59 protein-coding genes and 1 pseudogene (1 of these 60 cut by a window edge) are annotated in these 54,709 nt (G+C 70.5%); 34 read left to right on the top strand and 26 right to left on the bottom strand.

Annotated features, from left to right (window positions below):
• Positions 1–288, bottom strand: the 5' end (the start) of a protein-coding gene (locus tag ACWD2L_RS12355; protein ID WP_351336509.1) for a nucleopolyhedrovirus P10 family protein. 462 nt of this gene lie to the left of the window's left edge; only the first 288 of its 750 coding nucleotides appear in the window; its start codon is at positions 286–288; the stop codon falls past the left edge of the window.
• Positions 289–395: 107 nt separating this feature from the next.
• Here ACWD2L_RS12355 and ACWD2L_RS12350 point away from each other — a divergent pair, with 107 nt between their 5' ends.
• The 5 genes from ACWD2L_RS12350 to amaP are packed head-to-tail and all read left to right on the top strand — an operon-like array spanning position 396 to position 2,680.
• Positions 396–866 (top strand): Asp23/Gls24 family envelope stress response protein, encoded by a 471-nt coding sequence (locus tag ACWD2L_RS12350; RefSeq protein ID WP_351336506.1) that lies wholly within the window; start codon positions 396–398, stop codon positions 864–866.
• Positions 867–909: 43 nt separating this feature from the next.
• Positions 910–1,095 (top strand): hypothetical protein, encoded by a 186-nt coding sequence (locus ACWD2L_RS12345; RefSeq protein WP_351336504.1) that lies wholly within the window; start codon positions 910–912, stop codon positions 1,093–1,095.
• 3 nt (positions 1,096–1,098) lie between these two features.
• Positions 1,099–1,443, top strand: a complete 345-nt coding sequence (locus ACWD2L_RS12340) for an Asp23/Gls24 family envelope stress response protein (protein ID WP_351336502.1) — start codon at positions 1,099–1,101, stop codon at positions 1,441–1,443.
• Complete coding sequence (locus tag ACWD2L_RS12335; RefSeq protein ID WP_351336499.1) at positions 1,440–2,096, top strand: DUF6286 domain-containing protein; 657 nt, start codon at positions 1,440–1,442, stop codon at positions 2,094–2,096. Before ACWD2L_RS12340 ends, ACWD2L_RS12335 begins: the two co-directional genes overlap by 4 nt.
• Positions 2,093–2,680 (top strand): alkaline shock response membrane anchor protein AmaP, encoded by a 588-nt coding sequence (gene amaP, locus ACWD2L_RS12330; protein ID WP_351336497.1) that lies wholly within the window; start codon positions 2,093–2,095, stop codon positions 2,678–2,680. The genes ACWD2L_RS12335 and amaP overlap by 4 nt, the downstream gene beginning before the upstream one ends.
• 134 nt (positions 2,681–2,814) lie before the next feature.
• On the opposite strand, the gene ACWD2L_RS12325 is transcribed toward amaP, so the two are convergent.
• The 6 genes from ACWD2L_RS12325 to ACWD2L_RS12300 form a co-directional block, all read right to left on the bottom strand.
• The gene (locus ACWD2L_RS12325; RefSeq protein WP_351336494.1) at positions 2,815–3,570 is read right to left on the bottom strand and encodes an SDR family oxidoreductase; all 756 of its coding nucleotides are present in this window, start codon (positions 3,568–3,570) and stop codon (positions 2,815–2,817) included.
• 4 nt (positions 3,571–3,574) lie between these two features.
• The gene (locus tag ACWD2L_RS12320) at positions 3,575–5,386 is read right to left on the bottom strand and encodes a glycoside hydrolase family 15 protein (protein ID WP_351336491.1); all 1,812 of its coding nucleotides are present in this window, start codon (positions 5,384–5,386) and stop codon (positions 3,575–3,577) included.
• A gap of 100 nt (positions 5,387–5,486) precedes the next feature.
• Entirely contained in the window at positions 5,487–6,281 is a 795-nt protein-coding gene (locus ACWD2L_RS12315) for an SURF1 family cytochrome oxidase biogenesis protein (protein WP_351336489.1), read from the bottom strand.
• 77 nt (positions 6,282–6,358) lie between these two features.
• Positions 6,359–6,592, bottom strand: a complete 234-nt coding sequence (locus ACWD2L_RS12310; protein ID WP_351336486.1) for a hypothetical protein — start codon at positions 6,590–6,592, stop codon at positions 6,359–6,361.
• Between the two features lie 291 nt (positions 6,593–6,883).
• Positions 6,884–7,870, bottom strand: coding sequence for a DEDDh family exonuclease (locus ACWD2L_RS12305; protein ID WP_351336484.1), 987 nt, complete (start codon positions 7,868–7,870; stop codon positions 6,884–6,886).
• Between the two features lie 79 nt (positions 7,871–7,949).
• Positions 7,950–8,576, bottom strand: a complete 627-nt coding sequence (locus tag ACWD2L_RS12300) for a TetR/AcrR family transcriptional regulator (protein WP_351336481.1) — start codon at positions 8,574–8,576, stop codon at positions 7,950–7,952.
• Positions 8,577–8,706: 130 nt separating this feature from the next.
• Here ACWD2L_RS12300 and ACWD2L_RS12295 point away from each other — a divergent pair, with 130 nt between their 5' ends.
• The 7 genes and pseudogenes from ACWD2L_RS12295 to ACWD2L_RS12265 all read left to right on the top strand — a co-directional run bounded on the left by ACWD2L_RS12295 (position 8,707) and on the right by ACWD2L_RS12265 (position 14,802).
• Positions 8,707–9,504, top strand: coding sequence for an acetoacetate decarboxylase family protein (locus ACWD2L_RS12295; RefSeq protein WP_351336479.1), 798 nt, complete (start codon positions 8,707–8,709; stop codon positions 9,502–9,504).
• Position 9,505: 1 nt separating this feature from the next.
• Entirely contained in the window at positions 9,506–10,390 is an 885-nt protein-coding gene (locus tag ACWD2L_RS12290) for an SDR family NAD(P)-dependent oxidoreductase (protein ID WP_351336476.1), read from the top strand.
• 45 nt (positions 10,391–10,435) lie between these two features.
• Positions 10,436–11,728 carry an amidohydrolase family protein gene (locus tag ACWD2L_RS12285; RefSeq protein WP_351336474.1) on the top strand — a complete coding sequence of 431 codons (1,293 nt, stop codon included), beginning with the start codon at positions 10,436–10,438 and terminating at the stop codon, positions 11,726–11,728.
• Complete coding sequence (locus ACWD2L_RS12280) at positions 11,725–12,969, top strand: amidohydrolase family protein (RefSeq protein ID WP_351336471.1); 1,245 nt, start codon at positions 11,725–11,727, stop codon at positions 12,967–12,969. The genes ACWD2L_RS12285 and ACWD2L_RS12280 overlap by 4 nt, the downstream gene beginning before the upstream one ends.
• Before the next feature lie 24 nt (positions 12,970–12,993).
• Positions 12,994–13,152, top strand: a pseudogene (locus ACWD2L_RS12275) (VIT1/CCC1 transporter family protein); the annotation flags it as partial.
• Positions 13,153–13,231: 79 nt separating this feature from the next.
• On the top strand, positions 13,232–14,116 hold the full coding sequence (locus ACWD2L_RS12270) for a sterol desaturase family protein (RefSeq protein WP_351336468.1): 885 nt from the start codon (positions 13,232–13,234) through the stop codon (positions 14,114–14,116).
• Between the two features lie 14 nt (positions 14,117–14,130).
• Positions 14,131–14,802 carry a lysoplasmalogenase gene (locus ACWD2L_RS12265; protein ID WP_351336553.1) on the top strand — a complete coding sequence of 224 codons (672 nt, stop codon included), beginning with the start codon at positions 14,131–14,133 and terminating at the stop codon, positions 14,800–14,802.
• On the opposite strand, the gene ACWD2L_RS12260 is transcribed toward ACWD2L_RS12265, so the two are convergent.
• Positions 14,762–15,559, bottom strand: a complete 798-nt coding sequence (locus ACWD2L_RS12260) for a class I SAM-dependent methyltransferase (protein ID WP_351336466.1) — start codon at positions 15,557–15,559, stop codon at positions 14,762–14,764. The two genes, ACWD2L_RS12265 and ACWD2L_RS12260, sit on opposite strands and share 41 nt — an antisense overlap.
• 189 nt (positions 15,560–15,748) lie before the next feature.
• Here ACWD2L_RS12260 and ACWD2L_RS12255 point away from each other — a divergent pair, with 189 nt between their 5' ends.
• Positions 15,749–17,008, top strand: a complete 1,260-nt coding sequence (locus ACWD2L_RS12255; RefSeq protein WP_351336464.1) for a sensor histidine kinase — start codon at positions 15,749–15,751, stop codon at positions 17,006–17,008.
• Positions 17,005–17,640, top strand: a complete 636-nt coding sequence (locus ACWD2L_RS12250) for a response regulator transcription factor (RefSeq protein ID WP_351336461.1) — start codon at positions 17,005–17,007, stop codon at positions 17,638–17,640. The genes ACWD2L_RS12255 and ACWD2L_RS12250 overlap by 4 nt, the downstream gene beginning before the upstream one ends.
• Before the next feature lie 29 nt (positions 17,641–17,669).
• Here ACWD2L_RS12250 and ACWD2L_RS12245 read toward each other — a convergent pair whose 3' ends face one another.
• The 3 genes from ACWD2L_RS12245 to ACWD2L_RS12235 form a co-directional block, all read right to left on the bottom strand.
• The gene (locus tag ACWD2L_RS12245) at positions 17,670–18,686 is read right to left on the bottom strand and encodes a CopD family protein (RefSeq protein ID WP_451189429.1); all 1,017 of its coding nucleotides are present in this window, start codon (positions 18,684–18,686) and stop codon (positions 17,670–17,672) included.
• A gap of 145 nt (positions 18,687–18,831) precedes the next feature.
• Positions 18,832–20,244 (bottom strand): CoA transferase, encoded by a 1,413-nt coding sequence (locus ACWD2L_RS12240; RefSeq protein WP_351336458.1) that lies wholly within the window; start codon positions 20,242–20,244, stop codon positions 18,832–18,834.
• A 134-nt stretch (positions 20,245–20,378) separates the two neighbouring features.
• Positions 20,379–21,908, bottom strand: a complete 1,530-nt coding sequence (locus ACWD2L_RS12235; protein ID WP_351336456.1) for a S8 family serine peptidase — start codon at positions 21,906–21,908, stop codon at positions 20,379–20,381.
• Between the two features lie 270 nt (positions 21,909–22,178).
• On the opposite strand from ACWD2L_RS12235, the gene ACWD2L_RS12230 reads away from it, so the two are divergent.
• The 3 genes from ACWD2L_RS12230 (at position 22,179) to moaA (ending at position 25,315) form a co-directional block, all read left to right on the top strand.
• The gene (locus tag ACWD2L_RS12230; RefSeq protein WP_351336453.1) at positions 22,179–22,547 is read left to right on the top strand and encodes a DUF485 domain-containing protein; all 369 of its coding nucleotides are present in this window, start codon (positions 22,179–22,181) and stop codon (positions 22,545–22,547) included.
• An 8-nt stretch (positions 22,548–22,555) separates the two neighbouring features.
• The gene (locus ACWD2L_RS12225) at positions 22,556–24,175 is read left to right on the top strand and encodes a solute symporter family protein (RefSeq protein WP_351336548.1); all 1,620 of its coding nucleotides are present in this window, start codon (positions 22,556–22,558) and stop codon (positions 24,173–24,175) included.
• Positions 24,176–24,325: 150 nt separating this feature from the next.
• Positions 24,326–25,315 carry a GTP 3',8-cyclase MoaA gene (gene moaA / locus ACWD2L_RS12220; RefSeq protein WP_351336450.1) on the top strand — a complete coding sequence of 330 codons (990 nt, stop codon included), beginning with the start codon at positions 24,326–24,328 and terminating at the stop codon, positions 25,313–25,315.
• A gap of 4 nt (positions 25,316–25,319) precedes the next feature.
• On the opposite strand, the gene ACWD2L_RS12215 is transcribed toward moaA, so the two are convergent.
• On the bottom strand, positions 25,320–25,568 hold the full coding sequence (locus ACWD2L_RS12215; protein WP_351336448.1) for a hypothetical protein: 249 nt from the start codon (positions 25,566–25,568) through the stop codon (positions 25,320–25,322).
• Between the two features lie 205 nt (positions 25,569–25,773).
• Complete coding sequence (locus ACWD2L_RS12210) at positions 25,774–26,124, bottom strand: DUF3099 domain-containing protein (RefSeq protein WP_351336445.1); 351 nt, start codon at positions 26,122–26,124, stop codon at positions 25,774–25,776.
• 226 nt (positions 26,125–26,350) lie between these two features.
• On the opposite strand from ACWD2L_RS12210, the gene ACWD2L_RS12205 reads away from it, so the two are divergent.
• Complete coding sequence (locus ACWD2L_RS12205) at positions 26,351–26,626, top strand: GlsB/YeaQ/YmgE family stress response membrane protein (protein WP_351336442.1); 276 nt, start codon at positions 26,351–26,353, stop codon at positions 26,624–26,626.
• Between the two features lie 81 nt (positions 26,627–26,707).
• Here ACWD2L_RS12205 and tyrS read toward each other — a convergent pair whose 3' ends face one another.
• The 3 genes from tyrS to ACWD2L_RS12190 all read right to left on the bottom strand — a co-directional run bounded on the left by tyrS (position 26,708) and on the right by ACWD2L_RS12190 (position 30,999).
• Positions 26,708–27,982 (bottom strand): tyrosine--tRNA ligase, encoded by a 1,275-nt coding sequence (gene tyrS, locus ACWD2L_RS12200; RefSeq protein ID WP_351336439.1) that lies wholly within the window; start codon positions 27,980–27,982, stop codon positions 26,708–26,710.
• 102 nt (positions 27,983–28,084) lie between these two features.
• Positions 28,085–29,479, bottom strand: coding sequence for a metallopeptidase TldD-related protein (locus ACWD2L_RS12195; protein WP_351336437.1), 1,395 nt, complete (start codon positions 29,477–29,479; stop codon positions 28,085–28,087).
• Complete coding sequence (locus ACWD2L_RS12190; protein ID WP_351336435.1) at positions 29,476–30,999, bottom strand: TldD/PmbA family protein; 1,524 nt, start codon at positions 30,997–30,999, stop codon at positions 29,476–29,478. The genes ACWD2L_RS12195 and ACWD2L_RS12190 overlap by 4 nt, the downstream gene beginning before the upstream one ends.
• Before the next feature lie 208 nt (positions 31,000–31,207).
• On the opposite strand from ACWD2L_RS12190, the gene fabG reads away from it, so the two are divergent.
• The 3 genes from fabG (at position 31,208) to ACWD2L_RS12175 (ending at position 33,175) form a co-directional block, all read left to right on the top strand.
• Positions 31,208–31,927: a 3-oxoacyl-[acyl-carrier-protein] reductase gene (gene fabG, locus ACWD2L_RS12185; RefSeq protein WP_351336432.1), complete on the top strand. Its 720-nt coding sequence runs from the start codon at positions 31,208–31,210 to the stop codon at positions 31,925–31,927.
• 5 nt (positions 31,928–31,932) lie between these two features.
• The gene (gene fabI / locus ACWD2L_RS12180) at positions 31,933–32,718 is read left to right on the top strand and encodes an enoyl-ACP reductase FabI (RefSeq protein ID WP_351336430.1); all 786 of its coding nucleotides are present in this window, start codon (positions 31,933–31,935) and stop codon (positions 32,716–32,718) included.
• Between the two features lie 82 nt (positions 32,719–32,800).
• Positions 32,801–33,175 carry a hypothetical protein gene (locus tag ACWD2L_RS12175; protein ID WP_351336428.1) on the top strand — a complete coding sequence of 125 codons (375 nt, stop codon included), beginning with the start codon at positions 32,801–32,803 and terminating at the stop codon, positions 33,173–33,175.
• Here ACWD2L_RS12175 and ACWD2L_RS12170 read toward each other — a convergent pair.
• Positions 33,150–33,845: a FadR/GntR family transcriptional regulator gene (locus ACWD2L_RS12170; RefSeq protein WP_351336426.1), complete on the bottom strand. Its 696-nt coding sequence runs from the start codon at positions 33,843–33,845 to the stop codon at positions 33,150–33,152. The two genes, ACWD2L_RS12175 and ACWD2L_RS12170, sit on opposite strands and share 26 nt — an antisense overlap.
• Before the next feature lie 90 nt (positions 33,846–33,935).
• On the opposite strand from ACWD2L_RS12170, the gene ACWD2L_RS12165 reads away from it, so the two are divergent.
• The 4 genes from ACWD2L_RS12165 (at position 33,936) to ACWD2L_RS12150 (ending at position 36,393) form a co-directional block, all read left to right on the top strand.
• Positions 33,936–35,231, top strand: a complete 1,296-nt coding sequence (locus tag ACWD2L_RS12165) for a CynX/NimT family MFS transporter (protein ID WP_451189420.1) — start codon at positions 33,936–33,938, stop codon at positions 35,229–35,231.
• Between the two features lie 75 nt (positions 35,232–35,306).
• Complete coding sequence (locus tag ACWD2L_RS12160) at positions 35,307–35,417, top strand: SGM_5486 family transporter-associated protein (protein ID WP_351336545.1); 111 nt, start codon at positions 35,307–35,309, stop codon at positions 35,415–35,417.
• Positions 35,418–35,583: 166 nt separating this feature from the next.
• Entirely contained in the window at positions 35,584–35,790 is a 207-nt protein-coding gene (locus ACWD2L_RS12155) for a hypothetical protein (protein WP_351336423.1), read from the top strand.
• A gap of 84 nt (positions 35,791–35,874) precedes the next feature.
• Positions 35,875–36,393 (top strand): SixA phosphatase family protein, encoded by a 519-nt coding sequence (locus ACWD2L_RS12150; RefSeq protein ID WP_351336421.1) that lies wholly within the window; start codon positions 35,875–35,877, stop codon positions 36,391–36,393.
• A gap of 94 nt (positions 36,394–36,487) precedes the next feature.
• Here ACWD2L_RS12150 and serB read toward each other — a convergent pair whose 3' ends face one another.
• Together serB and ACWD2L_RS12140 are read right to left on the bottom strand one after the other, a co-directional pair.
• Positions 36,488–37,729, bottom strand: coding sequence for a phosphoserine phosphatase SerB (gene serB, locus ACWD2L_RS12145; RefSeq protein WP_351336418.1), 1,242 nt, complete (start codon positions 37,727–37,729; stop codon positions 36,488–36,490).
• Positions 37,730–37,853: 124 nt separating this feature from the next.
• Positions 37,854–39,338 carry a streptophobe family protein gene (locus tag ACWD2L_RS12140; protein ID WP_451189416.1) on the bottom strand — a complete coding sequence of 495 codons (1,485 nt, stop codon included), beginning with the start codon at positions 39,336–39,338 and terminating at the stop codon, positions 37,854–37,856.
• Between the two features lie 285 nt (positions 39,339–39,623).
• Between ACWD2L_RS12140 and ACWD2L_RS12135 the strand changes: the two genes are divergently transcribed.
• The gene (locus ACWD2L_RS12135) at positions 39,624–42,161 is read left to right on the top strand and encodes an ABC transporter ATP-binding protein/permease (RefSeq protein ID WP_351336415.1); all 2,538 of its coding nucleotides are present in this window, start codon (positions 39,624–39,626) and stop codon (positions 42,159–42,161) included.
• 125 nt (positions 42,162–42,286) lie between these two features.
• On the opposite strand, the gene ACWD2L_RS12130 is transcribed toward ACWD2L_RS12135, so the two are convergent.
• The 3 genes from ACWD2L_RS12130 to ACWD2L_RS12120 form a co-directional block, all read right to left on the bottom strand.
• Positions 42,287–43,030 (bottom strand): transglycosylase SLT domain-containing protein, encoded by a 744-nt coding sequence (locus ACWD2L_RS12130; RefSeq protein ID WP_351336413.1) that lies wholly within the window; start codon positions 43,028–43,030, stop codon positions 42,287–42,289.
• Positions 43,031–43,348: 318 nt separating this feature from the next.
• A complete protein-coding gene (locus tag ACWD2L_RS12125) occupies positions 43,349–44,431 on the bottom strand; it encodes an S-adenosylmethionine:tRNA ribosyltransferase-isomerase (protein WP_351336410.1) in 1,083 nt (360 codons plus the stop codon).
• Positions 44,431–45,126, bottom strand: a complete 696-nt coding sequence (locus tag ACWD2L_RS12120) for an SDR family NAD(P)-dependent oxidoreductase (protein WP_351336407.1) — start codon at positions 45,124–45,126, stop codon at positions 44,431–44,433. The genes ACWD2L_RS12125 and ACWD2L_RS12120 overlap by 1 nt, the downstream gene beginning before the upstream one ends.
• Positions 45,127–45,311: 185 nt before the next feature.
• On the opposite strand from ACWD2L_RS12120, the gene ACWD2L_RS12115 reads away from it, so the two are divergent.
• From ACWD2L_RS12115 to ACWD2L_RS12100, 4 genes are all read left to right on the top strand, one after another.
• Entirely contained in the window at positions 45,312–46,457 is a 1,146-nt protein-coding gene (locus ACWD2L_RS12115) for a GAF domain-containing sensor histidine kinase (protein WP_351336404.1), read from the top strand.
• Positions 46,450–47,091, top strand: a complete 642-nt coding sequence (locus tag ACWD2L_RS12110) for a response regulator transcription factor (RefSeq protein ID WP_351336402.1) — start codon at positions 46,450–46,452, stop codon at positions 47,089–47,091. The genes ACWD2L_RS12115 and ACWD2L_RS12110 overlap by 8 nt, the downstream gene beginning before the upstream one ends.
• Positions 47,092–47,263: 172 nt before the next feature.
• Positions 47,264–47,509: a chaplin gene (locus ACWD2L_RS12105; protein WP_351336399.1), complete on the top strand. Its 246-nt coding sequence runs from the start codon at positions 47,264–47,266 to the stop codon at positions 47,507–47,509.
• A gap of 222 nt (positions 47,510–47,731) precedes the next feature.
• Positions 47,732–47,971 carry a chaplin gene (locus tag ACWD2L_RS12100; RefSeq protein WP_351336397.1) on the top strand — a complete coding sequence of 80 codons (240 nt, stop codon included), beginning with the start codon at positions 47,732–47,734 and terminating at the stop codon, positions 47,969–47,971.
• 78 nt (positions 47,972–48,049) lie between these two features.
• Here ACWD2L_RS12100 and ACWD2L_RS12095 read toward each other — a convergent pair whose 3' ends face one another.
• Positions 48,050–48,832 carry a hypothetical protein gene (locus ACWD2L_RS12095; RefSeq protein ID WP_351336394.1) on the bottom strand — a complete coding sequence of 261 codons (783 nt, stop codon included), beginning with the start codon at positions 48,830–48,832 and terminating at the stop codon, positions 48,050–48,052.
• Between the two features lie 165 nt (positions 48,833–48,997).
• On the opposite strand from ACWD2L_RS12095, the gene ACWD2L_RS12090 reads away from it, so the two are divergent.
• The 3 genes from ACWD2L_RS12090 to ACWD2L_RS12080 all read left to right on the top strand — a co-directional run bounded on the left by ACWD2L_RS12090 (position 48,998) and on the right by ACWD2L_RS12080 (position 51,391).
• On the top strand, positions 48,998–49,795 hold the full coding sequence (locus ACWD2L_RS12090) for an ABC transporter ATP-binding protein (protein WP_351336391.1): 798 nt from the start codon (positions 48,998–49,000) through the stop codon (positions 49,793–49,795).
• 68 nt (positions 49,796–49,863) lie between these two features.
• Positions 49,864–50,298 (top strand): NfeD family protein, encoded by a 435-nt coding sequence (locus tag ACWD2L_RS12085; RefSeq protein ID WP_351336388.1) that lies wholly within the window; start codon positions 49,864–49,866, stop codon positions 50,296–50,298.
• 136 nt (positions 50,299–50,434) lie between these two features.
• The gene (locus tag ACWD2L_RS12080; RefSeq protein WP_326016807.1) at positions 50,435–51,391 is read left to right on the top strand and encodes an SPFH domain-containing protein; all 957 of its coding nucleotides are present in this window, start codon (positions 50,435–50,437) and stop codon (positions 51,389–51,391) included.
• 60 nt (positions 51,392–51,451) lie between these two features.
• On the opposite strand, the gene ACWD2L_RS12075 is transcribed toward ACWD2L_RS12080, so the two are convergent.
• The 3 genes from ACWD2L_RS12075 to ACWD2L_RS12065 all read right to left on the bottom strand — a co-directional run bounded on the left by ACWD2L_RS12075 (position 51,452) and on the right by ACWD2L_RS12065 (position 53,524).
• Positions 51,452–51,958: an HNH endonuclease gene (locus tag ACWD2L_RS12075; RefSeq protein WP_351336386.1), complete on the bottom strand. Its 507-nt coding sequence runs from the start codon at positions 51,956–51,958 to the stop codon at positions 51,452–51,454.
• Positions 51,959–52,130: 172 nt separating this feature from the next.
• Entirely contained in the window at positions 52,131–52,673 is a 543-nt protein-coding gene (locus tag ACWD2L_RS12070) for a YbhB/YbcL family Raf kinase inhibitor-like protein (protein WP_351336383.1), read from the bottom strand.
• A gap of 68 nt (positions 52,674–52,741) precedes the next feature.
• Positions 52,742–53,524, bottom strand: a complete 783-nt coding sequence (locus ACWD2L_RS12065; protein ID WP_351336381.1) for a sporulation protein — start codon at positions 53,522–53,524, stop codon at positions 52,742–52,744.
• Positions 53,525–53,638: 114 nt separating this feature from the next.
• On the opposite strand from ACWD2L_RS12065, the gene ACWD2L_RS12060 reads away from it, so the two are divergent.
• The gene (locus tag ACWD2L_RS12060; protein ID WP_351336378.1) at positions 53,639–54,280 is read left to right on the top strand and encodes a DNA-3-methyladenine glycosylase; all 642 of its coding nucleotides are present in this window, start codon (positions 53,639–53,641) and stop codon (positions 54,278–54,280) included.
• Positions 54,281–54,709: the final 429 nt, after the last annotated feature.

Raw genomic sequence — 54,709 nt, 5'->3', positions numbered from 1 at the left:
CAACGGTTCGTCCGCCGTCGCCGCACACTCCGCCGTGAGCCGCAACGGCCCCGCCGGCAGCGCGCTCGGCGGGGCCGGCACCGCGGGCTCCGCCGCCGTGTCGGGGTCGGCGAGACCGAGCCGCAGCGCACCGAGACGTACCCCGCTCAGCCCTTGAACCGCACGGCGCAGCGCCTGCGCCGCCGCCGGCTCCGCGAGCCACGCGCCGTCCTGCGGACCGCCGAGCGGCAGCAGTCTGCCGAGCCCCAGCTGCGTACGCACTGCCTCTGTCCATCGATCAGCCGTCATTGCCCCAGGCTGCCCCATACCGAGCGCGCCTTCCTGTTGCTGGACCTAATGTGGGCAAAAGAAGGCAGCACACCACCGAGATCCCACCTCACCGAGGGGACGGCCCGATGAGTGACACCGCGCAGAAGCCGGGCGAGACGCCCGGTTCGGCCGCAGCCAGGACCAATGTGACCAAGCGGGCCGGCGGCGACCCCGCCGGCCGTGGGCGGACGACCATCGCCGACGGCGTCGTCGAGAAGATCGCGGGCCTCGCGGCACGCGACGTCGAGGGCGTCCATGCCATGGGCAGCGGCCTCTCCCGCACGTTCGGCGCGGTGCGCGACCGGGTCCCCGGCGGCGCCAAGTCCGTGTCGCGCGGGGTGAAGGCCGAGGTCGGCGAGGTACAGACGGCGCTCGATCTGGAGATCGTCGTCGAGTACGGCGTGTCGATCGCGGACACCGCGCGCGCCGTCCGGGAGAACGTGATCGTCGCCGTCGAGCGCATGACCGGGCTCGAGGTCGTCGAGGTCAACATCGCCGTCAGCGACGTGAAGCTGCCGGACGAGGAGGACGAAGAGCCGGAGTCACGGCTCCAATGACATCCGTCGCCGTAGCTACGGGCTTCCCTAGGAGGAGCGCACGATGAACCTGGCCGTGGTCGGCATGATCGCCGGCATGGCCCTCGGATTCGCCGGATACTTCGGCGGTTTCGGGGCCTTCCTGCTGGTGGCGGCGCTCGGCGCCATCGGTTTCGTCGCAGGCCGGTTCCTGGAAGGGGACCTGGAATTCGGCGAGTTCTTCCGTTCGCGCGGCGATCGGCGGGGGTGACCGATGTCGGCTCAGGTCGCGCCGACCGAGCGCGGCGCGACCCGGATCGCCGACCGGGTCGTCGCGAAGATCGCCGCGCACGCGGCACGAGAGGCACTGATGCGGATCCCCGAGGACGGGGCGGCGCCGGGCGCCACGGTCACCGTGCGGCAGGGCAGCGCGCGGGTCCGGATCAGCATTGAGCTGGAGTATCCGACGGACATCGGTCGGCAGTGCGGTGCCGTGCGTCGTCAAGTCTCGCAGCGGGTAAGGGAGTTGGCGGGAATGGAAGTGCCCGAGGTGGCCGTCCAGGTCGAGCGGCTGCACTCGGCGCACACGCGTGGAACGGACCGGGGGAGGATCCGATGAGCGAACCCACCCGGCCGATTCCGGTGGTCGAGCGGGACGGAAGCAGCGAGCTCGACCAGTCGGCGTCCGCCGCCTCGTACGAACCGCACCCCACGCTGGAGAGCGAGCCGAAGGCGAGCCGTTTCTGGTCGGGTCGGCGCGTCCCGGCGGCGCTCGTGGCGCTGGTGCTCCTGGCCGCCGTCGGGCTGCTGCTCTACGACGTGGCCGCGGTGCGGGCGGGGCGCGACGCGATGGGGTGGCGGCAGACGCTCGCGGACGAGCTCTCCACGCGGCCCCTCGACGACACCGCCGTCCTCATCGGCGCGGGTGTCGCGGCCGCGCTCGGCCTGTGGCTGATCGTGCTCGCGGTGACGCCCGGACTGCGCTCCCTGCTGCCGATGCGCCGCACGCACCCCGAGGTCCGCGCGGTGCTGCACCGGGACGCCGCCGCGATGGTGCTGCGCGACCGGGCCATGGAGGTGTCGGGCGTGCAGTCCGTACGCGTACGTATGAAGCGCTCCAAGGTGGACGTGCGGGCGCTCTCGCACTTCCGTGAACTCGACGACGTACGGGCCGACTTGGACGCCACGCTCGGCGACGGGATCAAGGAGCTGGGGCTCGGCAAGGCGCCGGGCCTCGCCGTGCGTGTCGCACGGCCGGGGAAGAAGGGATGAGCGGCGTGCTCAGGACCGTCAACCGGATCGTGCTCGGCCTGCTGGGGCTCGTTCTCGCACTCGGCGGCGGCTCGGTGCTCGCCGTCGGGCTCGGCGTGCAGCCGCCGTCGTGGTGGATCCACGACGGCCGGGACGACGTGCTGGTCAGCGATGCCGACCGGGCGCGCTGGCACGACGAGGGCTGGTTCTGGCCGACGGTGATCGCCGTGCTCGGCGTCGTCGTGCTGCTCGCCCTGTGGTGGCTGATGGCGCAGCTACGGCGCCGCAGGCTCGCCGAGGTGCTGGTCGACAGCGGTGACGGCGAGGGGGCGCTGCTGCGGGGCCGGGCCCTGGAGAACGTCCTCGCGAGCGGCGCGGAGTCCCTGGACGGGGTCGACCGGGCCGGCGTGCGGCTGACCGGCCGCCGCTCCACTCCGCAGGCCCGCGCGACCCTCACCCTGGAGCCGCACGCGGTTCCCGGCGAGGCGCTGCGCCTGCTGAGCGAGGACTCCCTGAGGCAGGCGAGGGACTCGGCGGGCCTGACGGAACTCCCGACGGAGGTCCGGCTGCGGGCGGTCAAGCACCGTGCGGAGCGGGTGAGTTGAGCATATTCAGCCCGCGCGACGATTGAGGACGGGCCGAAGCCCCGTGCATTCGGCGGCAAAGGGCGGGATCCATTTCAAGCCCGCTCTGGGACGAGAGGCACACGAGCCCGAAGGGCGATCCCTACGGCCAGCCGTCAGAACCCGTGCCGGAAACCCCCGTCCACCGGCAGCATCACACCGGTGAGGTAGGACGCGGCGGGTGACAGGAAGAACGCCGCCGTCCGCCCGAACTCCTCCGGAGTCCCGTACCGCCGCAGCGGGATCCGGGACTCCTGCGCCGTCCGGGCCGCCTCCGGATCCGCCGCCATCCCGTCCAGCTCGCGCACCCGGTCCGTGTCGATGCGGGCGGGCAGCAGCCCCACGACACGAATGCCGCGCGGCCCCAGCTCGTCCGCGAGGGACTTGGCGAAACCGGCGAGCCCGGGCCGCAGCCCGTTCGAGATCGTCAGTCCGGGGATCGGCTCGTGCACGGAGCCGGAGAGCACGAACCCGATGACGCCGCCCTCGTGCAGTTGCGCCGCGGCCGCCCGGGCTAGCCGCACCGCCCCGAGGAACACGGACTCGAACGCGGCGGTCCACTGCTCGTCCGTGTTGTCGGCGACGAAGCCGGGCGCGGGCCCGCCGACGCTCACCAGGATCCCGTCGAAGGAGCCGAACTGCTCGCGGGCCGCCCGGATCAGCTGCTCCGCGACGTCCGGGTCGGAGTTGTCGGCGGCGACGCCGTACGCGTTCGGTCCGAGCGCGGCCGCCGCCTCCTTGGCCGTCTGCTCGTCGCGCCCGCTGATGACGACCTTCGCGCCGTCGGCGACCAGCTCGCGCGCGGCCGCGTTGCCGAGGCCCCGCGTCGCGCCGGTGACTACGTACACACGGTTCTTCAGTCCAAGATCCATGCTCCTATCCTCCCTCTCCCTCGGACGGCGTGCCGAACAGGGTCAGCGCCGTGCCCACGAGGCCGATGTGACTGAACGCCTGCGGGAAGTTGCCGAGCAGGCGGCCCGCCACGGGGTCGTACTCCTCGGCGAGCAGCCCCACATCGTTGCGCAGCGCCATGAGTCGTTCGAACAGCTCGCGCGCCTCCTTCGTGCGCCCCGTCATGTGCAGCGCGTCCGCGAGCCAGAACGAGCAGACCAGGAACGCGCCCTCCTGGCCGGGCAGCCCGTCCACGACGGTCTCGTCGGTGCTGTAGCGGCGCAGCAGGCCCTGGTACGACAGCTCGTCGCGGACCGCGTCGACCGTGCCGACCACGCGCGGGTCGTCCGGCGGCAGAAAGCCGACGCGGGGCAGGAGCAGGAGCGACGCGTCGAGTGCGGACGAGCCGTAGTACTGGGTGAACGTGCCGCGCTCCGCGTCGTAGCCGCGCTCGCACACGTCCCGGTGGACGGCGTCGCGCAGCTTGCGCAGCCGGTCGATGTCGCCGGGCAGCTCCGGGTCGTCCTCCATGGCGCGCACGGTGCGGTCGGCGGCGACCCACACCATCACCTTCGAGTGCACGAAGTGCCGGCGCGGCCCGCGCACCTCCCACAGCCCTTCGTCGGGCTCGCGCCACGCCTCCTCCAGGAAGTCGAGCAGCGCCAACTGCAGCCGCCAGGCGTGCGGTTGGGCCTGCAGGCCCTCGCGGCGGGCGAGCGCGAGGGAGTCGACGACCTCGCCGTACACGTCCAGCTGGAGCTGATGGGCGGCGTCGTTGCCCGCGCGTACGGGGCGGGAGTCGCGGTAGCCGCTCAGCCAGCCGAGCTCCTGCTCGGGAAGGCGCCGCTCGCCCGCGAGGCCGTACATGATCTGCAGGTCGGCCGGGTCGCCCGCGGCGGCCCGCAGTAGCCAGTCGCGCCAGGCCTCGGCCTCGTCGAGATAGCCGGCGGAGAGCAGCGCGCCGAGCGTCAGCGTCGAATCGCGCAGCCAGCAGTACCGGTAGTCCCAGTTCCGTACGCCGCCGATCTCCTCGGGGAGCGAGGAGGTGGGGGCGGCGACGATGCCGCCGGTCGGCGCGAAGATGAGGGCCTTCAGCGTGAGGAGGGAGCGGAGCACGGCCTCCCGGTGCGGCCCTTGGTAGCGGCAGCGGTCCGCCCACGCACGCCAGTCCTCCAGGCTGTGCCGCAGCGACTCGTGCGGGTCGATCTGGGGTGGGCGCTTCTCGTGCGAGGGATGCCACGTCAGGACGAAGGCGACGGTCTCGCCGGCCTCGACCGTGAACTCCGAGTGGGTACCGAAGTCCTCGCCCCACGTGTGGACGTCCGGTTCGCTGCGCAGCCACGCCGAGTCCGGTCCCGCGACGGCGACCCGGTGCCCGTCGGAGCGGCGCATCCACGGCACGACGGAGCCGTAGTCGAAGCGCAGGCGCAGCGTGCCGCGCATCGTGACGCGTCCGCTGAGGCCCTCGACGATGCGGACGACGTCCGGGGCCTCGTCGCGCTGCGGCATGAAGTCGGTGACGCGGACGCTGCCGTCCGGCGTCTCCCACTCGGTGTCGAGCACGAGGGAGCCGGGGCGGTACGCGCGCGTGGTGCGGTGTTCGGCAACTTCGGCCCCTTCGGGTGCTTTGGGGGCGAGCCGCCAGTGACCGTTCTCCTCGCCGCCGAGCAGCGCGGCGAAACAGGCGGGGGAGTCGAAGCGGGGCAGGCACAGCCAGTCGATCGACCCGTCCCTGCCGACGAGCGCGGCGGTCTGGTGGTCACCGATGAGGGCGTAATCCTCGATATGTGGGCGCACACGACATGGGTTCCCCGTGAGAGGCGGGGTGCTGCATGTGAATTTCTGTCGCGTCCTGTATGCCGTGCCCTGCGTGCCGCGCTCTGTGTGCCGGTCCGTTTCAGCCGACGGCGGCAGGCGTCTCGGCCTCGGCCGTGGACGCCTCTTCCTTACGGCGACGCTCCCGCAGCTCGCGACGCACCAGCACCACCCAGCCCACGGGCACCGCGGCGGCGAACAGCCACCATTGGATCGCGTACGCGTAGTTCAGTGCGGAGTCCTCTTTGCCGGGGGCTCCGACCAGTTCGGGGGTGGACCCCTTCGGGTCGGGCGCGGTCTGGGCGACGTAGCCGCCGAGCACCGTCTTCCCGAGGCGCTCGGCCTCCTGCTTGCTGTTGATCAGCATGACCTGTCGGTCGGGCAGGTCCTTGATGTCCTTGATGCCGCTGGCCTCGGTCGTCTCATTGGGCATCAGACGGCCGGTGACGGTGGTCTCGCCGCGCGGCGGGGCGGGGACCCTCGGGAAGGAGGTCTGCGCCCCGTTCGCCGGGATCCAGCCGCGGTTGACCAGCAGGACCTTGCCGTCCTTCAGGATGAACGGGGTCAGGATGTGATAGCCGACCTCTTCGTTCGTGTTGACGCGGCGCCGCACCACGAGCTCGTCCGCGGTGTCGTAGCGGCCCGTCGCGGTCACCGAGCGGTACCGCTCATTGCTGGTGACGGTGTGGTCGACGGACGCCAGGTCCTCCACGGGGACGGGCTTCGCGTTGAGCGCGTCGGTGACCAGCTGGTTCCTGGCGTCGCGCTCGTGGTAGCGGTCCATCTGCCAGATGCCCAGCCGGATCATCGTGGGGATGAGAACGAGGGCGACCAGGGTGAGGATCACCCACTGCCGGGTCAACAGGAAGCGGTACACCCCACGACCGTACAGCGGCGGGCATGGGGTGCTTTCAGTGGGGTGCGCCCGATTGGGGCGGGCGTGTTCCGGAGGGCTCAGGCGTTGTCGACGATGCCCACCTTCCCTTCCGCGCGGGAGCAGTGCGCCCCGCAGAACCAGTGCCCGTCGACCTCGACGCCCTGCCCGATGATGCGGCACCGGCAGTGCTCGCAGATCGGCGCCATGCGGTGGATGGCGCAGCTGAAGCAGTCGAAGACGTGCACCGCGCCTTGCGCGTGCACCTCGAAGGACATGCCGTAGTCGTTTCCGCAGACTTCGCAACGTGCCATGCGCCACAGGGTGGGCGTCCGAGGCCGCGCCGGGCGAGCGGTCGCGGGGCGAGTCGCCCCGCGTTCACCCGTCTGCCAGGGGCCGGTGGCCTAGGGACTGTCGTTTGGGTCAGGCCGGGCTCGCGGGGTCTGGCACGCACGCTCGCTGCGTTGTCGTCGGTCGACGACTTCCCCAAGCTCTCGGCTTCGCTCGAGCAGGGGAGGCCCCATTCGCGTCGCCTCCCTCCTCCGCCTTGCGATCGCACGCACCAGCCCCCGCTCCCTGATCCGGCCTGACCCAAACGACAGTCCCTACGCGCCGTCCGCCGGTGTGACGTCCTGCAACAGCTGTCCGAACGCCGCCTCGTCCATGACCGGCGTCCCGAACTGCTTCGCCTTCACGACCTTCGAGGTGTACGAGTCCGGGTCATTGGTCACGAGGAGGCTGGTGAGCCGGGACAGGCTCGTCGCGACATGGAGGCCCGCTTCGGCCGCCCGGTCCTCCAGGAGTTCACGGTCGACCGAGGTGTCCCCGGAGAACGCCACCCGCATGCCCTGCTTGAGCTGCCGGCCCGGCTCGTAGCGCCCCGGGTTCGGGTACGGGCAGGCGGGGCGCTTGCGCGAGGCGCGCCAGGTGCCCCCGCCGCCTCTCGCGTAGGAGGAGGACCCGGGCTGACGCGGCACCGACGCCTCCGACCACTCGGTGAGCGGGCGGCATTCGAGCAGCGGCAGCCGCACGTTCCCCGCCGCGGCCGTGCGCAGGCTCGGGCGGAACGCCTCCGCGAGCACGCGCGCGTCGTCCAGCGCGTTGTGCGCGTGCTCCTGTATGACGCCGAAGTGCGCCGCGAGGGACTCCAGCTTGTGGTTGGGCAGCGGCAGGCCCAGCTCCTTGGAGAGCGCGATGGTGCACAGGCGCTGGCGGACCGGGGCGGTGCGCTGTGCGCGCGCGTACTCACGGGCGATCATCGACCAGTCGAAGACCGCGTTGTGCGCGACCAGGACGCGGTTGTCGAGGCGGGCGGCGAACTCCTCGGCGATGTCCGGGAACAGCGGCGCGGCCGTGAGCACGTCCGTCGTCAGGCCGTGGATCCACACGGGCCCGGGGTCGCGCTCCGGGTTGACCAGCGTGTACCAGTGGTCCTCGACATCGCCCCGCGCGTCCAGGCGGTAGACGGCGGCGGAGATGATCCGGTCGTCCCGGGACAGGCCGGTGGTCTCCACGTCGACGACCGCGTATCCCTTTGGATACGCGGCCGGCCAGGAGGCTGCGGACGCTGCGGTCGGATGGTCTTCGAGCATGGTCCCAGAGGATACGGGCCGGGACTGACACTCCGGTCGCCGCCTTCCCCACAAGCCGTGTCACGGATCACCGGGCGGCTCAAGTGGGCGGGTCCAGGAGCGACTTCACCAGGGCACGTACGGACGTGGTGAAGATCCGCTCCGGGTCGGCGGGCGCGGCGAGCGCGCGGGCCAGCACCCGGTCCTCCTCCGCGGTGCCCGCGCCCCAGAGTTCCTCCTCGCGCGGGTGCTGGGCCGGGGCCCGCTCCCGGTTCCGCTCGACGAGGACGTGGCCGACGACCTGGAAGACGACCGCCCGTACGGCGTCCGCGGCGTGCGTCCCGCGCAGTCCCGCGGCGTGCACCTCGTGCACGAGGGCCTGCTGTGCGGGCAGGAACATCCGCTCGGTGAGGCCGCGTTCGTGGACCATCGCGATCAGATGCGGGTGGGCGCGCAGCCGGTGGCGCAGCGTGCGGGCGACGGAGAGCACGCGGTCCTGTGGGGTGGCCCCGCGTGGCCGGAAGCCGCCGAGGTCGGCGACGGTGCGCTCCACGAGGGCGTCGAGCAGGGACTCGCGGTTGCCGACGTGCCAGTAGATCGACGTGACGGCCGTGCCGAGTTCGGCCGCGAGCTTTCGCATGGTCAGCGCCTGCGGGCCGTGCTGCTTGACGAGACCGGCGGCGACGACGATGACCTCCTCGCGGGTGAGCGGTGCGCGTGCGGCCACTTTCCGCCTCCCCGTCGCTGTCTCGCGCGTATGTCTTTACCCTTCATCGCCTCCGGTGTAACTGTGTTACAGGCGCCTCGCGAACGACCGAACGACCCCCCATCACGGCTCGTACGAAGGGTGGTACGACATGGCACGCGTACGGTACGGAGCGCGCAGTGAGGCGGAGATCGCCGCTTCGCGCTCGGCGAGCAGCAAGCTTCCCGACATCTGGTCCACCGGTGTGGTGGCTGTGTGGGAATCCGATCCGGACGCGGTGGCCGCGGTGCTGCCGCCGCCGCTGAAGCCCACGGGGCGGCCCCTGGTGCGGGCCAACATCAGCAAGGTCGATCTGCCGGGCTATCCGCTGGGCGCGGGCTCGGTGGCCGTCGCCGCCGAGCACGGGGGAGTGCAGGGCTGGTATCCGCTCGTCATGCCGATGACGCACGAGCGGGCGCTGATCGGCGGGCGCGAGGTCTTCGGCGAACCGAAGAAGCTCGGCGAGGTCACGGTGGAGCGCGAGGGGCTCGTCGTGACGGCGGCGCTCGCGCGGCACGGCATCGCCTTCGTGGAGGTGCGCGGCGCCGTCAGCGGTGACCTGCCGCTCCCCGAGCCTTCGCAGAAGACGGACTTCTACTTCAAGTTCCTTCCAGGGGTGGACGGTTCGGGTTTCGACGCGGAGCCGGTCCTGGTGCACTGCCTGCGCAACGAGAAGGTCAGGAAGCTGGAGCGGATCACCGGGGACATCGTCCTGCGGGAGTCCATGTTCGACCCGGTCGCCGACCTTCCGGTGCGGTCCCTCGTGGAGATCACCATCGGCGAGAAGACCACCGACCAGAAGGGCAAGGTCGTCGAGCGGGTCAGCGCCGAGGCCCTGCTGCCGTACATCCATCAGCGCTACGACGACCCGCAGCAGATCCACGACGGCCCGCCCGAGGGGAGCGCCTGACATGGAGTTGCGTGAGGGACAGGTCGCCGTCGTCACGGGTGCGGCGAGCGGGATCGGGCTCGCCATGGCGCGGCGGTTCGCGGCGGACGGCCTGAAGGTGGTCCTCGCCGACGTGGAGAAGGGCGCGCTGGAGAGCGCCGCCGAGGAACTGCGGCGCACCGGTGCGAGCGTGCACGCACGCGTGGTCGACGTCGGCGAGCGCGAGCAGGTCATGGACCTGGCCGCGGACACGTACGCGACGTTCGGCGCCTGCCATGTGCTGTGCAACAACGCGGGCGTCGGCTCGGGTGCCGAGGGCCGCATGTGGCAGCACGAACCGAACGACTGGAAGTGGGCGTTCAACGTCAACGTGTGGGGTGTCTTCCACGGCATCCAGGCCTTCGTGCCGCGCATGATCGAGGGCGGTGAGCCCGGCCACATCGTCAACACGTCCTCTGGGGACGGCGGCATCGCGCCGCTGCCGACGGCGTCCGTGTACGCGGTGACGAAGGCGGCCGTCGTGACCATGACCGAGTCGCTGTACGCGCACCTGAAGGCGGAGCACGCGCGCGTGGGCGCGTCCGTGCTGTTCCCAGGACCTCACATGTTGCGTACAGGCCTGTGGGAGTCGCACCGCAACCGGCCGGACCGGTTCGCGAAGGAGCGTCCACGTAAGACGCCGTACCGCAGCCTCGACCAGTGGGAGGCCGCCATGAAGGAGGCCGGGAACGAGGTCGCGTTCACGCCCGTGGAGGAGGTCGCCGACTTCGTCGCGGAGGGCATCGCGGCGGACCGGTTCTGGCTGCTTCCGGCCAGTGAGCACAGCGACAAGCAGATCCGGGCGCGGTCGGGGTCGATGCTCGACCGGGCGAATCCGGCGTACCTGGAGAGCTTCATTCTCGACTGAGTCCGAGTGACCTTCCCGTGACCTTCCCTTAAGGAGGGACGCACGATGAGCAATCAGGACAATCAGGACCCCTATCTGATCATCTCCTCCGACTGCCACGCCGGGCTGCCCACCGAGGAGTACCGGCCCTACCTGGACAGCCGTTTCCATCGCGACTTCGACGGCTTCCTCGGCGAGCGGGACAAGCGCCGTGAGGAGGCGACCCGGCTCGGGATCCGCAACGACGCGTTCGCCGCCAAGTGGTTCGAGGACAACGAGGAGGGCCTGCGCGGCGGCTGGGACAGCGCACAGCGCCTCAAGGAACTCGACGGCGACGGGGTGGCCGCCGAGGTCGTCTTCCCCGACGCGGACGCCGTGGACAGCCAGACGGCGGCGCCCTTCGGCGTCGGACTCGGCCTCTCCGGCGACCAGGACCCCGAACTCGGCATGGCGGGCGCGCAGGCCCACAACCGCTGGCTCGCCGAGTTCGTCGGCCAGAACCCCGAACGGCACTGCGGCGTCGCCCTGTTGCCGGTCACCGCGGACCCGGACAAGGTCGTCGCCGAGATCCACCGGGCCAAGGAGTCGGGGCTCGGCGCCCTGATGATCCCCTCTATGTGGGTCGACCAGGACCCGTACCACGCGCGCCGCTACGACCCCGTGTGGGCGGCGGCGGCCGAGTGCGAGATGCCCGTGGTGACGCACTCGGGGGCGGCGCCGCGGCACGAGTACGGCGACCATCTGGGCATCTACGTAAGCGAAGTGACGTGGTGGCCCGCGCGCCCCCTGTGGTTCCTTCTCTGGTCGGGCGCCTTCGAGCGGCATCCGGGGCTGAAGTTCGGTGTCGCCGAGTCGGGCTGCTGGTGGCTGCCGAACCTGCTGTGGTTCATGGACCGCCTCTACCTGGGGGCGCACGGCGGCAAGAAGCTGTCCCCGTTCGCCGAGTTGAAGCGCTCTCCGGCGGAGTACCTCGACCGGCAGGTCTTCGTCTGCGCCACCAACACCAAGCGCCGCGAACTCGCCCAGCGCTACGAGATCGGCGTCGACAACATCCTGTGGGGCAGCGACTTCCCGCACCCCGAAGGGACCTGGCCCGACACGCACACGTGGTTGCGCAAAACCTTCCACGACATCCCGGTCTCCGAGACCCGGCGGATGCTCGGCCTGTCCGCCGCCGAGGTCTTCGGCTTCGACACCGCCCAGCTGGTGCCGCTCGCGGCCCGCATCGGCCCGACCCCGGCCGACCTCGGCCAGGACGCCGACCAGAGCGCCGTTGAGGCCTCCTGGGCGCGCTCGCGCGAGGTGGGCAGGCACTGGCTGACCGAGCACGACTTCCCGAACATCGGGGTGACCCCATGACTGCCGCAGCTTCTTCTGAGGACCGGTACACCGTCATCTCGGCGGACTGCCACGCGGGCGCCGATCTCCTCGACTACAAGCCGTACTTGGAGGCACGGCACCACGACACGTTCGACGCCTGGGCCGCCGGCTACGTGAACCCGTACGAGGACCTGCTCGCCGACAGCGCCGACCGGAACTGGAACTCCGGGCGGCGCGTCGAGGAGCTGGAGCGGGACGGCATCGTCGCCGAGGTCGTCTTCCCGAACACTATCCCGCCGTTCTTCCCGTCCGCCTCGCTCATGGCGCCCGCGCCCACCCGCGAGGAGTTCGAGCAGCGCTGGGCCGGTCTGCGCGCCCACAACCGGTGGCTGGCGGACTTCTGCGCCGCGGCCCCCGGCCGCAGGGCGGGCGTCTTCCAGATCCTCCTCAACGACGTCGACGAGGCCGTCAAGGAGATCCGCTGGGCAGCCGAAGCGGGCCTCCAGGGCGGCCTGTTGCTGCCCGGCACGCCGCCCGGCTCGGGCCTGCCGGAGCTCTACTCGTCGACGTACGACCCGATCTGGCGGACCTGCGCCGAGCTCGGCGTCCCGGTCAACCACCACGCGGGTTCGGCGTCCCCGCCGCTCGGCGAGGAACCGGCCGCCCGCGCGGTCTTCATGGTCGAGACGACGTGGTTCTCGCACCGTGCCCTGTGGCACCTCGTCTTCGGCGGCGCGTTCCGTAAGCATCCGGACCTTCGGCTGGTCCTCACGGAGCAGGGTTCCGGGTGGATCCCCGGAGTGCTCGACATGCTGGACTACTACCACGCGCGCCTGGTGAAGGCCGCCACGCGCGCGAACACCGCGGAGTCCAAGTTCGGTGCGGGCCTTGCCGATTCGATGGGCAAGGGGCCTTCTACTGTGTGGCGCGAGAACTGCTACGTAGGCGCGAGTTTCATGCGTCCCCACGAAGTGCCCCTGCGGGACCGGATCGGCCTCGACAAGATCATGTGGGGCAGCGACTACCCGCACGACGAGGGCACGCACCCGTACACGCGCGAGGGCCTGCGCATCGCCTACGCCGGGCTGCCGAAGGACGAGATCGCCGCGATGGTCGGCGGCAACGCGGCCCGCGTCTACGGGTTCGATCTCGGCCTCCTCGACCCCATTGCGGCCCGTGTGGGCCCCACGGTCGCGGAGATCGACGAACCGCTCAAGGAGCCGCCCGCGGACGCGACGAGCCCGGTGTTCGCACCAGGGGCGTCGGTACGCGTGTGGTGACGCGCCTGGTGGCACGCTCAGCGCGTGACGGAACCCGGAGCGCGATCCACCCATGACGAGTCCCACGGCGGCGCGCTCGGCCCGCGGCTCAACTGGCTGCGCGCCGCCGTGCTCGGCAGCAACGACGGCGTGGTCGCGATGGCGGGCGCGTTTGCGGCGGGTTCTTTGTTGGGTGTCGCCGGAATCCGACCCGTTACCGGGGGTATTACTTGTCGGTAACTACCTCTAGCCGGGGTCCGTGTCCGGCGCTTACGGTGCACACATGCCGACCCCGAACCTGCCCGACGCCGTGCTGTGGTCGATTCCCGCCTTCGTGCTGCTCACGGTGATCGAGATCGTCAGCGTGCGTATCCATCCCGACGAGGATGCCGCCGGCTACGAGACCAAGGACGCGGCGACCAGCGTCACCATGGGGCTCGGAAGCCTGGTATTCGACCTCCTGTGGAAGATCCCGATCGTCGCGATCTACACGGCGGTCTACGAACTGACACCGCTGCGCGTGCCCGTCCTGTGGTGGACGATCCCGCTGATGCTGCTCGGCCAGGACTTCTTCTACTACTGGTCGCACCGCGGACACCACGTGATCCGCATCCTGTGGGCGTGCCACGTGGTGCACCACTCCAGCCGCAGGTTCAACCTCACCACGGCGCTCCGGCAGCCCTGGACGAGCCTGACCGTGTGGCCGTTCTACCTGCCGCTCATTGCCCTGGGCGTGCACCCGGCGGCGCTCGCGTTCTGCTCCTCGGTCAACCTCGTGTACCAGTTCTGGATCCACACCGAGCGCATCGACAAGATGTGGCGGCCCTTCGAGTTCGTCTTCAACACGCCCTCCCACCACCGCGTCCACCACGCCTCCCAAGGCGGCTACCTGGACCGGAACTTCGGCGGGATCCTCATCCTCTGGGACCGCCTCTTCGGGTCGTGGGTCGCGGAGGTCGAGCGACCCGAGTTCGGGCTCACCAAGAACATCAGCACGTACAACCCGCTGCGCGTCGCCACGCACGAGTACGCGGCCATCGCCAAGGACCTGCGGGCGGCGTCCGGTTGGCGCGAGCGGGCCGGGAGGGTCTTCCGGGGGCCGGGGTGGCAGCCCAAGCCCACCGGCGCCCCGAGCGCCCCGCAGAAGGTCACCGAGGGCGCTGCGTGAGACCTGCCGCACCGATGTGGCGCGCCGCGTTCCTCGGTGCGTGCGCCGCCGACCTCGGCGCGCTGCTCGTCGGCGCGGAAGATGCGCACGTCGTCCTCAAGCCCCTGCTCATGCCGCTGCTCGTGGCCTACGTGATCGCGTGCCGCGGCCCCCGGCTGCTGTGCGCCGCCCTGCTGCTGGGGTGGTGCGGCGACGTGCTGCTGCTGTTCGACCAGGACACGGTGTTCCTCGCCGGAATGGGCGCCTTCGCCGTCGGACACGTCTGCTACCTGGTGCTGTTCAAGCGGCACGGGACGGCACGCGCACGTGGTGCGCTGCTCGGGGCCGCGTACGGCGTCGCGCTCGTCGTGACCGTGGCCTTGCTGTGGCCCGATCTGCCGGCGGACATGCGCGGGCCCGTCGCCGCGTACAGCGTGCTGCTGACCTGCATGGCGTTCGCGGCCTCACGGCTCGGTGCGGCGGCGGGCGTCGGCGGCGCCCTGTTCCTTCTCTCGGACTCGCTCATCGCCACGGGCGTCGCCGACTGGCCCGCCCTGCCGCGCCCCGACTTCTGGGTCATGGGCACCTACGTAGCGGCGCAGTATTTGCTCGCCCGGGGAGTGCTCGGGGAGCGACATGGAGGGCGTGCCCGGTGGCTACAAGGCCCTAGGAATCGGTCCGGGCCTGCCGGTCCGTCGCGCGCGTGACGCGGATCTTGGACTGGCCGTGCTTCAACTCCTCCCAGTCGTCCATGAAGCGCGCCGCCAGGCCGTGCTGGGCGGCCAGCGCGGCCAGCGTCTCAGTGCGGTAGTAGAAGTCCTCCCGCAGTACGTGGTGTTCCTCGCCCTCCGTGCGGTCGAAGGTGAAGTCGAACCAGCCGCCGGGCGCGAGGAGCCGGCCCATGTGCGCGAAGCACTCCTCGATGACCGGAAGCGGGGAGTGCGAGAACACGCTGTGCGCGTGCACCACGTCGAACTCGCCCTCCGGGAGGAACCCCAGCGTCAGATCGCGCACCGGGGTCAGCGTCGGCAGCCGGTCCTGGAGCTCCTGGTCCCGGAGGGTGTCCTGGGCGGCGAAGAGGATGTCGGGGGAGATGTCGACGCCGTAGTAGTGGCCTGGTTCGAGGTAGTCGATGAAGCGCCAGCCGGCCCGCAGATTGCCGCAGCCGATCTCCAGCATCCGGTGCTCCGGACGCAGCCCGTGGCGCCGCAGATAGTCGAACTGCATCGCCCCCAGCGCCAGCCAGCGCTCCCGGCTGCGGCCGCCCACCGCCGCGTCGGGATCGCGGCGCGTGTCGGAACGCATGACCGCCCTGTAGTAGGCGACATGGTCCGGCGAGCGGTGACGCAACCAGGCGTCGCGGGCCGCGCGGCGCAGATGGCGCGGGACGCGGGCGGGGTTGCGCAGCGCGTAGCCGACGCGGTGGGAGAGGGCGGCGCGGTTGGCGGTGAGGTTCTTCGGCATGGTGGTACTCGATCTCCGTAGGGGCCGTGTACCGGAAGTCTCACGGCCGCCCCGCGCCGCCTCTTCGGACGTGCGGCTGCGTCGGGGGGTCCCGCCGGGCCGTACCGATGTCAGCCGATCGGATGATGTCCCCAACGCCGCGTGCGGATATACGTGGTCGGACGGTACGGGCGAGGCGATGGGGAAACGGTGGAACGAGCGGACACGCGGCCGGACGCCGGCCCGCGGTGGCTGACCACCGCCCTGCACGCCGCGTTTGCCCTGCTGCTCGCGGGCGCGGTCGTCCGGCTGCTGACCCGCGGCCCGACCACCGGGCGCATGGTCTTGGTGCTCGCCCTGTTCCTCGTCTTCGGGGCGCTCTACGTGGCCGGCCAGGCACTGGCTCCCGCGCCCCAGCACGGCGGGCGGCCCACCGCCCGCCATCTGCTCTGGCTGGCCGCCGTCCTCGCCGTCTGGCTTGTACTGCTCGCCCTGGAACCGAGCGCCACCTGGTGCACCATGCCGCTGCTCTTCATCGGCCTGCACCGGCTGCCGGTCCGGATCGCGGTGCCGCTGGCCGCCGTCCTCGTCGTGCTGGTGGTCGCCACCGAACTGCGGGTGGCCACCGGCGGGTTCAACCCCAATCTGGTGCTCGCCCCGGTGGCCCTCGGCACGATCGCCACCGCCGTCCTGGTCGACGCCCGGCGGCTGACCGACCGGCAGCGCGTGCTCATCGACGACCTGGTGCGCGCCCGCGGCGAACTGGCCGCCACCGAACGGCACGCGGGCGTCCTGGCGGAGCGCCAACGCCTGTCGGCGGAGATCCACGACATCCTCGCCCAGAGCCTGTCCAGCCAGCGGATGCTGCTCCAGGCCGCCGAACGGCACTGGCACACCGCACCGGACACCGCGCACGCCCACGTACAGGACGCCGCGGGCACGGCCGACCGCGCGCTCGCCGAGGTCCGCCGGTTCGTCCGCGACCTCACCCCGCTCGACCTCGCCGGCAGTTCCCTCGTCCAGGCACTGCGCGAACTGGCCGAACCGGGCGGGATGCCGGGGCCGGCCGAAGTGCCCCGGCCAGTCGTCGAGTTCCGGCTCGACGCCGAGCCCGGTGCTCCCGGCCCGCTGCCGGGACCGGCGGAGACCGCGCTGCTGCGAGTGACCCAGCAGGCTCTGGCCAACGTACGGGAGCACGCCGGGGCGCGTCGGGCCGTCATCACCCTGACCTGCCTGGAGGACCGGATCACCGTGGACATCGCCGACGACGGACGAGGCTTCGACGCGGACAGGCCGCCCCGCCGCGGCCTGTCCGGGACCCGGGGCCACGGCCTCCCGGGCATGCGGAACCGGGCGCGGCAGGCGGGCGGGACACTCGACGTGGAGTCGGTGCCGGGCGAGGGGACGGTGGTGACGATGTCCGTGCCGCTGCCCGCGGACCGCGGCGGAAACGTCAGGGGGACGGCGTGAGCCCCACCGTACGGGTCCTGCTCTGCGACGACCACGCCGTCGTGTGCGCCGGGCTGCGTGCCCTGCTGTCCAGTACCGAGGGCATCGAGGTGATCGGGGAGGCGGGCAGCGGCGAGGACGCCCTCGCGATGGCCGAGGCGCTGCGCCCGGACGTGGTCCTCATGGACCTGCAACTGGGCACCGGCATGGACGGCGTGGAGGCCACCCGGCGGCTGACCGCGTCCGAGGCCGGGGAGGCCCCGCGTGTGCTGGTCCTCACCATGTTCGACACCGACGCGGACATCGCCCGCGCCGTCGCCGCGGGAGCCACCGGGTATCTGCTCAAGGCCGAGCGGCCGGACCGGCTGTTCGCGGCGATCCGGGATGCCGCCGTGGGACGCACCTCGCTGTCGAGCGCGGTCGCCGACCGGGTGGTGTCCAGGCTGCGTGCCCCCGGGCCCGCGCTCACCGAACGCGAACGCGATGTCCTGGCCGGCCTTGCGCAGGGTCTTGGCAACCGGGAGATCGCCCGGGACCTGTTCCTCAGCGAGGCCACGGTCAAGACCCACCTGGGGCGTGTGTACGCCAAGCTCGGTGTGCGGACCCGGGCGGGCGCGGTGGCCGCGGCGGCCCGGCACCGCCTGCTGCCGTGAGCGACTCGCCTTCTGTATAAGGCGATCGCTCACCAGCGGATCGGCACCGGCAGCGCCGTCAACGCCGCCGACACCGCCACCACGACCGTCAGGATCACGATCTCCGCGCGGGCGGGCGCGTAGGCGTTCCCGCGGTCCGGGGCGCGGCGCAGCCGCAGCCGCGCCGCCAGGGCGAGTCCTGCGACGACGGCGACGAGGAGCACCTTCGCGAGCAGCACGCGCCCGTACGCCGTCGTCGCCAACTGGTCGAGGATCGTGCTCGGCGGCATCCGGCGCAGGGTGCTGCACACGCCCGTCGCGGTGATGGCCGCGAGCAGCGCCGCGGCCACGCGCGCGTAGAGGCCGAGAAGTGCCGTGCCCGCCTCGGGGGCGGTCGTGCGCCAGGCGTGCGTTGTGCGCAGCACGTACAGCAGCCCGCCCACCCACAGGGCGGCGCAGGTCAGATGGACCAGGGTGAGACCCGACCCGAGCAGCGCGCCGTCCTCGGCCGCAGGGTGCGCCCGCAGCGCCTCTGCGACGGCCACGGCGGCCAGGGGGAGGAGCGCCGTCGCGGGACGCCGCCTGGCGCACAGGCCCGCGAGCAGGAAGCCGTTGACCTCCACCAGCGCGAGCGTGCCGTCACGTGTCCCGCCCAGGCCACCGATGTCTAGGGCCGCGACGCTGTGCGGAATCAGGTTCCCGGACGCCACCACGGAGGCGAGCCCGAGCGCGGCCGCGAACCCGGCCCACGGCGCGTACGCCGACCAGATGCGGGGCGGCTCCCGCGACGGGTCCACCCTGCGGGCGAGGAACCCCGCGAACACCTCGCCCGCCTGGACGCACAACGCCGCGAACAGGACCGCACGCAGGAGCGCGATCACGCCGACGCCGGGCGCCGCTGCCTCACCGGTGCCGTCGAGGGCGGCGCGCGGCCCCAGCAGCGGGATCAGCGCGGCCACGGCGACGAGTACGAGCACGGCGACGGCGCGCCCCGCGCCGGGTCTGCGCAGGGAGACGTCGGCCCCGACGGAAACGGGGGCCTCGGTGGGCGGCGGTATGGAACTCACCACTGGATCTTCACCAGGCGACCCTGATTCCGGCAAGCGCAGACCAACAAGTGGGGCATGCGAATCCGGACCGTCAGAGGCCGGCTCCGGTGCTGCGCTGTGTCGGTTCACGACTACGTAGGACGCGATTTCGCGACCCCTTGGTTCACCCCGCCGGCAGCCACCCGGCATCGTCGCTGCCCCAACAGCCGGGAGGGCGCGCCCAGTTCGCGGGGCCGCCGTCGAACGACAAGGGTGGCAGGGCGTGCCGCAGGCGCCCGATCGGGCTGTCCGCCTCGGTCAGCCAGGCGGCAGGGTCGCCCGCCTCGTACGGCTCCGCGCGCTCGCCGTACTCTCCCGGGTGCGCTCCTTGGACGAGCCAAGCAGCCGTCTGCGCGAGCGCGAGCCGCACCACCCGCGAACCGCCCCGCGCCGTTTGCTCGGTGAGCGCGCGCAGCACCGCCGCCGCGAGCAGATAGCCCGTACCGTGGTCGAGCGCCTGCGCGGGCAGCGCTCCGGGGCGCGCGGCGGAGCCCTCGGCCGCCGCGATGCCCGACGCCACCTGGACGAGGCTGTCGAAGCCGCGCCGCCCGTTCCACGGCCCGTACCCGCCCCAGGCCGACAGCGCCGCCACCACGAGCCCCGGCCGCCGCTCCGCGAGCGCCTCCGGAGCGAGCCCGAACCGGTCGAGCGCGCCGGGCCGGTACCCCGTGACCACCACGTCCGCGCCCGCGAGCAACTCGTCGAACGTGCGCCGGTCCGCCGCGTCCGTCAGGTCGAGGCGGGCCGAACGCTTGCCGAAACCGGTGTCGGCGTGCGCGTCCGCCGCCTCCGGCAGCTGCGGCGCGTCCACCCGCAGCACGTCCGCGCCGAGCAGCGCCAGGGTGCGGGTGGCGACAGGACCCGCGATGACGCGCGTGAGGTCGAGGACCCGGATCCCGGCCGCGGGCGAGAGCACCCCGCGCGACAGCGTCCGGACCGGCGCCGTGTCCACCCGGTCGAGCGTCAGGAGCGGCTGGGCCGCCACCTGGGCGCCCTGCGGATGCGCCGCCCACTCCTCGGGCGTGCGCAGCGCGACAGCCAGGCCACCGGCCGCGTGGACCGTCTCCTCGACCTCCGGCGCGGAGCGCTCCGCGAGCAGCGGCGCCACCTCGTCCACGGTCGCGTCCACGCCGACCCCGAGGGCCGCGCACAGTCGCGCCCGGTGGTGCGGATAGTTCGCGTGGGTGCGCAGCCAGCCGTCCCGCGTGCGCCAGAAGCGCGACAGCGGCGCGAAGTTGACCGGCGCGCGCCCGTCGATCAGCAGATGCCGCTCGCTGGTGAACGCGGTGGCCACCGCGCCGTCGTCGACGCGCACCCGGATGGCGCCGAGGGGGTGCCTCGCACGCGTGGCGGCCAGTTCGGCAGCGGCGAGGGAGCAGCAGCCGACACAGGACCTGGCCAGGTCGACGACGGGGAGGCGGGCGGGCAGCGCACCCGCGCGCGTGCGGTACGAAACGCGGGCGAGCAGGGCGGGGTCGCCGCCGAGCGCCGCCCACGCGGCCCGGGTGTCGACCGGTGCATGGGGCGCATGTGTCATGTCCGCACTATCGCGCAGCACTTGGCCCGGCACACGGTCGGCACACGCAGGGGGCGGGTGGCGTGCGCCACCCGCCCCCTGTTCGACTCACATGTTTCGTACGGAGTGGGCCACTAAACGGGCTACTTGACGGCCTACTTGACGGCCTTCAGCGCGTCGACGATCCCGTACCCGTAGAAGCCGTTGCGCCGCTCGGGGCCTTCGCAGACCGCGTCGACCGTGCCGTCGCCGTCCCCGTCGTACGCGGTCGGGCACGCCTCCTTGTCGGCCTGCGCCTTCATGAGGGACTGCAGCTGCGCCGGAGTGGCCTTCGGATGCGTCGACTTGAGGAGCGCGGCGACGCCCGCGGCGTGCGGCGATGCCATCGACGTTCCCTGCAGCCAGCCGTACTGGTTGCCCGGCAGCGTGGACAGGATGCGGCCGTCCTGCGACGGGGTGTCGGCCGGCTTCTTGTACTTGTCGCCGCCCGGGGCCGCGATGTCGATGACACCGTTGCCGTACGTCGAGTAGTACGACTTGGCCTTGGTCACGCCCGTCGCGCTCACCGTGACGACACCCGGCAGCTGGGTGGGGATGTCGAAGCAGGTGTGCGGGTCGATCGTGCGGTTCACCGGCGTCGAGTCGTCGGGGCTCGTGTCGTCCACGATCGCGTCGGCGTCGAGGTCGTGGTTGGAGTTGCCCGCGGACGCCAGGTTCAGGGTGCCCTTCTTCTGGGCGTACAGCTGGGCCCGGTTGACCGCGTCGACGATGGCCCGCTGGTCGGGATCGTCCATGCAGTTGTACTGCCACGGGTCCACGTAGTAGCTGTTGTTGGTGACCTCGATGCCGTGGTCCGCGGCGAACACGAAGGCGCAGACCACGCTCTCCGGGTAGAACAGCTCGCTGACCGGGTCGGCCACCTTGATGCCCGCGACCTTGACGCCGGGCGCGACACCGGCGACGCCGATCCCGTTGCGTGCGGCGGCGATCTCACCTGCGACGTGCGTGCCGTGGTAGTGGTCCGGGTTCGCGGGCCGCCAGGCGCCCGGCGAGGTGTCCGCCTTGCCGCCGACACAGTTCGCGGACTGCGACGCGGAGAAGTTCGGGGCGAGGTCGGGGTGGGTGTCGTCCACGCCGGTGTCGATGACGCCGACCGTGACCCTCTTACTGCCCGGGTTGATCTTCGCGGCCTTGTCGGCGCCCATCGCCCGCAGGTCCCACTGGTCGGCCTCGAGCGGCTCCTGCGCGGAAGTGGCCTGCGCGGCAACGGACTTGGCGTCCGTCTTCGACAGCTTCTGGACGGCGCCCTCTTCGGTGGTGCCGGCCGGGCTGAGCGGCGCTGTGCGGGTCGCGCCCGCCGTGGCCACTCCCTTCGCCGCGCGTATTCGCTTGCCGAAGTCGGCGTTCGAGGACTGCACGACGAAGACGCCGATCTTCGCGTACGTCGCGACTATGGAGCCGTCCGCCGCGGATATCGCCTTGCCCACTGAGGAGATCGTGCGGGCATCGGTGCCGCGCGTGTTCACCACGTACGTGAGTGAGGAGGCCGAGCTGCTCGAACCGGCCGTTACCGCGTGGGAGTCGGGTGCCGCGACCGCCGTCGGCAGGAAGCCGAAGGAGGCTGTCAGCGCGATGCCGATCGGCAGGGCGAGGGCCAGCCGGCGTCTGCCAGGCAGATGAGCCATGGGGTCTCCACATCATCCGTCGTTTATGGAAATGCCCGGTACACGAGTGCGTCCTGGGCAGGTACATGACGCGTAGTGCGGTGTGAACGTATCCCTGGCCAGCGCGGTTCATCAATGAATCCCGAAAGAATCAAGGCGAGTTGAACCACCACGCTCGTGCTCCCGTGCCGTTGTGCAAGGGGGCGGGGCGCTCTACCATCGCGACCCGGCCCGCGTGATCCAGATCACGCCGAGGTGAGATACAGCAGCACCCCATCATGAGGAGAGTCCGTGGCCACCGACGCACCACCACCGCAGCAGGGCAGCCCGCACGACGGGCCCGCGCTGCCCTCCACCGAGAATTTCATCGAGGTGCAGGAAGGCGCGGAGTTCGGTGAACTGCGCCGCGCGCACCGCTCGTTCGCCTTCCCGCTGACCATCGCGTTCATCGCGTGGTACCTCGTGTACGTGCTGCTGTCGAGCTACGCGGGCGACTTCATGGGCACCAAGTTGTTCGGCAACATCAACGTCGCCCTCGTCCTCGGGCTCGCCCAGTTCCTGACCACGTTCCTCATCGCCTGGTGGTACTCGCGGCACGCCGCCACCAAGCTCGACCCGAAGGCCGAGGCCATCAAGTCCCGTCTGGAGGGCGGCGCGTGAACCCCCACATGTCACAACAGGTGACCCTGGCCGCCGAGGCGAGCGAGCACCGGCCGCTGATCATCAGCCTGTTCGCGGTGTTCGTCCTCGCGACCCTCGTCATCACCGTCTGGGCGGGCCGCCAGACCAAGAGCGCGTCCGACTTCTACGCGGGCGGCCGCCAGTTCACCGCCTTCCAGAACGGTCTCGCGGTCTCCGGCGACTACATGTCCGCCGCGTCCTTCCTCGGCATCGCCGGCGCCATCGCCCTCTTCGGCTACGACGGCTTCCTCTACTCGATCGGCTTCCTGGTCGCCTGGCTCGTCGCCCTGCTCCTCGTCGCCGAACCGCTGCGCAACTCCGGCCGCTACACGATGGGCGACGTCCTCGCCTACCGGATGCGCCAGCGCCCTGTGCGCACGGCGGCCGGTGTCTCGACGATCGTCGTCTCGATCTTCTACCTGCTCGCGCAGATGGCGGGCGCGGGCGTCCTCGTCTCGCTGCTGCTCGGCATCACCACGGACGCGGGCAAGATCCTCATCGTCGCGCTCGTCGGCGTCCTGATGATCGTGTACGTCACCATCGGCGGCATGAAGGGCACCACCTGGGTGCAGATGGTCAAGGCGGTGCTCCTCATCGCGGGCACGATCCTGCTGACCTTCCTCGTCCTGCTGAAGTTCAACTTCAACATCTCGGACCTGCTGGGCACGGCGGCCGAGAACAGCGGCAAGGGTTCGGCGTTCCTGGAGCCCGGACTGAAGTACGGCCTCACCTCGACGTCGAAGATCGACTTCATCTCGCTCGGCATCGCGCTCGTGCTCGGCACGGCGGGCCTGCCGCACATCCTGATCCGCTTCTACACGGTGCCCACCGCCAAGGCCGCCCGTAAGTCCGTCAACTGGGCCATCGGCATCATCGGCGCCTTCTACCTGATGACGATCGCGCTCGGCTTCGGCGCGGCCGCGCTCATCAAGCCGGACGAGATCATCGCCTCCAACCCGGCGGGCAATACGGCGGCACCCCTGCTGGCGCTCCATTTGGGCGGCGTCGACTCCAGCTGGGGCGCGATCCTGCTCGCCTCCATCTCCGCGGTCGCCTTCGCCACGATCCTCGCGGTCGTCGCGGGCCTGACCCTCGCCTCGTCCTCCTCGTTCGCGCACGACATCTACGCGAACGTCATCAAGAGGGGGCAGGCGTCCGAGAAGCAGGAGATGAAGGCGGCCCGCTGGGCCACCGTCTTCATCGGCATCGTCTCGATCGCCCTCGGCGCGCTCGCCCGCGACCTGAACGTGGCGGGCCTCGTCGCCCTGGCCTTCGCGGTCGCGGCCTCCGCGAACCTGCCGACGCTCCTGTACTCCCTCTTCTGGAAGCGGTTCAACACCAACGGCGCGCTCTGGTCGATCTACGGCGGCCTGTTCACGGCGGTCTTCCTCGTCTTCTTCTCGCCCGTCGTCTCGGGCAACGAGAAGACCTCCATGTTCAAGGGCGTCGACTTCCACTGGTTCCCGCTGGAGAACCCGGGCATCATCTCGATCCCGGTCGGCTTCCTGCTGGGCATCATCGGCACCTACGTCGCCAAGGAGAAGGCCGACAAGGGCAAGTACGCCGAGCTCGAGGTCCGCTCCCTGACGGGCACCGGAGCCCACTGACCTGCTCCGTCCCCGTGTGCCGTGCCCCGCCTCGTAGGGATCTACGAGGCGGGGCACGGCACACTCGTCTGTTCGCAGGCCTGCCGCTGTCAGCGCCGTCACGTAGGCTCGGGATCAGTACGCAAGAACACGCTGAGGGAGGGGGCCCACGTGCTCATCGACACTTTCGGCCGAGTGGCAACCGACCTGCGGGTCTCGCTGACCGACAGGTGCAATCTGCGGTGTACGTACTGCATGCCCGAAGAGGGCCTGCAGTGGCTGGCCAAGCCCGATCTGCTCGACGACGACGAGATCGTCCGCCTCATCCGCATCGCGGTCACCGACCTCGGCATCACCGACGTCCGTTTCACCGGCGGCGAGCCCCTGCTCAGGCCCGGTCTGGTCGGCATCGTCGAGCGGGTCGCGGCCCTTGAGAACCGCCCGAAGATGTCCCTGACGACGAACGGGATCGGGTTGAAGCGCACGGCGCAGGCGCTCAAGGAGGCGGGCCTCGACCGGGTCAACGTCTCACTGGACACGCTCCGCCCCGATGTCTTCAAGACCCTCACCCGCCGCAGCCGGCACAAGGACGTCATCGAGGGCCTCGAAGCGGCGAGCGACGCGGGCCTGACGCCGGTGAAGGTCAACTCGGTCCTGATGCCGGGGCTGAACGAGGACGAGGCCCCCGACCTCCTCGCCTGGGCGGTCGAGCACGACTACGAGTTGCGCTTCATCGAGCAGATGCCGCTCGACGCCCAGCACGGCTGGAAGCGCGAGGGCATGATCACCGCGGGCGACATCCTCGCCTCGCTGCGTACGCGCTTCGAGCTCACCGAGGAAGAGGCCGGCGAGCGGGGCTCCGCGCCTGCCGAGCGGTGGATCGTGGACGGAGGGCCGCACCGGGTGGGCGTCATCGCCTCGGTGACCCGCCCGTTCTGCTCGGCCTGCGACCGCACGCGGCTCACGGCGGACGGCCAGGTCCGCACCTGCTTGTTCGCCACGGAGGAGACGGATCTGCGGGCGGCCCTGCGCTCCGACATGCCGGACGAGGAGCTGGCCGCCATATGGAAGCGCGCCATGTGGGGCAAGAAGGCGGGCTCGGGGCTCGACGACCCGTCGTTCCTGCAGCCGGACCGCCCGATGTCGGCGATCGGCGGCTGAGGCCTCAGCCCTCGGAGGCCTCGGGGTCGTCCCACTCCGCCAGCGCCACGACATCCTTCAGGAAGCCGCGTACGCCAAGGAACTTGGCCAGGTGCTCGCGGTGCTCGTCGCACGCCAGCCACGTCTTGCGGCGCTCCGGAGTGTGCAGCTTCGGGTTGTTCCACGCGAGCACCCACACCGCGTCGGCGCGACAGCCCTTGGCCGAGCACTGGGGAGTTTCGGGTGACGGTCCGGAGAGGTTCGCGAGGTTCACGCGTCAACCTTAAACGCCCCGGAAATGGCGACGCCGAGCAGCCACGGGGGGAGCTGCCCGGCGTCGGTCCGTCGCTCCGACGGGGGATGCGGAGCGCTCACGCAGTATGTCACGCGGGACCCGCCGCCCGGCACCGGAACAACATGATTGATCTGAGCTTTTCTTGAGCTTTGTCGACCGATTGTGCGCCGGCGTGAACCCGCGCTCAGGCCCGGTCTTCCGGGGCGGATTCCGTGGGATCGGCGGACGGCACCGGCGAGATCATGGGGCGCGAGGGCGCGGGCACGAAGGTCGACGGAAGCCCGGGGGCGTTCTCCCGGCCCGCGTTGGCGAAGACCACGGCGACGTAGGGCAGGAGTACGCCGAGCACCAGCGTCACGATGGCGACGTGCCGTTCCACGTTCCACAGCACTGCGGTGAGAATCACGGAAACGGTGCGGACGGACATCGAGATGATGTAGCGACGCTGTCGGCCGCGGACATCGTCGGCCAGCCCTTGCCGGGCTCCCGTGATCCGGAAAACCTCTGCTCCGCCGTTGTCCTTGCGCTTCCGCATCACGCTCCACCACCCGCCAGCTCGCCGGACTCTCCCCGGACCGGACTGCGTCCACGGTACGCCCGGTATGCGTCGCCTACGAGACCGGGGGCGGGCCCGCCCCGGGAGAGCTGCCTGCGACATACCACGTACGGAGCCGTCCGACATGCGCCGTATGGCGTACGCGGTGAGACTGATCGCGCGGGGTGACCGTTCGGCGTCCCGCACCGCGCGAGGAGGCGACGACATGAGCTGGTTGTGGGCGATCATCGTGGGCTTGGTGCTTGGCCTGATCGCGAAGGCGATCCTGCCCGGCAAGCAGCAGATCCCGCTGTGGCTGACAGTGGTCTTCGGCATCATCGGCAGCGTCCTGGGCAACTGGGCGGCCACGGGGCTGGGCGTCAACGACACCAAGGGCATCGACTGGATCCGCCACCTGCTGCAACTGATCGGAGCGGTGGTCGTGGTCGGCGTGGGCGACCGGGTGTGGGTGGCGCTGCGCGGAAACAAGAGCAAGGCCTAGACGATGTGCGAGTGTCCCGCACCCCGGAAAGGGTGCGGGACACTCGCACATCGTGCTCGGGCCTGAACCGAACGACGGGCCCTACGCGCCCTTGACCTCCACGGCTGCCAGGTTCTTCTTGCCGCGCCGCAGCACCAGCCACCGCCCGTGCAGCAGCTCGTCCGCGCCCGGCACGAAGTCCTCGGCGGCGACCTTGACGTTGTTCACGTACGCGCCGCCCTCCTTCACGGTGCGGCGCGCGGCCGACTTGCTGGCGACGAGGCCGACCTCGGCGAACAGGTCGACGACCGGGCCGAGCTCGGCGACCTCGGCCTTCGGCAGCTCGGAGAGCGCCGCGGCGAGCGTCGCCTCGTCCAGGTCCGCCAGGTTTCCGTCGCCCTGACCGAACAGCGCCTTCGACGCGGAGATCACGGCGGCCGTCTGGTCGGCGCCGTGCACCAGCGTCGTCAGCTCCTCGGCCAGCGCGCGCTGCGCGGCACGGGCCTGCGGCCGCTCCTCCGTCTGCCGCTCCAACTCCTCCAGCTCCGCAGGGGACTTGAAGGACAGGATGCGCATGTACTTCGAGATGTCCCGGTCGTCCGTGTTCAGCCAGAACTGGTAGAACGCGTACGGTGTCGTCATCTGCGGGTCGAGCCAGATGGCACCGCCCTCGGACTTGCCGAACTTGGTGCCGTCCGCCTTCACCATCAGCGGCGTCGCGAGGCAGTGCGCCACCGCGTCCGGCTCCAGGCGGTGGATCAGGTCGAGCCCCGCCGTGAGGTTGCCCCACTGGTCGGAGCCGCCCTGCTGGAGCGTGCACCCGTAGCGGCGGTACAGCTCCAGGAAGTCCATGCCCTGGAGGAGCTGGTAACTGAACTCCGTGTAGCTGATGCCCTCTTGGGACTCCAGGCGGCGGGCCACGGAGTCCTTCGTCAGCATCTTGTTGACCCGGAAGTGCTTGCCGATGTCGCGCAGGAACTCGATCGCGGACATCCCGGCGGTCCAGTCCAGGTTGTTCACCATCGTCGCCGCGTTCTCACCCTCGAAGTCGAGGAACGGCTCGATCTGCGAGCGCAGCCGGGAGACCCAGAGCGCGATCGTCTCCGGATCGTTCAGCGTGCGCTCCGCCGTCGGGCGCGGGTCGCCGATCTGGCCCGTGGCCCCGCCGACCAGGGCGAGCGGGCGCAGGCCCGCCTGCTGGAGCCGGCGCATGGTGAGGACCTGCACCAGGTGCCCGACGTGCAGGGAGGCCGCGGTCGGGTCGAAGCCGCAATAGAACGTGACCGGACCGTCCGCGAGCGCCTTGCGCAGTGCGTCCTCGTCAGTGGACTGGGCCCACAGGCCACGCCACTTCAGCTCGTCGACGATGTCGGTCACGGTTCTGGGTCTCCTCGAACAGGTGGAACAGAGGTCTGCTGGAACCCTGCCAGTCTATGGGCGGCCACCGACATCGCCGTACCGAGTTGTTCTGCGTGGGCCTCAGACGCCCTGGCTGACCGAGCTCATGTTGAAGTCCGGCACCCGCAGCGCGGGCATCGCGGCCCGAGTGAACCAGTCGCCCCACTCCCTCGGCAGCGTCTTCTCCGTCCGCCCCGCCTCCGTGGCCCGGCCGAGCAGGCCGACCGGCGACTCGTTGAACCGGAAGTTGTTCACTTCGCCCACGACCTCGCCGTTCTCCACGAGGTACACGCCGTCGCGGGTGAGCCCTGTGAGCAGCAGCGTCGCCGGGTCGACCTCCCGGATGTACCAGAGGCAGGTGAGCAGCAGCCCGCGACCGGTGCCCGCGACCATCTCGTCGAGGGACTTCGTGCCGCCGCCGTCGAGGATCAGGTTGTCGATCGCCGGGGCGACGGGCTGCCCGGTGAGCGCGGCGCTGTGCCGGGTCGTCGTGAGGTGCTTGAGCTCGCCCTCGGAGATCCAGTCCGTGGCGCCGACCGGCAGCCCGTTGTCGAACACCGACGACGCGTCACTGGAGGCGTGCGCGAGGACGAACGGCGCCGATTCGAGCCCCGGCTCGTGCGGATCGCTGCGCAGGGTCAGCGGCAGCTCGCTGAGCCGCTCGCCCAGCCGTGTACCGCCGCCAGGCTTGGAGAACACGGTGCGGCCCTCGGTCGCGTCCCGCGCCCCCGCCGACCACATCTGGTAGATCAGCAGGTCCGCCACTGCGGTCGGCGGCAGCAGCGTCTCGTAGCGGCCTGCCGGCAGGTCGATACGCCGCTCGGCCCACCTGAGCCGGGTGGCGAGCTCCGCGTCCATCGCCGCCGGATCGACGTCCTTGAAGTCCCGCGTGGAGCGCCCCGCCCACGCGGACCGCTTGCGTCCGTGCGACTTGGCGTTCAGCTCAAGGGTCCCGTTCGGCTGGTCGTGACGCAGCCGCAGCCCCGCCGACGTACCGAGGTAGCTGCTGGTCAGCTCGTGGTTGGCGAACCCGTACAGCTCGCGGCCGCCCGCCCTGGCCCGCGCGAACGCCTCGCCGAGCGCCGGCGCGAAGTCCACGAAGACGGCGGACGAGGTCTCGGCGGGCGCGTCCGTGAAGCCGGGGGAGTGCGCCACGTCGCCGACCAGCGGCTGCGCGTCCTCGGCGGGCCCGGCCTTGGCGGCGGCCTCCTCGGCGGCGCGGACCAGCGGCTCCAGGTCGTCCGCGGTCACCGCCGACCGGGACACGACACCGGACGCCGTGCCCTCCTTGCCGTCGACCGTCGCGACGACGGTGAGCGTGCGCCCGCGCGTGACGCCGTTCGTGGTGAGCGCGTTGCCCGCCCAGCGCAGATTGGCGGTGGACGTCTCGTCGGCGATGACCACACAGCCGTCGGCCCGCGACAGTTCGAGTGCGCGCTCGACGATCTCGTACGGCTTGCTGCTACGCGGGCTCATCGACCGGCCTCCTGCGTCGTATTGAGGATGTTGACGCCCTTGAAGAGCGCGCTCGGGCAGCCGTGCGAAACGGAGGCGACCTGGCCCGGCTGGGCCTTGCCGCAGTTGAAGGCGCCGCCGAGGACGTACGTCTGCGGGCCGCCGACCGCCGCCATGGAACCCCAGAAGTCGGTCGTCGTCGCCTGGTACGCGAAGTCCCGCACCTGCCCGGCGAGCTTCCCGCCCCGGATCGCGTACGCGCGCTGCGCCGTGAACTGGAAGTTGTAGCGCTGCATGTCGATGGACCACGACCGGTCACCCACCAGGTAGAGGCCGCGCTCCACCCCCGAGATCAGGTCCTCCGTCGCGAGCCCGCCCGGATCCGGTTGCAGCGACACATTCGCCATCCGCTGCACGGGCACGTGCTCGGGGGAGTCCGCGTACGCGCAGCCGTTGGAACGCTCGAAGCCGGTCAACTTGGCGATGCGCCGGTCGAGTTGATAGCCGGCGAGGATCCCGTCCTTCACCAGGTCCCAGGACTGCCCGGCCACACCCTCGTCGTCGTACCCGATGGTGGCGAGCCCGTGCTCGGCCGTCCGGTCGCCGGTCACGTTCATGAGCTCGGAGCCGTACTTGAGCTTCCCCAACTGGTCGAAGGTGGCGAAGGAAGTGCCCGCGTACGCCGCTTCGTAGCCGAGCGCACGGTCCAGCTCGGTCGCGTGCCCGATCGACTCGTGGATGGTCAGCCAGAGGTTGGACGGGTCCACGACCAGGTCGTACGCGCCCGCCCTGACGCTCGGTGCGCGCATCTTCTCGGCGAGCAGCTCGGGGATCTCGGCGAGCTCCCGGCCCCAGTCCCAGCCGGTCCCCGTGAGGTACTCCCAGCCGCGCCCCACTGGCGGCGCGACGGTGCGCATGGAGTCGAACTCGCCGCTGGAGTCGTCCACGGCGACCGCGGTCAGCTCCGGGTGCAGCCGCACGCGCTGCTGGGTCGTGACGGTCCCCGCCGTGTCCGCGTAGAACTTGTTCTCATGGACGCAGTACAGCGAGGCGTCCACGTGGGACACCCCGTCCGCCGAGAGCAGCCGCGCGCTCCAGTCGGCGAGCAGTCCGGCCCGCTCCTCCTCCGGCACGGTGAAGGGATCGATCTCGTACGAGGAGACCCAGGTCTTGTCGGCGTGCACGGGCTCGGACACCAGCTCCACCCGCTCGTCGGACCCCGCCGCCTTGATCACCTGCGCGCTCAGCTTCGCCATCGCGACGGCCTGCGAGGCCACCCGCGCCGCGCCGTCCATCGTCAGATCGACACCGGAGGCGAACCCCCAGGTCCCGCCGTGCACCACACGGACCGCATACCCCAGGTCCGTGCTGTCGGAGGACCCCGACGGCCTGGCGTCCCGTAGCCGCACGGAAGCGCCGCGGATCCGTTCCAGACGGAAGTCCGCGTGCTCGGCTCCCAACGCGCGTGCGCGCGCGAGAGCGGCGTCGGCGAGTGCCCTCAAGGGCAGTGCGAGGAACGACTGATCGATCTCATGGGCCATGGGCGGCTTCCCCTTCTGTCGAGTCTTCCTGGCGCGTCTTCTGTCACAGCACGGGCGGCACAGTGCGTGTGAGTGAACCACGACACGTGCTGTCTGTGAGAACCCCACAGACAGCACCCCTTCGCCCTGTCGTCCCCGGATTCGGCACCCGGTGCCGCGGCCGGATAGGTTCAGGACGTACCTGACCGCCGAACGAAAGGGTGATCCGTTGAGCCGCTCGGTTCTCGTCACCGGGGGAAACCGGGGCATCGGCCTCGCCATCGCCCGCGCCTTCCTGGAGCAGGGCGACAAGGTGGCCTTCACCTACCGCTCCGGAGAGCCCCCCAAGGAGCTCGTCGACGCCGGCGCCCTCGGCGTCCACTGCGACATCACGGACTCCCAGCAGGTGGACGCCGCCTACAAGGAGATCGAGGAGAAGCACGGCAACGTCGAGGTCCTCGTCGCCAACGCGGGCGTCACGAAGGACCAGCTCCTCATGCGGATGTCCGAGGAGGACTTCACGTCCGTCCTCGACACCAACCTCACCGGCACCTTCCGTGTCGTGAAGCGCGCCAACCGCGGCATGCTGCGCGCCAAGAAGGGCCGCGTCGTGCTGATCTCCTCCGTCGTCGGCCTGCTCGGCTCGGCGGGGCAGGCGAACTACGCCGCTTCGAAGGCGGGTCTGGTCGGTTTCGCGCGCTCGCTCGCCCGTGAGCTCGGTTCGCGCAACATCACCTTCAACGTCGTCGCCCCCGGTTTCGTGGACACCGACATGACCCAGGCGCTCACCGACGAGCAGCGCAAGGGCATCGTGTCGCAGGTGCCGCTCGGCCGGTACGCGCAGGTCGAGGAGATCGCCGGAGTGGTGAAGTTCCTGACCTCCGACGACGCCGCGTACATCACTGGAGCCGTCATCCCGGTTGACGGCGGACTGGGAATGGGTCACTGAACACGATGACGAACACGGCTGGAATCCTCGAGGGCAAGAAGATCCTCATCACCGGTGTGCTGATGGAGTCCTCCATCGCCTTCCACACCGCGAAGCTGGCCCAGGAGCAGGGTGCGGAGATCATCCTCACCGCCTGGCCGCGGCCGACGCTCACCGAGCGCATCGCCAAGAAGCTGCCCCACCCGGAGAAGGTCAAGGTCCTTGAGCTCGACGTCTCCAACGACGAGCACCTCGCCCGCCTTGAGGGCCAGGTCCGTGAGCAGCTCGGTGACCGGCTCGACGGTGTCGTGCACTCCATCGGCTTCGCGCCGCAGGACGCCCTCGGCGGGAACTTCCTGAACACGCCGTTCGAGTCCGTCTCCACGGCCATGCACGTCTCCGCCTTCTCGCTGAAGTCGCTGACGATGGCGCTGCTGCCGCTGATGACCGAGGGCGGTTCCGTCGTGGGTCTGACCTTCGACGCGCAGTTCGCCTGGCCGCAGTACGACTGGATGGGCCCGGCCAAGGCCGCCCTGGAGGCGACGAACCGCTACATGGCGCGTTACCTGGGCGAGCACGACGTCCGCAGCAACCTGGTCTCGGCGGGCCCGCTCGGCTCCATGGCCGCCAAGTCCATCCCCGGCTTCAGCGACCTGGCCGCCGTGTGGGACTCGCGCTCCCCGCTGGAGTGGAAGCTGGACGACCCGGAGCCCGCCGGCAAGGCCATCGTCGCGCTGCTCTCGGACTGGTTCCCGAAGACGACGGGCGAGATCGTGCACGTCGACGGCGGTCTGCACGCCATCGGCGCCTGACAGCTCCTGGCTCACTCGTTCGGCCCACCGGCCGGGCGGGCCGTAGGGACCTCCACGCACGCTGGTGCGAGGAGGTCCCTACGTGCGTCTGCACCCCCGTTTCACCGCCGCCGTCGTCGTCCTGTTGCTCTCGCTGCCGTACGTCGCCGCGTGCGCGCCGGCGCAGGGGGCGACAGCCGAAAAGGGCGGCCACGCGCGCGTGGCCGACAAGAAGCGGGAGCTTTCCGGCGCCGCGTGCCGGATCGACATCGACCGGGATCTCGTGAGCGCGATCTGCCACAACCCGTACCCGACGATCGACCGCGTCGCCCTGCACATCGAGTGCGCGAAGTGGTGGGACATCGACACGGACTCCCGCCCGAAGGCGGTCTTCCCGGCCGGGACGCTACGGATGGACGGCCGGTGCTGGAAGAACGTGCGGACCGCGTGGGTCAGTCACCACAAGCCCGCGAAGTGAGCCGACCGGGGCGGCAGTCGAACGGATAGCGCGCGGCTTCCTTGGCCGCGGCCTCGGCATCGCCCACCCGGATCGCGTCGACGAGCGTGGTGTGGTCCATGTGGTTCTCCGCGGTGAGCCGCTCGCCGACGTCCTCGCGCAGCCAGTCCCGCATGACCTCGCCGAGGTCCGCGTACATCGCCGTCAGCACCTCGTTGTGGGACGCGGCCACCACGGCCAGGTGGAACGTCGCGTCCGCCGACACGAACGCCTCCGTGTCCCCGGACGACCAGGCCTCCTCGCGCCGCACGAGCAGCGCGTCGAGCTGCTTCAGGTCGCGCTCGGTGCGCCGCTCCGCCGCGAACTTCGCCGCGCTCGACTCCAGCGTGGCGCGCAGCTCGGCGATGTCCTGCGGGGCGGCCTCGGCGAACCGCCGCTGCATGACGCCCGCCAGCTCACTCGTCGCCACGACGTACGTGCCCGAGCCCTGCCGGATGTCCAACAGGCCGTTGTGCGCCAGGGCGCGCACCGCCTCCCGCACCGTGTTCCTGGCCACACCCAGCTGTTCCACGAGCTCGGGCTCCGTCGGGATGCGGGAGCCCACCGGCCACTCGCCCGCGGAGATCTGGGCGCGCAGGGCGGAGATGACCTGCTCGGACAGGGCCGAGCGCTGGGGCGAGGTCAGCGGCATGACATTCCTTCGTGCGGAGTCGTGCGGGCGGTGTCGTACCGTAGCGAATCGATTGGACAACCAATCATCCCATGATTCTAAGATGGCCTCATGGCTAGTGAGGAAACCCCGACGATGGCACCACCGAGCGCCGACCCCGAGACCCCCCTGCGGACCGAGAACCCCGCCCCGCGCGCGTGGGTGGTCCGGCTGGTCATGGTTGGCATCGTGCTCGCCGCGGTGAACCTGCGGCCCGCCATCACCAGCCTCGGCGCCCTCCTCGAAGAGGTCCGCGACGGGCTCGGGATGAGCGGCAGCGTCGCCGGTCTCCTCACCTCCGTACCGCCGCTCTGCTTCGCCGTCTTCGGCGTGATGGCACCCCGGCTCGCCAAGCGCTTCGGCCCGAGCGCCGTCGTCTGCGCCGGCATGTTCGCCATCGCCGCGGGCCTCGTCATCCGCCCGTTCACCGGCGGCACTCCGGGCTTCCTCGTGGCCAGCGCGCTCGCCCTGATGGGCATCGCCGTCAGCAACGTGCTGATGCCGGTCATCGTCAAGCGCTGGTTCCCCGACAAGGTCGGCACCATGACCGGCCTGTACTCGATGGCCCTCGCGCTCGGCACCTCCACCGCGGCCGCCGCGACGGTGCCGGTGACCTCGGCACTCGGCGGGAGCTGGCAGGCCGGGCTCGCGGTGTGGACGGTGCTCGCCGTCGCGGCGGCCCTGGCCTGGCTGCCGCTCGTGGGCAAGAAGGACACGGCCACCCTGGCGGCAGCCGCCTCGCCCGCCGCCGAGTCCGTGGCGGCCTCCGAAGGCAGCGGTCTGCGCATCGCCCGCAGCCGTACCGCCTGGGCGCTCGCCGTCTTCTTCGGGCTCCAGGCCACGGCCGCGTACATCACGATGGGGTGGATGGCGCAGATCTTCCGCGACTCGGGGGTCTCCGCCTCGACCGCGGGTCTGCTGCTCGCCGTCACCATGGCGATGGGTATCCCGCTCGGCTTCGTCATCCCGAGGATGGCCGCCCGGCTGCCCAGCCAGGGGCCGATGGTGATCGCCCTCGGCATCTGCGGTCTCGCCGGTTACGCGGGCCTGTACTTCGCCCCGGCCTCCGGCGCCTGGGTGTGGGCGGTGCTGCTCGGCATCTCCAACTGTGCCTTCCCGCTGGCGCTCACCATGGTCGGAATGCGCGCCCGCACGGGCGCGGGTGTCGCCAAGCTGTCAGCCTTCGCGCAGTCCACCGGCTACCTGATCTCGATCCCCGGACCGCTGCTCGTCGGCGTCCTCTACCAGCACAGCGGGGGCTGGGGCGCACCGATCGCGCTCATGGCCGCGCTGATGGTGCCGCAGATCGTGGTCGGCGTCTTCGCGGGCCGTCGCCGCACCGTCGAGGACGAGGCGGGCCAGGCCTGATCCGAACGACAGGCCCAAGGCGGCCCCGGCATCCTGAGCGGCGGGGACAGGTGCGACACTTGGCGCATGTCGCCTGTGCTCGAGCCGAATCCCCAGAACGGCCAGAAGAAGCTGCTGCTCGTGCTCGGCACGATGCTGGCCATCACGGTCGTCGTCGGCATCATCGCGTCCATCGCAGCGCCCTGACGCCATGGTGGGGCTTTCCCCACCATCCCCTAGGGGGACAGTGTCAGGGTGAAGTGGGTGGATCACCGGATGGGCCCGAGGTCCCCGGTTCCGTACCTTCGAAGTGTCGCCGAGATCGTCGGCACACCGGACGAAGCGCATACGGAACACGGACCTCGGAGGCACCATGTCGGCCCCCACGCACTCCCGGCCCCGCGAGGCAGCCCCGGGTCGCGTCGACATCCGGCTGCCGTGGTGGGCGATCGTGCTCCCGGCCGTGGCCTTCGTGGCGCTGCTCCTGCTGATCCTCAACCCGGCCGACGCCCAGGCCGTCGCGGGCGAACCGAGCCTGGTCCACATACTTGGGCGCGCCAAGGACCTGGTGCTCCGCTAGCGAATCCGTGCGTCGTTCACTCGTGCCGGGCGACCCCGCCAACTCCCTGCGCCCGGCCGAGGGTTTCATGCGAAGCTGGGATGCATGAGCGTCGCAGAACCCCGCAGGATTGTCCTTTTCCGGCATGCCAAGGCGGACTGGCCGCAGGTCTCCGATCATGAGCGGCCGCTCGCCGAGCGGGGCCGCAGGGACGCCCCCGTCGCCGGCCGCAAGCTGGCCGACGCAGGCATCTCCTTCGACCTGGCCCTGTGCTCGACCGCCATGCGTACCCGAGAGACCTGGAAGCTCGCCGTGCAGGAGATGCCGGAGCGACCGAAGACCGTGTACGAGGAGCGGATCTACGAAGCGTCGCCCGGCGAACTGATCGCCGTGCTGAACGAGACCCCCGACGACGTGCACAACGCCGTGCTGATCGGCCACAACCCCGGCGTGCAGGCCCTCTCCGAGATCCTCGCCACGGACGCCGAGGGCGACGCCCGGCAGCGGCTGAACCGACGGGGCTTCCCGACCGCCGCGTTCTCCGTGCTCACATTCACCGGACCGTGGAAGAGCCTGGAGCCCGGCACCGCCACGCTCGCCGACTACTGGGCGCCGAGCGAGTAACCGTCACCGCCCGTCCGTCCGTCATACGCATACGTACGCCGTGGGGCCCGATACCGACGATCGGTACCGGGCCCCACGGCGTACGTATGACGTCCTACGCGCCCTGCGCGTCCGCGGCCTCGACCTCTTCGCGCGTGATGCCCAGCAGATACAGCACCGTGTCGAGGAACGGCACGTTCACCGCGGTGTGCGCGGCCTCGCGCACGACCGGCTTGGCGTTGAAGGCGACGCCGAGCCCCGCAGCGTTCAGCATGTCCAGGTCGTTCGCCCCGTCGCCGATCGCCACGGTCTGTTCGAGCGGCACCCCCGCCTCGGTGGCGAACCGCCGCAGCAGGCGCGCCTTGCCCGCGCGGTCCACGATCTCGCCCGTGACCCTGCCGGTCAGCTTGCCGTCGACGATCTCCAGGGTGTTCGCCTGCGCGAAGTCCAGCCCGAGGCGCTCCTTCAGATCGTCCGTGACCTGCGTGAACCCACCGGAGACCACGCCCACTTGGTAACCGAGACGCTTGAGCGTACGGATCAGCGTGCGCGCGCCCGACGTCAGCTGGACCTCGCTGCGCACCTTCTCCACGACCGAGGCGTCGAGGCCCGCGAGCAGCGCCACGCGCGCGTGCAGCGACTGCTCGAAGTCGAGCTCGCCGCGCATCGCCGCCGCCGTCACCTCGGCGACCTTGTCCTCGCAGCCCGCGTGCGCCGCGAACAGCTCGATCACCTCGTCCTGGATGAGCGTCGAGTCGACGTCCATCACGACGAGCCGCTGCGCCCTCCGGTGCAGCCCGGCCGAGACGACGGCCACGTCCACGCCCAGCCTTGCGGCCTCTATGGCGAGGACCGTGCGCAGCTCCTCCGTCGCGGTACCGGACACCGCGAACTCGACCGCCGTCACGGGGTACTTCGCGAGCCGGAAGATACGGTCGATGTTGCCGCCGGTGCCGGTGATGGAGGCCGCTATCGACGCGGTCGACTCGGCGGTGAGCGGGTGACCGAGGACGGTGACGTGGGAGCGGCCCGTGCCGCGCGGACGGTTGTCGCCGATGCCGGAGATGATCTCCGCCTGCATCTTCATCGACTCCGCCCAGCTGTGGACGGTCGACCGCAGGTCGCCTTCGAGCCCGGCCGGTGGCTGGGTGACCAGGGCGCACAGGACGATGCGGCCACGCGTGACGACCTGCTCGATGTCGACGACATCCACGGAGTAGGCGGCGAGGGTGTCGAAAAGCCCGGCGGTGATGCCGGGCCGGTCCTTGCCGAAGATCTTGACCAGAACAGTGGGGACGTCCACCGGAACGTCCACGGAAGGGGCATCAGCGGTGTGCTGGGGCTGCGAAGCGCTCATGATGCCCCCTACGTTATCGGTCCTTTGTACGCCCACCGCAATCAAGCCCCACCCCTCAAGCCCCGCCGGCGATTGAGGAGCGGGGTCCGGGGCAGAGCCCCGCGACCGCAACCCCGGCCGCCCCTCACGGTTCGTACGGCCGCAGATACGGATTCGTATCCGGATTGGCCGGCCGATAAGGCCGACTCGGCTGATACGGCCCGCTCGGCCCCGGCGGCCCCGCCGCCCCGTCGCCCGAGGGCGGCACGCCCCGAACCGCCCCACACACATACGCCAACACCGCCCCAACGACCCCCGCCCCGGCCCCCCACACCGCACCGAGCAGCACCGCCACCCCAACCTGCCCGTGCAACTCCACCCCCGCCCCGAACGCGTCGACCCCGAGGACCGAGAGCGACGCCCCCGCCGACACATCGGTGAGCCACACAAGGAGCGGCAGCGCGAGCGCCGTCACGCCCCCCAGCCGCACCGCGCACCGCCCCGCGAACCCCCAGACGCCCCCCGTCACGGGCGCTCGCACCGCCGCCAGCACCCCCGCGAGCAGCATCATCACGGCCACCCCGACGCCCAACAGCCACACCCTGCCGTCGAGTTCCGCGAGCCGCCCCAGCGTCACCGGCTCGTTCGCCGACGCCCCGAGCAGCTCGTCCAGCGGATCCGGCAGCAGCTTCGCGAGCTCACCCGTCGCCTTGCCGTCCCAGGGCACGAAGAGGCCGAGGGGGATGCCGAGCCACACCCCGTTGGGCGCCCCGAGCAGCGCGGCGCCCGCGATCCGCTTCGGATGGTCGTCGCCGATCATCGCGTACGCGGCCGCCGCCAGGCCCGCGACGACCGCCATCAGCAGTACCGCCACGAGCGCCGACGCGGCCGGGCGGACGGTCCGGTGCAGCGGGGCGAGCGCGCGCGGCAGCGGAGTGCGCCGGGACGCGAGCAGGGCGATCACCAGGACGCCCACCACGAACGCCGCGCCGCCGAGCAGTGAAGGAACCGTTTCCACGGTGAACCCGACGGAGGCCTTCGCGTCGACCAGATCGCCGACCTTGTCGGGCAGCAACCCGCCGATACCGCCCGGCAGTTTGTCCGAGATGCCCTCCGGCAGCCCGTTTTCGCCGCCCGTGATGTCGTCGAGCCCCAACTGCGAGCCGTCGATCGTGATGATGTCGTGACCGGCCCAGGCGAGGCCGCCCATCATCGCCACGAAGAGCGCCCCCACGGCGCCCACGCGCGCGAGGAGCTCCCTGGGCGACACCTCAACTCCCGCCGCCCGCAAGGAGCGTAGAAAGAACCAGCTCAGCGCGAGCGCCCCCACCAGGCCCACGCCGAGCGGCCAGATGTCGATCGAGGTGTCCGCCTGCGCGCCCTTGAGTCCGAAGGCCGAGACGTCCCCGGACGGCGTCACGCGCCCGCCCGCGCCGAGCGCCACCACCGCGGCCGTCATCGGCCCGAGTGAAGCGGCCGTGTCGGCGTCCAGCAAGTGCAGGCCGAGCGCCGCGACTCCGGCCATGGCGATGAACGCCCAGCTCACCGAGGCCACGGCGGACAGCAGGACATCGCCGACGGGCAGGCGCGCGCGCCGCTTCGCGCCGTGGCCACTCTCCGCCAAGGCCATCAAGGACCCCCCGATCCGGCCTGATCCAAACCACAGGCCCTACCCCTGAGATCCCAATTGCGCATGATCCGCCTGGAGTTGTGGGCTCGTACCACTCTCCGGGGCCGCATCCGTACCGTCAACGGGGTGGGTGCCAAGGGGTGTACAGGAGGTACGAAGGGGCTCGGCGCAAGGCCCGCCTTTCGGTCACGCGGTGCTTCCTGAAATAGTTCCTCACGATGTTCGACATCCCTAGACTCCCCATGTCGGGGGAAAAATTCGGGGGACAACTCAGTGGGGCATGGAGTGCCTGATCTCGTACTGGAATTGAATGGCAGGACCTGGACGCTCGACGCGTCCAGGCCGTACACCCTCGGACGTGATCCGCAGGGTGACATCGTGCTCGACGACGCCCGGGTGTCCTGGCGTCACGCCACGATCAGCTGGGGCGGCCGCAGTTGGGTCATCGAGGACCACGGCTCGACCAACGGCACCTTCGTGCAGGGGCAGCGGATCCACCAGATGGAGATCGGCCCCGGCTCGTCCGTGCACCTGGGCAACTCCACCGACGGCCCCTGCCTGAACGCGCAGGGCAGCGCCCGCGCCGCCGCCGTGGCCTCGCCGCACCAGGCCCAGCAGCAGGCCGCCGGCCTCGCGCAACAGCCGCCACCCCAGCACCAGCAGCAGCCGAGCTGGTCCCAACAGGCGTCGCAACAGGCGCCCCAACAGCGCGAGGCGCCGGGGCAGCAGTGGCCACAGCCACAGCCACAGGCGCGGAAGGTGCCGCAGCAGCAGGGCGCCGGCGGGGTCGCGGGGGCCCCGCCCGTGTACGGCGACCGCAGCCCCACCACGTTCCACCAGCTGGCACTCGGCCGCGTCATGCGCATCGGCCGCTCCCTGGAGAACGAGCTGGTCGTCTCCGACCTCCAGGTGTCGCGGCTGCACGCCGAGTTCCACGCGTCGCCCGATGGCCGCTTCGAGATCCACGACCTGGGCTCGCACAACGGCACGTACGTCAACGGCCAGCCGATCCCCAAGGGCGGCACGACCCTCCTCGGGCCGAACGACATCGTCGGCGTAGGACACTCGACGTTCCGCCTGGTCGGCGACCGCCTGGAGGAGTTCGTCGACACCGGTGACGTCTCCTTCTCGGCGCGCCACCTGACGGTCACCGTCGACGGCGGCAAGGACATCCTCAAGGACGTCTCCTTCGGCGTCCCGGAGAAGTCGCTCATCGCGGTCATCGGCCCCTCGGGCTCCGGAAAGTCCACCCTGCTCAAGGCGCTCACCGGTTACCGGCCCGCCAACAAGGGCGACGTCCTCTACGACAACCGGAACCTCTACAAGCAGTTCGCCGAGCTGCGCCAGCGCATCGGTCTGGTCCCGCAGGACGACATCCTGCACAAGGAACTGACCGTCAAGAAGGCGCTCAAGTACGCCGCCAAGCTGCGCTTCCCCGCGGACACCAGCGAGCAGGAGCGCCAGCAGCGCATCGACGAGGTGCTGCGCGAGCTCAAGCTGGACATCCACAAGGAGAAGAAGGTCACCTCCCTCTCCGGTGGCCAGCGCAAGCGCGTGTCGGTGGCCCTGGAGCTGCTCACCAAGCCGTCGCTGATCTTCCTGGACGAGCCGACCTCCGGCCTCGACCCGGGCATGGACCGCGACGTCATGCAGCTCCTGCGCGGGCTGTCCGACGACGGGCGCACGGTCCTCGTCGTCACCCACTCGGTGGCCGAGCTGGCGCTCTGCGACAAGCTGCTCGTGATGGCGCCGGGCGGCGCCGTCGCCTACTTCGGCCCGCCGGAGGAGGCTCTCAACTTCTTCGGCTACAAGACGTGGGCCGACGTGTTCTCGGCGTTCGAGAACTACCGCGACTACGACTGGGCGGGCCGCTGGAAGGGCTCGCAGCACTACCAGATGTACGCGGCCGACATCGACGCCGTCGCCGCGCAGTCGGACCCGGTGGCGCCGCCCGCCGCGATCAAGGCACCCAAGACGCAGCCCTGGGGCTCCCAGCTGATCACGCTGATCCGGCGCTACTGCTCGGTGATCGCCTCGGACAAGGGCTTCATGGGGCTGATGGTGATCCTGCCCGCGGTCCTCGGCATCGTCTCGGTGGTCATCCCGGCCGACTTCGGCCTGGGCCCGCCCAAGCCACCGGCCAAGTTCAACGGCGACGCCGGCACGATCATGCTGATCATCGCGGTCGGCATGTGCTTCTCCGCGGCGGCCAACTCGGTCCGTGAGCTGATCAAGGAGCGGGTCATCTACGAGCGAGAACGGGCCACCGGCCTGTCCCGCTCCGCGTACCTGATGTCCAAGGTCATCGTCCTCGGCTTCATCACGGCCATCCAGGGCGTCATCATCTGCGCGATCGGCTTCTCGACACGTGACCTTCCGAAGGAAGGTCTGGTGCTGCCGCCGGCCGCCGAGCTGTGCATCTCGATCATCGCGCTCGGCTTCACGTCGATGATGTTCGGGCTCGTCATCTCCTCGCTGGTGAAGACCTCCGAGAAGACGATGCCGCTGCTCGTCATGTTCGCGATCGTCCAGGTCGTGTTCACCGGCGTGCTCTTCCAGATCTACGGAACCGTGGGCCTGGAACAGTTCGCCTGGCTGATGCCGTCCCGCTGGGCGGTCGGCGCCGCCGGCGCCACCCTGGACCTCGGCCACCTGATGCCGCCGTGGGACCCGCAGAAGCCGAACGACCTGGATCCCCTGTGGGAGCACTCGGTCGGCCAGTGGGGCATGAACCTCACGGTTCTGATCGTGCTCGGCATCCTCTGCGGCGTCATGGTCGCGCGCCTGCTGCGCCGCCACGAGCCCGAGGTCATGCGCAAGTAGTCGACCCACCGCGGACACGCCTCCGGACGCGCCTGCGGACACACGAAGGGCGGCACCCTGTGGGTGCCGCCCTTCGTGCCATGGGGGTTCAGCGTGTGCCGGACCTGGAGGTCCCGACTACAGGATCAGTACGCGCTGTCCACGTTGTCGATCGAGCCGTACGTGTGGGCCGCGTAGTTGGCCGCGGCCACCAGGTTGGCGACCGGGTCGGTCAGGCTGTTCGCGGTGCCGTCGACGTGGTAGGTGTCGAAGGTCGGCTGGATGACCTGCAGCAGGCCCTTGGACGGCGTGCCGTTCACCGCGTTGATGTCCGTGTTGTTCTGCGCGTTCGGGTTGCCGCCGGACTCACGCATGATGTTGCGGTGCAGGCCCTCGTACGAACCCGGAATGCCCTTGTCCTTCATGATCGCGAGGGCGTTCTTGATCCAGCCGTCCAGGTTGTTGGCGTAGACGGGCTTGCGGGCGGCGGCACGCGCGGCGGCCTCCTTGGCCTCGCGCTCCTTCTTCGCCTGCTCCTCGGCCTTCGCCTTGGCCTCGGCCTGGGCCTTCTTCTCGGCCTCGGCCTTCTTCTTCGCCGCGGCCTCCTGGCGGGCCTTCGCCTTCGCCTCGGCCTGCTTGGCCTTCTCGCTGGCGGCGGCCTGCTGGTCGGTGACGCTGGCGTGGACGTCCTTGATCTGCTTCGCACCGGCGTCGGTGGTGAACGCGACCGGAGCGGCGGCGACCGTCTCGTCCTTCGCCGAGGCCTGAGTGTCGTGACCCGGCACCAGCGTCACCGCGAGGGCGGCGGCACCGAGAGCGGCGACACCGGCGAACGAGAACTTGTGGGTACGGGTCAGCTGACTATGGCCGGGAATGCTGTGCTTGGACATGAGACGGGGACCTCTCTAAGAACGGAAGTCGCTCGCAGGCCGGGGACCGGACGGTCGTGTTTAGGACACGAACGCCACGGGTAGAGGCCCGTGGCGCCGAACAACGTTGGCCATTCTTAGCGGCCGCAAAATGCCGAGGCAAAGGTGTGACCTACGAAGCCGGATAGTGAGCCGGGGAGGCGCAAAAAGGGACAAGAAGTCGATGTCCGACTTCCTGTCCCTGTGTAGCAACGGGCTTAACCCCCTTACTCATCCACTACGGACCTTCGTACGTGACGTGGGCCCTATGCGCGGCGTCACACGCGCCCCCTTCCGAATTCACCGGCAGTTGCCACTGCAACGCACAGCGTGAGGGCCCTCATCCGGGAGGATGAGGTGCACGTCGCCGAACTCGTGCCACAGGTAGCGCCCCCGTAGCGCCTCCTCATACGCACGGTCCACCGCGGCCCGCCCCGCCACCGCCTCCAGCATCAGAAGGTGGGAGGCCTCCGGCTCGTGCAGCCCCGTCAGTAGTCCGTCCACCACCCGCACGCCGCGCTCCGGCGTCACGACGAGATCCGTCCAGCCACGCGCCGCGCGCACGACCCCGTCGCCGTCGACGGCGGACTCGACGGCCCGCACGGCGGTTGTCCCCACGGCGATGACGTTCTGCCCGGCGGCCCTCGCGGCGTTGATCAGACGGGCCGACGCCTCGGGCACCTCGAAACGCTCCGCATAAGGAGGCTCGTGGGACTCGGTGGACGCCACCCCCGTATGCAGCGTGATCGGCGCGAACTGCACACCGCGGCTCACGAGCCGCGACACGATCGACTCCGTGAAGGGCCGCGCCGCACTCGGCATCTCCGCACTGCCCGCCCCGGCGGCGTACGGCAGCGCGAACACCGTCTGGTAGGCGGCCAGCGGCTGGTCCCGCTCCGTGTAGGAGTAGCGGATGGGCCGCCCGCGCCGGACGAGCAGCGCCGGCACGTCCCCGGTCGCCCGCACCCACCACAGCCGCTCGCTCCCGGCCGCCAGAGGCTCCTCATGGGTGAGGCGTACGCCGCCGGGGAGCGCGATCACGGTGCCCGCGGGCCCGCCGGTGCGCGGCCGCGTCGTGCCCCGCTCGTCCGGCTCCCGCAGCTCGACCGCCCAGCGCCCGTCGTCGCCGCGCGTCGAGAAATGCACGACCACGCGTGCGTGCCCCAGCGTTCCGTCCACGGCGGCCGCCAACGTAGGAGACGTGTTGACGACGAGCAGATCCCCTGCCTGCAGCACGGACGGCAACTCGGGGAACCGGTGATGGGTGGCCTCCGTGCCGCGCGACACCAGAAGACGTACGGACGATCTGTCCCGGCCGGGCCCCCGCTGCTCGGCCGGGACCCGCGCCGACAGCTCCTCGGGCACCCGCAGCGCCAGTGCCATCACGCCTCCAGGAGGGACGGGGCCGAGTACCGCCCGCTCGCGGGACGCCGGTCCAGAAGGCTCAGAAAGGCGGGGACCACGTCCTCGGGGCGCGGCACCTCGCTCAGATCCTCGTCCGGCTCCGCCGCCGCCAGCATGTCCGTCCGCATCCCGCCCGGATCGACCGCCCACACACGCAGGCCCGGCTCCTCCACCCCGAGCACGGCGGAGAGCTGATCGAGGGCGGCCTTCGTGGAGCCGTAGCCACCCCAGGTGCCGTACGCCTCCGTGGCCGCGTCGGAACTCATGTTGATCACCGTCCCGGCGGGCGACTCGCGCAGCAGCGGAAGCGCCTCCTGGAGCAGGCCCAGCGGAGCCACCACATTGACCTCCAGGGCCGCGCGGAACGCGCCGAGGTCGTGCATGCCCAGCGGTCGCAGTGGCGTCACTCCGAGCACGCTCGCGTTGTTCACGAGCAGGTCGAGCCCGCCCAACTCCCAGGCCGCCGCGATCAGTTCGACCCGGTGTGCGGGTTCGGACACATCGCCCGGCACGACCGTCACCGCCCCGCCGTGCTTGCGCAGCCGCTCCGCCACGTCCTCCAGCGGCCCCGCGGAGCGCGCGTCGAGCACCAGATCCCAGCCCCGCTCGGCCAGAGCCGTGGCGAGCGCCCTCCCGAACCCCCGCGAAGCCCCCGTGATGATCGCTACCGTCATGACAACCGTCCCCTTGAGTACGTCATCCGTTCTGCGTCGTGCCTTCAACGTAGGAACGCGGCCGCCCTCGGCGCCTCGTGCGCGAGCAGCAACAACGCAGGGCCCTTCGCCCTACGCCGACCGACCTAGGCGGCGGCCTCCTTCGGCCCGATCCGGCTGTCACACCCCGCCGGTACGGTGAGGTCATGAGTCAGGGTCCACGCACGGGGTTGGCGGCGGTGAGCGCCGCGCTCCTCGCCATGAGCAGGCACCTCGAGGTGCGCGACGTCCTCAAGACGATCGTCGCCTCGGCCCGCGAGCTGCTCGACGCCGAGTACGCGGCGCTCGGCGTGCCCGACGACCACGGGGGCTTCGCCCAGTTCGTCGTCGACGGCGTCAGCGACGCGCAGTGGAAGGCCATCGGCCCGCTGCCGCGCCAGCACGGCATCCTCGCCGCGATGCTGCACGACGCCAAGACCGAGCGCCTCGCCGATGTCCGCAAGGACCCCCGGTTCGAGGGCTGGCCCTCCGCCCACCCGGACATGTCCGACTTCCTGGGCCTGCCCATCAAGGACGGCGAGGAGACGATCGGCGCCCTCTTCCTCGCCAACAAGAACTGCCCCAAGCCCGAAGGCGGTTGCGGCTTCACGCAGGACGACGAGGAACTGCTCGGGATCCTCGCCCAGCACGCGGCCATCGCGCTCACGAACGCCCGCCTGTACGAGCGCAGCCGCGAGCTCACCATCGCCGAGGAGCGCTCCCGCCTCGCCCACGAACTGCACGACGCGGTGAGCCAGAAACTCTTCTCGCTGCGCCTCACCGCACAGGCCGCCGCGACGCTGATGGACCGTGACCCGGCGCGCGCCAAGGGGGAGTTGGCGCACGTGGCGGAGCTCGCCGCGGAGGCGGCCGACGAACTGCGCGCGGCCGTGGTCGAGTTGCGCCCCGCAGCCCTCGACGACGACGGCCTGGTGGCCACGCTCCGTACGCAGATCCAGGTACTCGACCGCGCCCACTCGGCGCACGTCACGTTCACCACCAGCGGCACAAAGGCGCTGCCCGCGTCCCAGGAGGAGGCGATGTTGCGCGTCGCCCAGGAGGCGCTGCACAACGCGCTGCGCCACTCCGGGGCGGAGCAGGTGCGGGTCACGCTCGACAAGCACGGCCAGGGCGCCGTGCTGCGCGTCACCGACGACGGAGTGGGCTTCGACCCGAAGGCGATCCGCAGCGCGGGCCGCCACCTGGGCCTCGTCTCCATGCGGGACCGGTCCGGCGGTGTCGGCGGCAGCCTCACAGTGGAATCGGAGCCCGGCAAGGGCACCACGATCGAGATGGAGGTCCCCGGTGGCTGACCCGATCAAGGTACTGCTGGTCGACGATCACCAGGTCGTCCGCCGGGGCCTGCGCACCTTCCTGGAGGTGCAGGGCGACATCGAGGTCGTCGGCGAGGCGGCGGACGGCGCCGAGGGGGTCGCCCGCGCCGAGGAGCTGAAGCCCGACGTCGTCCTGATGGACGTCAAGATGCCGGTCATGGACGGGGTCGACGCGCTGCGCCGGCTCCGCGAACTCGACAACCCCGCCAAGGTGTTGATCGTCACCAGCTTCACCGAGCAGCGCACCGTCGTGCCCGCCCTGCGCGCGGGGGCCGCCGGTTACGTCTACAAGGACGTGGACCCGGACGCGCTGGCCGGCGCCATCCGTTCCGTCCACGCGGGCCACATCCTGCTCCAGCCGGAGGTGGCGGGCGCACTGCTCGCCCAGGACGAGGGCAACAACGGGCAGGGGAGAGGCGGTTCCCTCACGGAGCGCGAGCGCGAGGTGCTCGGCCTGATCGCCGACGGCCGCTCGAACCGGGAGATCGCCCGCGCCCTCGTCCTCTCCGAGAAGACGGTGAAGACCCATGTCTCGAACATCCTGATGAAGCTCGACCTGTCGGACCGGACCCAGGCCGCTCTGTGGGCCGTGCGGCACGGCATCGCGGGCTGAGGGGCACGCGCGGGCGCACCCGCGGGGCGGCAAAACGGAGCGTCGCACTCCGTTCTGGAATTCATACCGTCGTGTAGATGTCCCTCGGATGGCGTATCCCTTCGGGCGGTGCCGCGTTCTTCAATGCGTGCTGCGGCGGTCGTGTCGCGGCGACCGCTAGGAGGACCCAGAAGTGAAGAACCTGAAGAAGGCCGCGGCCGTCACCCTCGTGGCCGGTGGCCTTGTTGCCGCCGGCGCCGGACTCGCCTCCGCCACCGACGGCGCGCAGGCCCACGGCCACGCCGTGAAGTCCCCGGGCGTCGGCTCGGGCAACCTGGTGCAGGCCCCGGTCCACGTTCCGGTGAACGCCGTGGGCAACACCGCCACGGTGATCGGCGCCCTCAACCCGGCGTTCGCGAACGACGGCTTCAACGGCTGACGCGTGCTCAGTGTTCGCCGGCCCCCGGGGTGCTCCCCGTGGGGCCGGTCCGCTTTCCCGGGTAACTCCCTTGTTCGATAGCGCGACTGGTCGAATCGTCGGCCTATTGATCCAATCGAGCGGAACCGGGGTTCCTCCCGTGTCTGACGCGCGCCCCGCGCGTTTCTCAGCGTGCGACCCCGCGGCTGGGGTCGAACCGCAATATCTGGAGGAACGCTTCTCATGAACATCGCCAAGAAGGCCGCCCTGGCCGTCGCCGTCGCCGGTCTCGCCGCGGGTGCCTCCGCCGGCGCCGCCTTCGCCGACTCGGAAGCCGACGGCGTGGCCGCGAACTCCCCGGGCGTCGCCTCGGGCAACAACGTGGGCGTCCCGGTCCACGTCCCGGTGAACGTCGACGGCAACTCCATCAACGTCATCGGTCTGCTGAACCCGGCGTTCGGCAACACCGCGGCGAACAACTGAGTTTCGTCGCCCCTGAGGCACAGGAAGGCCCCCACGGACCCGGTCCGTGGGGGCCTTCCCTCTTTTCCGGCCCTGCCCTCAGCCCCGCTCCCGCTCCTCCACGAACGCGTTGTACGCGGCCACCTGCGCGCGCCGGGCCGTCCGCTCCACCGGGCGCAGTGCGAGCGCCCGTGCCCCCATCTCCGACGCGCTCACCGCGCCGCCGTGCCCGCTCTCGTACGCCACGGAGATCAGCAGCCCCACCCGCTGCGCCAGCTCCAGCACCCGCACGGCCCGCCCCGGATACCCCGGCGCCAGCGCCTCGCGCCCCCGCTCGGCCCGCGCCCGGTACGCGTCCACGGCCGCCTCGGACACCGGCCCGGACCCGGCCACGTCGAGCCGCGTCAGCACCTCGGTCGCGTCCCGCAGCGCCTCCGCCAGCTCCCGCTCCGCCTCGCCGAGCGAGGGCACATCCGCCGGCGGCGCCTCCCGCACCGGCAGACAGTGCCACGTCACCTGGACATGTACGTCGCCCTCGGGACCGACCTCGTACACCTCCGGGACGAGCCCGAGCGCGGAGCCGTGACAGACCACGGCCTCCTCGGCCTCCAGGGCCCGCGCGTTGAACTCCGGCGGCCCGCTGAGACCCAGCGGATGGCCCGGCGCGGGCAGTGCCACGCGCAGGCCGCCGACGCCGAGCGTCCGCAGGCGGCCGAGCGCCAGCGTCAGGCCGACGGGCCCGTCCTCGCCCGGAAGGCCCGCCACGCGGTGCGATGTGTCCTCGCCGACAATCGCGAGGGCCGCGTCATCGGGCGCGACAAATCCACCAAGAAGGGCATTTCCCCAGGCCGCGAGCCGTCCGGAGCGTGGTTCAGTGAGCATGCGCTCCACCTTAGAAGCCCGCAAAGCCGCCAAAAGCCCGACCGATGGAATGGACCCCGGGGGCGGTGGCGTAGGTTTTCCCTGGGGGCCGTGCCGAGCAGGAACTATGCGAAGGCATGACGGACGCGGCGAACAGACGAGACTGCAATGGGAGACAACGCGCTCATGAGCGATGTACTGGAGCTGGAGGACGTATCCGTGGTCCGCGAGGGCCGGGCTCTGGTGGACCAGGTCTCCTGGTCGGTGAAGGAGGGGGAGCGCTGGGTCATCCTCGGACCCAACGGCGCGGGCAAGACCACCCTCCTGAACCTCGCCTCGAGCTACCTCTTCCCGAGCGGCGGCACCGCCACCATCCTCGGCGAGACCCTCGGCAAGCCCGGTACGGACGTCTTCGAACTGCGCCCGCGCATCGGCGTCGCCGGTATCGCGCTCGCCGACAAGCTGCCCAAGCGGCAGACCGTCCTGCAGACCGTGCTCACCGCCGCGTACGGCATGACGGCCGGCTGGCAGGAGGAGTACGAGGACGTGGACGAGCGGCGCGCCCGCGCGTTCCTCGACCGCCTCGGCATGAGCGAGTACCTGGACCGCAGGTTCGGGACGCTCTCCGAAGGAGAGCGCAAGCGCACGCTGATCGCCCGCGCCCTGATGACCGACCCCGAGCTGCTCCTCCTCGACGAGCCCGCGGCAGGCCTCGACCTCGGCGGCCGCGAGGACCTGGTGCGCCGCCTCGGCCGCCTCGCCCGCGATCCGATCGCCCCCTCGATGATCATGGTGACGCACCACGTCGAGGAGATCGCCCCCGGATTCACGCACGTCCTGATGATCCGCCAGGGCCAGGTCCTCGCCGCGGGCCCGATCGAGCTCGAGCTCACCTCCCGCAACCTCTCCAAGTGCTTCGGCCTGCCGCTGGTCGTCGAGGAGAGCAACGGCCGCTGGACCGCGACCGGTCTGCCCCTGAGCTGACCCTTCGCGCCCCCGCGCGGACCGGATGACCCCTGTCCGCGCGGCAGTTGCGGATCTACCATGGCCCTGTGGCAGACATCGACGCATGGGTGTGGTGGCTGATCGGGGCGGCCGCACTCGGAATCTTCCTCGTCATCACCGCCATGCCCGAACTGGGCATGCTGGCCGTCGGCGCCGTCGCGGGCGCCGTCACGGCGGGCATGGGCGGCGGTGTCGTCCTCCAAGTGATCGTCTTCGCGGTCGTCTCGTGCGCGCTCATCGCGGTCGTACGACCCGTGGCCGCCCGGCACCGCGCCCAGAAACCCCAATTGGCGACGGGCGTCGAGGCGTTGAAGGGCAAGCAGGCCATAGTCGTCGAGCGCGTCGACGGACAGGAGGGCGGCCGGATCAAGCTGGGCGGCGAGATCTGGTCGGCCCGCACCCTCGACGCGGAGGCGACCTTCGAGCCGGGCCGCCAGGTCGACGTGGTCGAGATCGAGGGGGCCACGGCGATCGTCATCTGATCCGATATGTGGCCCGAACCAGCCCCGCCACGTGGGCAGTTCTGACACACTCGACTGCGCAAGACCTCATGATCTTCCGGCGCGAGGGCGCCGGGACCACGACGGTACGAACGGTACGAGGGGCACGGGAGACTCGATGTCAGCGATCATCATCGTCCTGATCATTCTGGTGGTGTTGGTCTTCATCGCGCTGATCAAGACCATCCAGGTCATCCCGCAGGCCAGCGCCGCCATCGTCGAGCGCTTCGGCCGCTACACACGCACGTTGAACGCGGGCCTGAACATCGTCGTCCCGTTCATCGACTCGATCCGCAACCGCATCGACCTCCGCGAGCAGGTCGTGCCGTTCCCGCCGCAACCGGTGATCACCCAGGACAACCTGGTCGTCAACATCGACACGGTCATCTACTACCAGGTGACCGACGCCCGCGCCGCGACGTACGAAGTGGCCAGTTACATCCAGGCCATCGAGCAGCTCACCGTCACCACCCTGCGAAACATCATCGGTGGCATGGACCTGGAGCGGACCCTGACCTCCCGCGAGGAGATCAACGCGGCGCTGCGCGGTGTCCTCGACGAGGCCACCGGCAAGTGGGGCATCCGCGTCAACCGCGTCGAGCTCAAGGCGATCGAGCCGCCCACCTCCATCCAGGACTCGATGGAGAAGCAGATGCGCGCCGACCGTGACAAGCGCGCCGCGATCCTCACCGCCGAAGGCATCCGCCAGTCGCAGATCCTCACCGCCGAAGGTGAGAAGCAGTCCGCGATCCTCAGGGCCGAGGGCGAGGCGAAGGCCGCGGCCCTGCGCGCGGAGGGCGAGGCCCAGGCCATCCGTACGGTCTTCGAGTCCATCCACGCCGGAGACCCGGACCAGAAGCTGCTCTCGTACCAGTACCTGCAGATGCTCCCGAAGATCGCAGAGGGCGACGCCAACAAGCTCTGGATCGTCCCCAGCGAGATCGGCGACGCACTCAAGGGCCTCTCCGGCGCCTTCGGCAACTTCGGCGGCATGGGGGGCGGCAGCGACGCGAAGACCCCGCCGGTGATGCCGACACCGCCCCAGCCCCGCCGCGAACAGCCGCCGATCGACTAGCGCTTCGCACACAACGAGGGCCCGCCGACCATGCGGTCGGCGGGCCCTCGTCTCATGTCCCTACGCGGCGGTCCGCGCCAGCCAGTCCGGCAGCCCGGCCCGCCCGCCGGCCCCCAGCGACAGCAGCATCGCATCGGCGGGCGTCGGCTCGAACGGCTGCCACAGCAGCGGCATCCCCGCCTGCTCGGGCGTCCGGTTCGCCTTGCGGTGGTTGTCGTCGGCGCAGGACGCCACCGTGTTCAACCACGAATCAGCACCGCCGTGCGACCGCGGCACCACGTGGTCGACCGTCGTCGCCCTCTTGCCGCAGTACGCGCACCGGTGCTGATCCCGTACGAGCACGCCCCGCCTGGACCACGGCGCGCGTCTTCGGAACGGCACCCGGACATACCTGCACAGCCTGATCACCCGGGGCACCGGAATATCGATCGCGGCACCACGCATGCGCAGCTCGGGGTGGACCTGCTCGACGACGGCCTTGTCCTGCAGCACCAACACGACGGCTCGATTGAGCGTCACCGTGGAGAGCGGCTCGAAGCTCGCGTTCAGCACCAGTGTGTCCCGCACCCTGCCCACCTCCCGTACGCAGCGGATCGCCCCTCGGCGTCCGTGCGTCAACTCTGGCCGTGCACGCCGAGATGGACAACGCAATAAGTGCGGCCCTAAACAGAAAGTGCCCGCCCCTGATCAATTCCATGACCAGAGGCGGGCAAACGTTCAGTGAACGCCCGGCTGAGACTCAGCCCTCGGCGGGCGCCCCGTACTCGGCGATGACCTGGGCCCGGCCAATCGTGTGAAACCGCAGATTGAACCCGACGAAAGCGGGAGAAGCGTCCGAATCCGGGCCGAGCTTCTCCTGATCGACCGCGTACACGGTGAACACATAACGGTGGGCGGGGTCCCCGGGCGGCGGCGCGGCGCCCCCGAACTCCTTCGTCCCGTAGTCGTTGCGCACCTGTACGGCGCCCTCGGGAAGCCCCTCGAACTTGCCGCTGCCGGCGCCCACCGGCAGCTCGGTCACCGAGGCCGGGATGTCGAACACGCTCCAGTGCCAGAACCCGCTGCCGGTCGGCGCGTCCGGGTCGAAGCACGACACGGCGAAGCTCTTGGTCTCCGCCGGGAAACCCTCCCAGCGCAAGTGCGGCGACGTGTTCCCGGCCGCGTACACCTGCGCGTCGTCCAGCGTCCCGCCCGGCTCGAAGTCCTGGCTCACGACGGTGAACGACGGCACCTGCGGATGAAAGTCATGAGGAAGCGATGCCCTCTGGGGCTGCTCGGTCACAACGACACCTCCTGAATCTCTACGGAAACACCGGTCCCACAGAGCCTGTCGGCCCTGCTCCTGAAACCCTAGAACCAGTTCCTCTTGCTGCCGACCTCGGACAGCCACTGGTGCACATACGCCGACCAGTCCGTCCCCTGGAAGTCGTGGTGCCCAACGACGAACGACCGGAACGTATCGCTGCCCTCACTGAACAGCCCCGGCTTCTTGTCCATCTCCAGTACGACGTCCATCTCCCGGTCGTCGGCCACGAAGCTCAACTCCACCTGGTTGAGCCCCCGGTACTGCTGCGGCGGGTGGAACTCGATCTCCTGGTAGAACGGCAGCTTCTGCCGCGTGTTCCGGATGTGCCCACGCTCCATGTCCGCGCTCTTGAACCGGAAGCCGATGCGGATGAAGGCATCGAGAAGCGCCTGCTGGGACGGCAGCGGGTGCACATTGATCGGGTCGAGGTCACTCGAGTCGATGGCCCGGGCGATCTCCAGCTCGGTCGTCACGCCGATGTTCATGCCACGCAGCTGCTGCCCGTCGATCATCGTGACGGGCGTCTCCCACGGAATCTCGAGCCCAAACGGAACGGCGTGCACGGCCTGCGCCTTCAGCTCGAACGCACCCCCGAGCCGCACCCTGGTGAACTCGATGTCCTGCTTCGTCTCCTGGTCGTTGCCCTCGACCTCGACGCGCGCCTGCAGACCGACGGACAGCCCCTCGATCTCCTGGTCGACGGACCCGCCCTGGATCCGCACCTCTCCCTGAACGACACCACCGGGCACGACATTGACCTCGGTGAGCATCGTCTCCACGGATGCCCCGCCCGCGCCCAGACTCGCCAACAGCCGCTTGAACCCCATGCCTCGATCTCCTCCGTGTGCGAACCACTGCTGATACTGCTGACTACAAACGCGGGACACCCGCGCCCGGTTCCGCGAGCGCCTGTCCCACCCGCCCCACTACCCTCGGAGAGCATGATCGCGGCCCCTGACCGTACGCCCCTCGAACGTGCCTTCTTCGATCGACCTGTACTGGACGTCGCCCCCGACCTTTTGGGGCGCACGCTGGTCCGGCACACCCCCGACGGGCCGATCGAGCTCCGCCTCACCGAGGTCGAGGCATACGACGGCGCGAACGACCCCGGGTCTCACGCCTACAGAGGCCGGACCGCCCGCAACGACGTGATGTTCGGGCGCCCCGGACACGTGTACGTCTACTTCACCTACGGCATGTGGCACTGCATGAACCTGGTCTGCGGCGAGGAGGGCAGGGCGAGCGCCGTACTGCTCCGCGCCGGCGAGATCACCGCAGGCGCCGAACTGGCCCGCAAACGTCGACTATCGGCCCGGCATGACAAGGAACTGGCCAAAGGCCCGGCCCGCATGGCTACGGCCCTCGGCGTGGACCGTTCCCTGGACGGCACCGACGCATGCGCCCGCGGGGACTCCCCGTTGCGGGTCCTGCACGGCACCCCCGTACCCACTGACCAGGTACGCAACGGCCCACGTACGGGCGTGTCCGGCGAGGGCGGCGTTCACCCCTGGCGCTTCTGGGTCGCCAACGACCCGACGGTGAGCCCTTATCGGGCCCATACGCCGCGCCGCCGCTCAACTTGACGCGCCCTTGCGGGATCCGTAATGTGGCCCGAGCCGCTGAACCCGGGTCTGGCTCTCAGCCAACCACCGGAAGCGGCCAAACCACTCATTAGGACTTCCCTCCGCGGAGTCTTTTCGGTGTGCCTGCATGCCGAAATTCGAACCCGCGAAACTCGATTATGAGTTGCCGGAAGGTTCGGCTAATGTAGTGGACACGCCGAAAGGCAAAGGCCCTCCAGCGGCCACCGGAATTGAAATCCGAACCGGAAACGGGACGGAATACGGATCTGGTAGAGTTGGAAACGCAAGAACAGAAAGACCGAAGGGAAGCGCCCGGAGGAAAGCCCGCGAGGGTGAGTACAAAGGAAGCGTCCGTTCCTTGAGAACTCAACAGCGTGCCAAAAATCAACGCCAAAATTTGTTGATACCCCGTCTCCAGCTATTTGCTGG

This window comes from Streptomyces sp. NPDC002754, assembly GCF_053592315.1.
The sequence above is the reverse complement of the archived record's forward strand: the minus strand, read 5'-3'. Positions and strand labels throughout refer to the sequence as shown.

Bases quoted from the DNA above. Each gene is read 5' to 3' on its own strand.
- ACWD2L_RS12350 (WP_351336506.1), top strand. From the start codon at position 396: ATGAGTGACACCGCGCAGAAGCCGGGCGAGACGCCCGGTTCGGCCGCA.
- ACWD2L_RS12345 (WP_351336504.1), top strand. From the start codon at position 910: ATGAACCTGGCCGTGGTCGGCATGATCGCCGGCATGGCCCTCGGATTC.
- ACWD2L_RS12340 (WP_351336502.1), top strand. From the start codon at position 1,099: ATGTCGGCTCAGGTCGCGCCGACCGAGCGCGGCGCGACCCGGATCGCC.
- ACWD2L_RS12335 (WP_351336499.1), top strand. From the start codon at position 1,440: ATGAGCGAACCCACCCGGCCGATTCCGGTGGTCGAGCGGGACGGAAGC.
- amaP (WP_351336497.1), top strand. From the start codon at position 2,093: ATGAGCGGCGTGCTCAGGACCGTCAACCGGATCGTGCTCGGCCTGCTG.
- ACWD2L_RS12325 (WP_351336494.1), bottom strand. From the start codon at position 3,570: ATGGATCTTGGACTGAAGAACCGTGTGTACGTAGTCACCGGCGCGACG.
- ACWD2L_RS12310 (WP_351336486.1), bottom strand. From the start codon at position 6,592: ATGGCACGTTGCGAAGTCTGCGGAAACGACTACGGCATGTCCTTCGAG.
- ACWD2L_RS12305 (WP_351336484.1), bottom strand. From the start codon at position 7,870: ATGCTCGAAGACCATCCGACCGCAGCGTCCGCAGCCTCCTGGCCGGCC.
- ACWD2L_RS12295 (WP_351336479.1), top strand. From the start codon at position 8,707: ATGGCACGCGTACGGTACGGAGCGCGCAGTGAGGCGGAGATCGCCGCT.
- ACWD2L_RS12290 (WP_351336476.1), top strand. From the start codon at position 9,506: ATGGAGTTGCGTGAGGGACAGGTCGCCGTCGTCACGGGTGCGGCGAGC.
- ACWD2L_RS12285 (WP_351336474.1), top strand. From the start codon at position 10,436: ATGAGCAATCAGGACAATCAGGACCCCTATCTGATCATCTCCTCCGAC.
- ACWD2L_RS12280 (WP_351336471.1), top strand. From the start codon at position 11,725: ATGACTGCCGCAGCTTCTTCTGAGGACCGGTACACCGTCATCTCGGCG.
- ACWD2L_RS12270 (WP_351336468.1), top strand. From the start codon at position 13,232: ATGCCGACCCCGAACCTGCCCGACGCCGTGCTGTGGTCGATTCCCGCC.
- ACWD2L_RS12265 (WP_351336553.1), top strand. From the start codon at position 14,131: ATGTGGCGCGCCGCGTTCCTCGGTGCGTGCGCCGCCGACCTCGGCGCG.
- ACWD2L_RS12260 (WP_351336466.1), bottom strand. From the start codon at position 15,559: ATGCCGAAGAACCTCACCGCCAACCGCGCCGCCCTCTCCCACCGCGTC.
- ACWD2L_RS12240 (WP_351336458.1), bottom strand. From the start codon at position 20,244: ATGACACATGCGCCCCATGCACCGGTCGACACCCGGGCCGCGTGGGCG.
- ACWD2L_RS12235 (WP_351336456.1), bottom strand. From the start codon at position 21,908: ATGGCTCATCTGCCTGGCAGACGCCGGCTGGCCCTCGCCCTGCCGATC.
- ACWD2L_RS12225 (WP_351336548.1), top strand. From the start codon at position 22,556: ATGTCACAACAGGTGACCCTGGCCGCCGAGGCGAGCGAGCACCGGCCG.
- ACWD2L_RS12210 (WP_351336445.1), bottom strand. From the start codon at position 26,124: ATGCGGAAGCGCAAGGACAACGGCGGAGCAGAGGTTTTCCGGATCACG.
- ACWD2L_RS12205 (WP_351336442.1), top strand. From the start codon at position 26,351: ATGAGCTGGTTGTGGGCGATCATCGTGGGCTTGGTGCTTGGCCTGATC.
- ACWD2L_RS12195 (WP_351336437.1), bottom strand. From the start codon at position 29,479: ATGAGCCCGCGTAGCAGCAAGCCGTACGAGATCGTCGAGCGCGCACTC.
- ACWD2L_RS12190 (WP_351336435.1), bottom strand. From the start codon at position 30,999: ATGGCCCATGAGATCGATCAGTCGTTCCTCGCACTGCCCTTGAGGGCA.
- fabI (WP_351336430.1), top strand. From the start codon at position 31,933: ATGACGAACACGGCTGGAATCCTCGAGGGCAAGAAGATCCTCATCACC.
- ACWD2L_RS12170 (WP_351336426.1), bottom strand. From the start codon at position 33,845: ATGCCGCTGACCTCGCCCCAGCGCTCGGCCCTGTCCGAGCAGGTCATC.
- ACWD2L_RS12165 (WP_451189420.1), top strand. From the start codon at position 33,936: ATGGCTAGTGAGGAAACCCCGACGATGGCACCACCGAGCGCCGACCCC.
- ACWD2L_RS12155 (WP_351336423.1), top strand. From the start codon at position 35,584: ATGTCGGCCCCCACGCACTCCCGGCCCCGCGAGGCAGCCCCGGGTCGC.
- ACWD2L_RS12150 (WP_351336421.1), top strand. From the start codon at position 35,875: ATGAGCGTCGCAGAACCCCGCAGGATTGTCCTTTTCCGGCATGCCAAG.
- serB (WP_351336418.1), bottom strand. From the start codon at position 37,729: ATGAGCGCTTCGCAGCCCCAGCACACCGCTGATGCCCCTTCCGTGGAC.
- ACWD2L_RS12140 (WP_451189416.1), bottom strand. From the start codon at position 39,338: ATGGCCTTGGCGGAGAGTGGCCACGGCGCGAAGCGGCGCGCGCGCCTG.
- ACWD2L_RS12130 (WP_351336413.1), bottom strand. From the start codon at position 43,030: ATGTCCAAGCACAGCATTCCCGGCCATAGTCAGCTGACCCGTACCCAC.
- ACWD2L_RS12125 (WP_351336410.1), bottom strand. From the start codon at position 44,431: ATGGCACTGGCGCTGCGGGTGCCCGAGGAGCTGTCGGCGCGGGTCCCG.
- ACWD2L_RS12120 (WP_351336407.1), bottom strand. From the start codon at position 45,126: ATGACGGTAGCGATCATCACGGGGGCTTCGCGGGGGTTCGGGAGGGCG.
- ACWD2L_RS12115 (WP_351336404.1), top strand. From the start codon at position 45,312: ATGAGTCAGGGTCCACGCACGGGGTTGGCGGCGGTGAGCGCCGCGCTC.
- ACWD2L_RS12100 (WP_351336397.1), top strand. From the start codon at position 47,732: ATGAACATCGCCAAGAAGGCCGCCCTGGCCGTCGCCGTCGCCGGTCTC.
- ACWD2L_RS12095 (WP_351336394.1), bottom strand. From the start codon at position 48,832: ATGCTCACTGAACCACGCTCCGGACGGCTCGCGGCCTGGGGAAATGCC.
- ACWD2L_RS12090 (WP_351336391.1), top strand. From the start codon at position 48,998: ATGAGCGATGTACTGGAGCTGGAGGACGTATCCGTGGTCCGCGAGGGC.
- ACWD2L_RS12080 (WP_326016807.1), top strand. From the start codon at position 50,435: ATGTCAGCGATCATCATCGTCCTGATCATTCTGGTGGTGTTGGTCTTC.
- ACWD2L_RS12065 (WP_351336381.1), bottom strand. From the start codon at position 53,524: ATGGGGTTCAAGCGGCTGTTGGCGAGTCTGGGCGCGGGCGGGGCATCC.
- ACWD2L_RS12060 (WP_351336378.1), top strand. From the start codon at position 53,639: ATGATCGCGGCCCCTGACCGTACGCCCCTCGAACGTGCCTTCTTCGAT.